This is a genomic window from Pedobacter sp. Leaf194 (assembly GCF_001423945.1).
Classification (GTDB): Bacteria; Bacteroidota; Bacteroidia; order Sphingobacteriales; family Sphingobacteriaceae; genus Pedobacter.
In genome coordinates this window covers 576,716-634,386 of the sequence record NZ_LMPU01000009.1, presented here as the reverse complement: position 1 = coordinate 634,386, position 57,671 = coordinate 576,716, and the positions used below count along the sequence as shown (strand labels likewise).

At 37.0% G+C, this 57,671-nt stretch carries 51 protein-coding genes (1 of these 51 cut by a window edge); 16 read left to right on the top strand and 35 right to left on the bottom strand.

The genetic code is table 11. From position 1 onward, the window contains the following. Positions 1–183: 183 nt before the first annotated feature. The 32 genes from ASG14_RS13135 to ASG14_RS12980 all read right to left on the bottom strand — a co-directional run bounded on the left by ASG14_RS13135 (position 184) and on the right by ASG14_RS12980 (position 35,990). On the bottom strand, positions 184–1,908 hold the full coding sequence (locus tag ASG14_RS13135; RefSeq protein WP_056871497.1) for a carbamoyltransferase: 1,725 nt from the start codon (positions 1,906–1,908) through the stop codon (positions 184–186). Between the two features lie 21 nt (positions 1,909–1,929). After that, the gene (gene xrtY / locus ASG14_RS13130) at positions 1,930–2,559 is read right to left on the bottom strand and encodes an exosortase Y (protein WP_056871496.1); all 630 of its coding nucleotides are present in this window, start codon (positions 2,557–2,559) and stop codon (positions 1,930–1,932) included. A gap of 174 nt (positions 2,560–2,733) precedes the next feature. Next, positions 2,734–3,591 (bottom strand): glycosyltransferase family 2 protein, encoded by an 858-nt coding sequence (locus tag ASG14_RS13125; RefSeq protein ID WP_056871495.1) that lies wholly within the window; start codon positions 3,589–3,591, stop codon positions 2,734–2,736. A gap of 109 nt (positions 3,592–3,700) precedes the next feature. Then, a complete protein-coding gene (locus ASG14_RS13120; RefSeq protein ID WP_056871494.1) occupies positions 3,701–4,897 on the bottom strand; it encodes an XrtY-associated glycosyltransferase XYAG1 in 1,197 nt (398 codons plus the stop codon). Further along, positions 4,894–6,114, bottom strand: a complete 1,221-nt coding sequence (locus ASG14_RS13115; protein WP_157274923.1) for a hypothetical protein — start codon at positions 6,112–6,114, stop codon at positions 4,894–4,896. Before ASG14_RS13115 ends, ASG14_RS13120 begins: the two co-directional genes overlap by 4 nt. 188 nt (positions 6,115–6,302) lie before the next feature. Then, on the bottom strand, positions 6,303–7,274 hold the full coding sequence (locus ASG14_RS13110; protein WP_056871492.1) for a glycosyltransferase: 972 nt from the start codon (positions 7,272–7,274) through the stop codon (positions 6,303–6,305). Further along, positions 7,252–8,442, bottom strand: a complete 1,191-nt coding sequence (locus ASG14_RS13105) for a glycosyltransferase family 4 protein (protein WP_056871491.1) — start codon at positions 8,440–8,442, stop codon at positions 7,252–7,254. Before ASG14_RS13105 ends, ASG14_RS13110 begins: the two co-directional genes overlap by 23 nt. Continuing rightward, a complete protein-coding gene (locus ASG14_RS13100; protein WP_056871490.1) occupies positions 8,439–9,707 on the bottom strand; it encodes a hypothetical protein in 1,269 nt (422 codons plus the stop codon). The genes ASG14_RS13105 and ASG14_RS13100 overlap by 4 nt, the downstream gene beginning before the upstream one ends. Next, on the bottom strand, positions 9,704–10,498 hold the full coding sequence (locus ASG14_RS13095; RefSeq protein WP_056871489.1) for a hypothetical protein: 795 nt from the start codon (positions 10,496–10,498) through the stop codon (positions 9,704–9,706). The genes ASG14_RS13100 and ASG14_RS13095 overlap by 4 nt, the downstream gene beginning before the upstream one ends. Further along, positions 10,491–11,477, bottom strand: a complete 987-nt coding sequence (locus ASG14_RS13090; RefSeq protein ID WP_162238738.1) for a glycosyltransferase family 4 protein — start codon at positions 11,475–11,477, stop codon at positions 10,491–10,493. Before ASG14_RS13090 ends, ASG14_RS13095 begins: the two co-directional genes overlap by 8 nt. Positions 11,478–11,766: 289 nt before the next feature. After that, the gene (locus ASG14_RS13085; protein ID WP_056871487.1) at positions 11,767–12,969 is read right to left on the bottom strand and encodes a hypothetical protein; all 1,203 of its coding nucleotides are present in this window, start codon (positions 12,967–12,969) and stop codon (positions 11,767–11,769) included. Next, on the bottom strand, positions 12,970–14,550 hold the full coding sequence (locus ASG14_RS13080) for a hypothetical protein (protein ID WP_157274922.1): 1,581 nt from the start codon (positions 14,548–14,550) through the stop codon (positions 12,970–12,972). It abuts the gene before it with no gap. Positions 14,551–14,560: 10 nt separating this feature from the next. Beyond that, entirely contained in the window at positions 14,561–15,706 is a 1,146-nt protein-coding gene (locus ASG14_RS13075; protein ID WP_056871485.1) for a glycosyltransferase family 4 protein, read from the bottom strand. Next, entirely contained in the window at positions 15,703–16,629 is a 927-nt protein-coding gene (locus tag ASG14_RS13070) for a glycosyltransferase family 2 protein (RefSeq protein WP_082491543.1), read from the bottom strand. Before ASG14_RS13070 ends, ASG14_RS13075 begins: the two co-directional genes overlap by 4 nt. Continuing rightward, a complete protein-coding gene (locus ASG14_RS13065) occupies positions 16,626–17,273 on the bottom strand; it encodes a glycosyltransferase family 25 protein (RefSeq protein ID WP_162238737.1) in 648 nt (215 codons plus the stop codon). The genes ASG14_RS13070 and ASG14_RS13065 overlap by 4 nt, the downstream gene beginning before the upstream one ends. After that, the gene (locus tag ASG14_RS13060; protein WP_056871483.1) at positions 17,263–18,180 is read right to left on the bottom strand and encodes a glycosyltransferase; all 918 of its coding nucleotides are present in this window, start codon (positions 18,178–18,180) and stop codon (positions 17,263–17,265) included. The genes ASG14_RS13065 and ASG14_RS13060 overlap by 11 nt, the downstream gene beginning before the upstream one ends. Then, the gene (locus tag ASG14_RS13055) at positions 18,180–19,064 is read right to left on the bottom strand and encodes a glycosyltransferase family 2 protein (RefSeq protein WP_056871482.1); all 885 of its coding nucleotides are present in this window, start codon (positions 19,062–19,064) and stop codon (positions 18,180–18,182) included. Before ASG14_RS13055 ends, ASG14_RS13060 begins: the two co-directional genes overlap by 1 nt. Next, complete coding sequence (locus tag ASG14_RS13050) at positions 19,061–19,915, bottom strand: glycosyltransferase family 2 protein (RefSeq protein ID WP_056871481.1); 855 nt, start codon at positions 19,913–19,915, stop codon at positions 19,061–19,063. The genes ASG14_RS13055 and ASG14_RS13050 overlap by 4 nt, the downstream gene beginning before the upstream one ends. After that, positions 19,912–20,796, bottom strand: a complete 885-nt coding sequence (locus ASG14_RS13045) for a glycosyltransferase family 2 protein (protein WP_056871480.1) — start codon at positions 20,794–20,796, stop codon at positions 19,912–19,914. The genes ASG14_RS13050 and ASG14_RS13045 overlap by 4 nt, the downstream gene beginning before the upstream one ends. Beyond that, positions 20,789–22,006 (bottom strand): glycosyltransferase family 4 protein, encoded by a 1,218-nt coding sequence (locus tag ASG14_RS13040; protein WP_056871479.1) that lies wholly within the window; start codon positions 22,004–22,006, stop codon positions 20,789–20,791. The genes ASG14_RS13045 and ASG14_RS13040 overlap by 8 nt, the downstream gene beginning before the upstream one ends. Continuing rightward, positions 22,003–22,938, bottom strand: a complete 936-nt coding sequence (locus tag ASG14_RS13035; protein WP_056871478.1) for a glycosyltransferase family 2 protein — start codon at positions 22,936–22,938, stop codon at positions 22,003–22,005. The genes ASG14_RS13040 and ASG14_RS13035 overlap by 4 nt, the downstream gene beginning before the upstream one ends. Positions 22,939–22,949: 11 nt before the next feature. Then, positions 22,950–23,756 carry a glycosyltransferase family 2 protein gene (locus ASG14_RS13030; RefSeq protein ID WP_056871477.1) on the bottom strand — a complete coding sequence of 269 codons (807 nt, stop codon included), beginning with the start codon at positions 23,754–23,756 and terminating at the stop codon, positions 22,950–22,952. Then, positions 23,753–24,469: a class I SAM-dependent methyltransferase gene (locus tag ASG14_RS13025; RefSeq protein WP_056871476.1), complete on the bottom strand. Its 717-nt coding sequence runs from the start codon at positions 24,467–24,469 to the stop codon at positions 23,753–23,755. The genes ASG14_RS13030 and ASG14_RS13025 overlap by 4 nt, the downstream gene beginning before the upstream one ends. Positions 24,470–24,473: 4 nt before the next feature. After that, a complete protein-coding gene (locus ASG14_RS13020) occupies positions 24,474–25,736 on the bottom strand; it encodes a polysaccharide ABC transporter ATP-binding protein (RefSeq protein ID WP_056871475.1) in 1,263 nt (420 codons plus the stop codon). Positions 25,737–25,790: 54 nt separating this feature from the next. Next, a complete protein-coding gene (locus ASG14_RS13015; RefSeq protein ID WP_056871474.1) occupies positions 25,791–26,591 on the bottom strand; it encodes an FkbM family methyltransferase in 801 nt (266 codons plus the stop codon). Between the two features lie 54 nt (positions 26,592–26,645). Further along, entirely contained in the window at positions 26,646–27,707 is a 1,062-nt protein-coding gene (locus ASG14_RS13010; RefSeq protein WP_056871473.1) for an acyltransferase, read from the bottom strand. 129 nt (positions 27,708–27,836) lie between these two features. Next, complete coding sequence (locus tag ASG14_RS13005) at positions 27,837–28,694, bottom strand: ABC transporter permease (protein ID WP_056871472.1); 858 nt, start codon at positions 28,692–28,694, stop codon at positions 27,837–27,839. A 6-nt stretch (positions 28,695–28,700) separates the two neighbouring features. Continuing rightward, the gene (locus ASG14_RS13000; protein WP_056871471.1) at positions 28,701–29,822 is read right to left on the bottom strand and encodes a glycosyltransferase family 4 protein; all 1,122 of its coding nucleotides are present in this window, start codon (positions 29,820–29,822) and stop codon (positions 28,701–28,703) included. Further along, positions 29,822–31,609 (bottom strand): asparagine synthase (glutamine-hydrolyzing), encoded by a 1,788-nt coding sequence (asnB, locus tag ASG14_RS12995; RefSeq protein WP_056871470.1) that lies wholly within the window; start codon positions 31,607–31,609, stop codon positions 29,822–29,824. The genes ASG14_RS13000 and asnB overlap by 1 nt, the downstream gene beginning before the upstream one ends. Positions 31,610–31,834: 225 nt before the next feature. Beyond that, positions 31,835–32,338, bottom strand: a complete 504-nt coding sequence (locus ASG14_RS12990; protein WP_056871469.1) for a UpxY family transcription antiterminator — start codon at positions 32,336–32,338, stop codon at positions 31,835–31,837. A 157-nt stretch (positions 32,339–32,495) separates the two neighbouring features. Next, positions 32,496–34,895: a polysaccharide biosynthesis tyrosine autokinase gene (locus ASG14_RS12985; RefSeq protein WP_056871468.1), complete on the bottom strand. Its 2,400-nt coding sequence runs from the start codon at positions 34,893–34,895 to the stop codon at positions 32,496–32,498. Between the two features lie 267 nt (positions 34,896–35,162). Next, entirely contained in the window at positions 35,163–35,990 is an 828-nt protein-coding gene (locus tag ASG14_RS12980) for a polysaccharide biosynthesis/export family protein (RefSeq protein ID WP_056871467.1), read from the bottom strand. A gap of 2,638 nt (positions 35,991–38,628) precedes the next feature. Here ASG14_RS12980 and ASG14_RS12965 point away from each other — a divergent pair. From ASG14_RS12965 to ASG14_RS12930, 8 genes are all read left to right on the top strand, one after another. Further along, positions 38,629–39,066, top strand: coding sequence for a hypothetical protein (locus tag ASG14_RS12965; RefSeq protein ID WP_157274921.1), 438 nt, complete (start codon positions 38,629–38,631; stop codon positions 39,064–39,066). A gap of 325 nt (positions 39,067–39,391) precedes the next feature. After that, positions 39,392–39,769: a hypothetical protein gene (locus tag ASG14_RS12960; protein ID WP_056871463.1), complete on the top strand. Its 378-nt coding sequence runs from the start codon at positions 39,392–39,394 to the stop codon at positions 39,767–39,769. Then, positions 39,738–40,481 carry a glycosyltransferase family 2 protein gene (locus tag ASG14_RS12955; protein WP_056871462.1) on the top strand — a complete coding sequence of 248 codons (744 nt, stop codon included), beginning with the start codon at positions 39,738–39,740 and terminating at the stop codon, positions 40,479–40,481. The genes ASG14_RS12960 and ASG14_RS12955 overlap by 32 nt, the downstream gene beginning before the upstream one ends. Before the next feature lie 293 nt (positions 40,482–40,774). Then, positions 40,775–41,884, top strand: coding sequence for an MraY family glycosyltransferase (locus tag ASG14_RS12950; RefSeq protein ID WP_157274920.1), 1,110 nt, complete (start codon positions 40,775–40,777; stop codon positions 41,882–41,884). A 74-nt stretch (positions 41,885–41,958) separates the two neighbouring features. Beyond that, on the top strand, positions 41,959–42,972 hold the full coding sequence (gene gap, locus ASG14_RS12945) for a type I glyceraldehyde-3-phosphate dehydrogenase (RefSeq protein ID WP_056871461.1): 1,014 nt from the start codon (positions 41,959–41,961) through the stop codon (positions 42,970–42,972). A gap of 104 nt (positions 42,973–43,076) precedes the next feature. Continuing rightward, a complete protein-coding gene (locus ASG14_RS12940) occupies positions 43,077–43,517 on the top strand; it encodes a GNAT family N-acetyltransferase (protein WP_056871460.1) in 441 nt (146 codons plus the stop codon). A 1-nt stretch (position 43,518) separates the two neighbouring features. After that, positions 43,519–44,712, top strand: coding sequence for a phosphoglycerate kinase (gene pgk / locus ASG14_RS12935; protein ID WP_056871459.1), 1,194 nt, complete (start codon positions 43,519–43,521; stop codon positions 44,710–44,712). A gap of 379 nt (positions 44,713–45,091) precedes the next feature. Then, the gene (locus ASG14_RS12930; RefSeq protein WP_200940339.1) at positions 45,092–45,370 is read left to right on the top strand and encodes a DUF427 domain-containing protein; all 279 of its coding nucleotides are present in this window, start codon (positions 45,092–45,094) and stop codon (positions 45,368–45,370) included. A gap of 104 nt (positions 45,371–45,474) precedes the next feature. Here the strand turns inward: ASG14_RS12930 and ASG14_RS12925 are convergent, their stop codons facing one another. After that, positions 45,475–47,310 (bottom strand): ABC transporter ATP-binding protein, encoded by a 1,836-nt coding sequence (locus ASG14_RS12925; RefSeq protein ID WP_056871457.1) that lies wholly within the window; start codon positions 47,308–47,310, stop codon positions 45,475–45,477. A gap of 210 nt (positions 47,311–47,520) precedes the next feature. Between ASG14_RS12925 and ASG14_RS12920 the strand changes: the two genes are divergently transcribed. Next, a complete protein-coding gene (locus ASG14_RS12920; RefSeq protein ID WP_056871456.1) occupies positions 47,521–49,080 on the top strand; it encodes a hypothetical protein in 1,560 nt (519 codons plus the stop codon). Between the two features lie 6 nt (positions 49,081–49,086). Here the strand turns inward: ASG14_RS12920 and ASG14_RS12915 are convergent, their stop codons facing one another. Then, positions 49,087–49,479, bottom strand: a complete 393-nt coding sequence (locus tag ASG14_RS12915) for a hypothetical protein (RefSeq protein WP_056871455.1) — start codon at positions 49,477–49,479, stop codon at positions 49,087–49,089. Positions 49,480–49,628: 149 nt separating this feature from the next. Beyond that, positions 49,629–50,207, bottom strand: a complete 579-nt coding sequence (locus tag ASG14_RS12910; protein ID WP_056871454.1) for a cupin domain-containing protein — start codon at positions 50,205–50,207, stop codon at positions 49,629–49,631. A gap of 434 nt (positions 50,208–50,641) precedes the next feature. Here ASG14_RS12910 and mraZ point away from each other — a divergent pair, with 434 nt between their 5' ends. The 7 genes from mraZ to murD form a co-directional block, all read left to right on the top strand. Further along, positions 50,642–51,109: a division/cell wall cluster transcriptional repressor MraZ gene (gene mraZ, locus ASG14_RS12905; RefSeq protein ID WP_056871453.1), complete on the top strand. Its 468-nt coding sequence runs from the start codon at positions 50,642–50,644 to the stop codon at positions 51,107–51,109. After that, entirely contained in the window at positions 51,099–52,004 is a 906-nt protein-coding gene (rsmH, locus tag ASG14_RS12900) for a 16S rRNA (cytosine(1402)-N(4))-methyltransferase RsmH (RefSeq protein WP_056871452.1), read from the top strand. Before mraZ ends, rsmH begins: the two co-directional genes overlap by 11 nt. After that, the gene (locus ASG14_RS12895) at positions 52,001–52,417 is read left to right on the top strand and encodes an FtsL-like putative cell division protein (protein WP_056871451.1); all 417 of its coding nucleotides are present in this window, start codon (positions 52,001–52,003) and stop codon (positions 52,415–52,417) included. The genes rsmH and ASG14_RS12895 overlap by 4 nt, the downstream gene beginning before the upstream one ends. Then, on the top strand, positions 52,407–54,503 hold the full coding sequence (locus ASG14_RS12890; RefSeq protein ID WP_056871450.1) for a penicillin-binding protein: 2,097 nt from the start codon (positions 52,407–52,409) through the stop codon (positions 54,501–54,503). The genes ASG14_RS12895 and ASG14_RS12890 overlap by 11 nt, the downstream gene beginning before the upstream one ends. Before the next feature lie 15 nt (positions 54,504–54,518). Continuing rightward, positions 54,519–55,976 carry a UDP-N-acetylmuramoyl-L-alanyl-D-glutamate--2,6-diaminopimelate ligase gene (locus ASG14_RS12885; protein ID WP_056871449.1) on the top strand — a complete coding sequence of 486 codons (1,458 nt, stop codon included), beginning with the start codon at positions 54,519–54,521 and terminating at the stop codon, positions 55,974–55,976. Then, complete coding sequence (gene mraY / locus ASG14_RS12880) at positions 55,976–57,223, top strand: phospho-N-acetylmuramoyl-pentapeptide-transferase (protein WP_056871448.1); 1,248 nt, start codon at positions 55,976–55,978, stop codon at positions 57,221–57,223. The genes ASG14_RS12885 and mraY overlap by 1 nt, the downstream gene beginning before the upstream one ends. A 77-nt stretch (positions 57,224–57,300) precedes the next feature. Then, a protein-coding gene (gene murD / locus ASG14_RS12875) for a UDP-N-acetylmuramoyl-L-alanine--D-glutamate ligase (RefSeq protein WP_056871447.1) crosses the window boundary here: on the top strand, positions 57,301–57,671 show its beginning. The gene runs 1,018 nt beyond the window's last position; the window shows 371 of its 1,389 coding nt (coding positions 1–371); its start codon is at positions 57,301–57,303; the stop codon falls past the right edge of the window.

Sequence of the window (57,671 nt, the reverse complement as noted above, 5' to 3'; positions counted from 1 at the left end):
ATGTTCATGAGCATCAAATAAAAAGTTAAACAAATTATTTAGGTAGCAACACAAAGATGATGTTTTTTTGCATGATTCAAACTGCTTTGCGGAGAATTGTTTATTGAGGAACTGAGTTAATGAGCAATGCACAAAAAAAGGCCAGTGACTATCACTGGCCTGGACATTGTATTTAAAAACGTTTTATTTTCTAATGATGATGTCTTCCATTACCAGCATATCCATTTTGGTTCTGAGGAAGCAATCTAGAGCTTCTTCCGGCGTGTTTACAATGGGCTCATTTTCATTAAAGGAGGTGTTAAGTAAAATCGGAACACCTGTAGACTGATTAAAAGCACTTATCAAGTTGTAGAAACGTTCATTTGTTTCCTGATGAACACTTTGCAGCCTTCCCGTGCCATCCATGTGGGTAACGGCCGGGATTTCCTTCCTCTTATGCGCCTTTATCTGCAGTACTTTCTCCATAAAGGGAACGCTTTCATCCTGTTCAAAATAATCTTTAACGAACTCTGCTATAATAGAAGGCGCAAACGGCCTGAAAGATTCCCTGCGTTTGATTTTTGAGTTGATGATGTCTTTTGCGTTGGGGTTTCTCGGGTCAGCCAAAATGGAACGGTGGCCAAGTGCACGCGGGCCAAACTCAGCCCTTCCCTGGAACCAGCCGATAACCCCTTCTCCAGTTAAAGCGCTTACGATTTCATCATAAAATTCTTCGCTAGCGGGTTTTGTATAAGCAATTTTGCGGCTACTCAGCATTTTCTCGATATAGCTATTGTCAAATCTGCTTCCAAAATAGCCATGAACCATTGGTGATGTTCGTGGCTTCTGCTCAATTTGATTGTAAACCCAAAGCGCAGCGCCAAGAGCCGTACCAGCATCATGCCCGGCCGGAGGTATGTAAACATTTTTAAATTGCGTTTTTAATTTCAGTTTGCCGTTTGCAACTGAATTTTGAGCAACACCGCCTGCAATGCAAATGCTATTTAATCCTGTTTTCTGATGCAGATAATTGAGTATATGAAAAATAACCTCCTCACAAACAAGTTGTACGGATGCAGCTATGTCTTTGTGGTATTCGGTTAACGCTTCGTCGCTTTGCCTCGGCAAGCCGAGTAAATCGGTCAGGCTTTTGGTGAATAAGCTTTCTATACTGGGAACGCCATCTTCCCAGGCCATTTTTACGCCATTTTTAGGATGGTTGAAATATTTTAAATTGAGTTCGAACAGCCCATTTGGCTTTAGCTGAATCAGTGTCCTGATTTTTTGAGCATATTTGGGAACGCCGTAAGGTGCAAGTCCCATAACTTTATACTCATCACCATAATGAGGAAATCCCAGAAACTGCGTTAGGGTGGTATAAAATAAACCAAGCGAATGTGGGTAGGAAACGGTATCTAAAACTTCAATTTGATTTCCCTTTCCGATGGCGAGCATCGTACTGCTAAAATCGCCAAAACCATCAATGGATAGTATCGCCGATTCATCAAAAGCAGAGGCGAAGAAGGCACTTGCCAAATGGCTTCTGTGATGCTCTACATTAACTACTTTGGCTTTAAGGGATTGATTAGCTAAGTTGAAATGCTGCCAGATTTCCTGTTCTATGCTACTGGCTTTCTTTAAGTTCTGCGCCCTGTTGAGCATATTTTTTAGGCTTAGCCTGTTTTTAAATGCGGTGAAAACTTTTCTGAAAAAATTAGCTTTCGGATCCCTCGAAACGGCGATAAAGTCAACTTCCTGGATACTGATTCCCGCTTCTTGCAAACAAAAATCAATAGCCATTGTAGGAAAGCCCGCCCAATGCTTTATACGCCTGAACCGTTCCTCTTCAGAAGCCGCAATTATTTCTCCATCCTTATAAATACAGGCAGCGGAATCGCCGTGATATGCATTTAACCCTAATATGTACATAGATAAATGCTTATTGTAGATTTATGGATTGGCAAGATTTGCTCCTTTGTGAAATTTTTTCTGGTCGTCGGTTGCATTACTTCTGGTGTTTTTCTTGATCCAGAAAAATAAAATTATAAAGATGACGATATAGACTAATATATTAAAAATCTCATGGTGGTACTCGAAATAATTGCGCTGACTCTGGAAAAATCCAAATAATAAACCCAAGCCCGCAATGCGGCAAATATTTAATAAATAAATGGTAATGATTCCAATTATCAACATTTTTATGGTTTCCTTCCAGCTGGCCGGGAAAGCCAGTACAAATGCCGCGAGAAAACTCATCACGCCAAGCCCTAAACAGGAGTAATTAATTCTCAAATATGGACCGTTAACCACCATTACATCCTGTTTGTTATGGATGGCATAAAATCCAAAAAGTTTAATTATCCATACGGCAGGTGCAATTAATACGTTTTTTAAGCCTTGGATGTAATCGAAGTGTTCAGCAATGTAGGCGTTGTGATAGCGCCCGGTTGGGGTCATTACGCTATTCATAAAAATATTGCCCTGACTAAATAAAATATAGAGCACAAACAGCATCACCACGAATTTGATTGCCTTTTTATCAGCTTGCTTCTTTGCCTGTTGAGTCGTGATTTCGTCCATATCAGTTTTGAATGTTTAAAGTTAATATTTTATGTTCAAATCAAATTATCCTTCCTTACCAGGAAATTTAATTCGGATGATGGTAAAAAACATTTGCTATGAAGCCCGATCTATTGTTCGGAATGCTTTGTTTTTGAATAAATACCTTGTTAAACTTCGATAGTCTTGTGCTTGTTATAATATAACGCCTCTTTTTAACGCCTTGATTTTCGCATCAACTAATTTCCGAAACCACAGCGCCTGCAGGTAATGAAACTGCCTGCCGCTTTTATTTTCGAGAAAGCCAAATTGAAAAGTCATGCGAAAACCGTAGTATAAGTATGGCCTGAATCCCAAGGGTAATTTCCACCAAAGCCGCTTGAGCCATGCTTTCCGCTCATTGGGGTCACCAAATAGTTTTGGTTTCAAAGCTTGAATGCGGAGTTTTTTAATCCTTTCGATTTCTTCCTGTGCAACTAAATCACTGTAGCGCTCATGTTTTGCTTTCCAGAAGCTTAGATCGTTTTCTTTAAGGTTTTCTTCCAGCAGATACCCATTTTTCCAGGTGATAGTCTTTCCTGAAACAATAAACTTATGGTCCATATTTTCATTTAAATCCGACTGGGCAAACCCGGTACGAAACATCTTTAAAAGGTACATTGGGTAGTAGCCGCCAAAGCGAATCCAACTTCCCTGAAAGAAATTTTTGCGATTAAAGTAAATGCCGTTAATGTTTTGATATTTCTGATTGTCAAAACTTTCGAGCATTTGGTAAAGTTCTGGCGTTACTATCTGATCAGCATCAAGTCCGACAGTCCATGGAGTTTCAATAGCAAAATTTTTTAATGCGAAATCCCATTGTCGAGGGTGATTTTCGAAAGGGTTTGTTTTTATACCCGCTCCAAATGCTTTGGCAATTTCTACCGTCGAGTCTGTGCTTCCGCTATCTAATAAAAAAACCGGTGCATTTAAATCAGCAATCGACTTCAGCAATCTCGGCAAGTGAATTTCTTCGTTGTAAGTGAGTATAATGAAACTGAAGTTTTTATTCATCGAACAGGTGATATTCACTTAATTAATACTTAAACTTGATATTCCGGGCGCCGTTGTTGTGCGACTTAAAGCAGTCTTTTTAAAGTCCAAGCTCATTTGAATCAAGTCATTAGCTTTTTCGGTGAGCTTCACCAATAACCGTCTTATACAACGCCAGGTAACGCCTGGCCAGAACCTCATCATTGAAATCTTCTCGAATTTGCCCGGGTGCAAGCGCCCTGATTGCATTTCGTTTCAATTTATCTTCAGCGGCCGCTGTTAGTTTGTTGCCAATCTCTTTAATATCCAGGCTGGTAACCCATCCCAGGTTTTTTTCTAAGATATAGTCTGCCAGGCCAACTTTGTCTGATACCAGAACCGGTGTGCCAACGCTTAAGCTCTCGATAACTACATTCGCAAAGTTTTCGCTATAAGAGGGGAGTACCATCAAATCGTGAGCAGCAATTAAGTGATATTTGTCCTCATTGTTAACATGACCGAGCCAATCGATGTGACCTCTAAGCTTTAAGGCTTCTACTTTCTGCTTTAAGCTTTGTACGTAGTTCTCATCCCCGGTACCGGCAATAGTTAGTTTCCAGGCAATTTCAACTTTAGACATTGCTTCCAACAACAGTTCCAATCCTTTTTTCTCTTCAATGCGAGATAAAAAGATCAACTTGGAAAAATCCGTCGATATGCGCTCCGCTTTTCGCCTTACGCTGTCTGCCAGCTGTACCAAATTCGGTATCACTGTAATATTTTTAGGTTGAACAATTTTCAAAATATCGATTTGTTCGTGTGGACTAGTTGCATGGATATGGCTGTATTGCAACAGTCTTTCCCCAATTAACTTATGAAAAAGTGTTTTGACAATGGAATTTCGATTGGTTTGAGTGTATGCAGTTAGCATACCTCTGGGAGACAAAATAACTGGAATTTGATACCATTTCGCGACCAAACAACTCAAAACTGAAACCAAATTCCACCAGGCATGGATATGTATAATAATTTCATCATTTTTGTTATAACGAGCCTTTCGAATTACTTTTCGTAACTCCAGCATCAATCTCGGCGAAAAATGACTATGATCCTTTGTCCAACGTTTAAAATAGGTAACAGGCACCCCGTCAACAGTGTGCTGCTTTCCGGTATCAACACTGAGTTCATATTTTCCGCTTGCGGTGGTTGTAAGCACCTCAACATCAGTTGTGTACTCCTGAGCGAAGTCGAAGGACATTAAAGCCTCACATAATTTTCCAACACTTTGAATGGTGCCGCCGTAAATGTAGGCAGGTTTGTAAGATGGAGTGATGTGAATGATTTTCAATTTTTTAAATAATTGTCAAGCCTCTTTATTACAAATTTATTCAGGAAAAGATAGATTAGGAAAAAGGCAAAAAAACTGCCGACCAGCTTATCTAGGGCTGTCTCGAAGAGATTTATTTGAAATATGAAAGGCACTAAAAAGGCGAATCCCCAGATTCTGTTATGAGATTTTAACAAAATAAATTTATAAGATAGCCCAATCACGACACCCCATAACAATAATGGAATAAGCATGCCTGGAAAGCCAAAATCAATATAACTTTCTGTTACATAACCCAAACTTATAGAAGTGCCCGAGTTTGCGCCTGCAAAACCCACACCAGTATAGGTAATTGTTTTCTCCGTATCATCGATTACAGTTTTTTCAGGAAAGAAAATCCTTGGCATTAGTATGCGCTTAATCGCGTCTAACCATAGTCGCCCATGTTCATGTGGTCGATTTAAGGGAACGTAAGAGGTAGATGCGGAGAAAATATCGATGTAAGTCAGCCGGTCTAGCAGGTTCGTAATTCCGTCCTCATACTTCAAATTTTTGGCATTGCTGGTTAATTCATATAGTTTTTCCAATGCATCAGTTTTAGAAACTGTAACCACTTGCGCACTTTCACCTCCAGAAAGATAGCTTCTGTATTCTGGCTTTACATACTGCCAAACGATCATTAAGTTAAATAAAAGAACAACTAATAAACCAAATAATGCATAATTGACATAAGTATATGTTCTTTTTACAAAAACATATAATACGATGGCGACGATAAAAAAATCTTTAAATGAGCTGAAATAGCCTGTTAAACTGAATATAATTTCTGCTATTAAAATGGTGTAAAGTAGCTTCTTATTCTTGTCGAAAACAAAGTGGGAAGCAAAGAAGAAAAAGAAGATGGCCCACTTCAAATCTTGGACCTTAATAAAAAATTGTTGTAAGCCTGGCAGAATATGTGAAAATACGAGAAGAAAAGGAGTGAAGAAAATCGCAGCAATGTAAAGCGTCACTATTTTTTTTAAATTATAACGGTCTAGTAGCATTTTAAAATCATCGTGCTCCAGCTGAGGTAACTTATGAATAATGATATAAATGCCAATGCAAATGACGTAGAGTGAGGTTAAACTGTAATAGTAAGCATTATCTATGTTCTGATAATAGGTGAATAGATTGCGAAAGTCTTTATATAAATAATCTGCATAAAATATCTTTAGGCAAACCTGCGACCATTGCATAATTAATCCAAAAAATAAAATTGGAGGTTCATTTTTTCTCCAAAGTAATTTGGCAGCAAATGGAACAAAGAGAATAGCAAAAAACGTAGCTATCGGATTTATTGTTAAAAGCGATAAGGCTAGGATCACCCCAATACCAATTTTTAAACTCCCTAACTTTATAGAATTTTTAAACAATTTTTTAATTACTAATCAAATAAAATGGAAGTAATTTTTCTACGATGTTTGAGGAACTGATCCTTAGTTCTTAGACGGAATCTGATCCATGTCAAAAAGAGTAAAAATATATTGTCCTCTCTACTTAATAGCTTGATTCCCGATATGAAGAGCTTAAATTCCTTACGAACGAATAAAACCATTACACGTTGAAAGTAGTGAATTAATATCACCTCTCGCTTAATTTTTGGTTTTTCTCTTAAATCAACATTAACGTACTTCATCAATCTATTGGTGATGGGAATTCCTTCTACTACAGAAGCATAGTTACTTGAAGCATTGTTCGAAACCTGTGAAGAATGATTTCTAATACTTGTAAGTTTTTTTGATATAAATCCAATCGTAAATTTTTCTGCAATTCTTGTCCAAAGTTCAAAGTCACCTGCGAGCAGATAAGATTCAATGAAATAATAATTATTTCCGATGTTTTTTCTGTTAAGGGATACTTGAGATATACTGCCAGCTAAGCAGCCATATGTAAGGGAATACTTCGAGTATAGATTTTTATTCAATAGTCTTGGTGTCCCATCGAATTTCCATTCTCGAGTCACTAATCCACTTTTATCAATATAGTTTCCGCTACAATACGACATTCCCAAGTTTGAATTTTCGAAATGAAAGTTCACTATAGTAGATAAGCAATTAGGGTACATGATGTCATCATGACTCCAAAAGTGAACTATCTCACCTTCAGCCTTTGAAAGTAAAAAGTTAAAATTACCGAATTGTCCTAACGATTTTTTTTGTTGATGAAGCTGTATACGTTCATCTTGAAATTCTTTGATAACATCTATCGTTTTATCAATTGAATTATCATCGCTAATAAGTAGTTCGAAATCCTTAAAATCCTGAGAAAGTACAGACCTAATAGAGGATGCTATAAACTCTTGACCATTCCTAACTGCTAGTAAAACTGAGACTTTAATTTCCTTTATACAATTCATGAATAAATGTATTGGCTTGAACTTGGAAATTCCATTTCTGAATCTTATGGTAAGAACTCTTTCCCATTTTCCCAAGGTCAGATTGAACTATTTTCTTTAAAGAATCATGTATCGTTGCAGATTCTGTTTTGAAAATTAATCCATTATCGTGGTTAACCAAGTCTAAGTTGCAGCCAACTTTATCAGAAACCAATATGGCTTTGCCAGCGGCCATCGCTTCATTTACCGCTAATCCCCACGTTTCATTTGGTCCCTGTGAAGGAAGGCAAAATAAATCACAAGCTTGATAAATTACAGGCATATAACCTTGATTCTGAAAATCCATAAAGTGAATTCTGTTTTTTATCGAAGAGTCCGCTTCATTGTTCGTGCCATCCGGAGCGTAGTCGCAGGATTCTACTGCTTCCTTCAAACTTTCTTCCATTTCTCCGTTACCTACAAACAACAAATGTGTATTCTTCAATTTCAGGTCCAAGAATGCTTGTAATAATAGTTCTGGACTTTTTTTTCTTTCTAATTTGCCAGCAAATAGAATCAACATTTCTCCCATATCTATCCTTAAATTTTGCCTCAAAAGATTAAGCTCACCAGTTCTATCTTCTGAAAATCGCTCATTATCTACTGCATGAGGTGCAAATATGAGTTGATGCGCTTTTAATCCAGAAGATTTATAGTATGCTTTATTTGCCGTACCTACATAAAACGCCTTATCAATGTAGCTGTAAACCCATTTTAATAAAATTTTTCGCGCCAGTTTTTTCCATAACGGTTTAGAGTCTAATAAATGACTATCACCCCTAAACCAAATAGGTATTTTACCCTTAAAATAGCGTAACACTATTAAATGGCTGTGGTAAGCCCAGCCGTAAACGATTATAATATCTGGATTGAAACCGTCAATACTTTGGATAATACCTGGGTTTTTGATGCCCATAAAATGATGCGATCCTTTTTCTTTTGCTGTGTTTTCCAAAAAAGCATGTTCATAACCTTCTAACAAAGGAATATCCCAGATAATTTTTTGATTAAAGCCTTTATCAAATGTCGCCGCAGTGCCTTCAAATCCCAAGGTATAGAAAACCTTTAGATTGCAGTGAGCTGCCAGAAGTTTAAAAACTGGAGCATAGTATTGGATGGGGTGGGTAATAATAATTGCTAACTTTTTCAAATGCTCAAAACCTTGTCAAATAAAGCACATTGATCTTTTGTCATCATCAAGGCATCATATATAGGAAGATTATTAATTTGATCATCACTAGTTAAACCACTGATAAATTTACTAAAGCTACTATTTATTGTTTCTTGAGTAGAATTTAAGTCGTTTATTACCGCTAAATCATAATTCTTTAATACTTGAATAGCCGGGCTTTTATGATGCAATAGCGAATAAATCTGTTTGTTTGCCATCAAGTAGTTATAAACTTTCGAGCCAATGTAGTTAGAATCATCAGAACCGACTATAAATAATGCGTCGGAATTCAGTATATGATGAATGGCATTATAATATGTTAATCTTTCAGTTACTTCAATAACATACTCACCAATACCTAACTCATTTGCTATTGGTTTAACGCTTGGAATACCTGCTCCATTTGGAGCGTAACTTGTGCCAAGAAAATACAATTCTATTTTTTCCTTAAATAAATCGCTAGTATTAATGAATATTTTGAATGCGTAAAGTAATTTAATAATACTTTCTTTCATTATCGTACCCACAGCTCCAATGTAAGCTATTTTAATCTTATCATTTTTATTGTAGTAAGAATTGAAACTAGAGCTATTAATTTTCGCAATTTCGAAATCTATCAAAGATGAACTGAAGGGGATTGTTGCTGCAGGAATATCTTTGATTTGAAAATATCTATTTTTTAATTCATTAATGTATGCTTGGTTTACAGAAATTAAGCCATCAACTGATTTTAAAGCAATCCGTTCTAATAACTTATTCAATCTATACGAAAACCAATATTTAGGAGGTCGTTCAGATTTTGGCTTATTATTGTAATAATCAGTATGCCAAGGGTCTTGTAGGTCAATTACATACGGGACTTTAAATCTTTTCTTCCAATATGGGCCTAATACGCACACTGGATATTGGGTAGTCGAAAAATAGATTAAATCATAATGCTGGCTAGATAAGAGCTTGCTTACATATGTAAAATAAAACCACAATGAACGTAAGGCAATGCTTCCTAATCCGAATCTCGAAGTCCATTTTTTTGATAGTGCTTTTACATTGTGGACTCTTATATCCTCAGGAATACTTTTTATTAACAAAGAGTCTTTAACTAAATCAGAATAAACTGATTTAACTGTCACAATTTCAGCTTCCCAATCGAATTGCTTAAAATAGAGTAAACTCATTCTGATCCGATGGCTATCAGCGGAATTTGTTGGAATAAAATAAGGTGAGATTATTAGTACTTTCTTCAAAGTCTAAATTCTTTTTTTATAGCCTTTGTAATAAAATGTCGTTGGAAAAGGTACTTATAAATAATCTTTAATGAAAACCCGTTCATATGTGTATGGATATTAAACCAATTACTTATATGCGCTCTATATATAATTGCGTAAAAGGGAAGTGGTTTAATTACGATACCTTGATCCAAAAGTCGAAACTTTGTATAATAGTGGGCAGAAAAGAAACTAAAGGAATCCACATCATTACTAAATAGATCAACATTTGATATATTTTGATGGTAAATAATATTGGTTGAACCATTTATGCCGTTCATCCTTTTCTTTCTACGTAATAAAAGTTTTTTTTCTGTGTAATAGATATAACCTTTTTCAACATAGTAACCTGAACGATTGTCATCTTCAGTAATATATTTTAATATTTTATTGCTAATTAAATCATCAAAATCAACAGACATGATGTATTTACAGTTATGAAATTTAGCAATTTCAGCCCCATACATTATTTTCTTTCCCTGATCAAAAAAGTATGTTGTGCCTTCAGGAGTTTCGCGATGTTCTGCCTTTATCTTATCTAAGGATTCAAAAGTACAGAATGAAAAAGGAAACTTTAAAAAATGAATTTTTCTATGATTAAATAGTATGTCAGGTAAATCATGATAAACAAGAAAGGCCATAAAATCTTCACTTTCCTGATTGCATATACTTTCAAGAGTTTGATAAAGTAGCTTCGAATCATTTTCCCAGTTATTTGAATTGAATTTTGGTTTTAGAGCAATTACGAAACCAATAGTTATATTATTCATTTAAATAACTTAAATATCTTTCATTTATATTATTTATCAATCTAATCCTGTAATCAGACCACTGATATTTCTTCGCTTTCTCCATAATTAGTTTGCTCATATTTGGTAAAATAGATTTATTTTCCACTATCCAAAGCATTTTTTTTGCAAGTGCATTAATACTTCCTGCATCTATGATAAATCCATCTATGCCGTCTTCTATTAAATCGTATCCGGCGGAATTGCTTGTAGTTAGCACGGGCAGGCCTTTAGCCATTGCTTCTGTAATCACCATTCCAAATCCATCCGCTAGCGTTGGGAAAACCAAAAGATCTGCTTGCTTATATAGGTTGTCTAATTCGTGTTTATCTAAAAAACCTCTAAATTCTACATTTTGCGGTAGGTTTTCTGTTAAACCTCTTGGTAAAGAACTACTTCCAGCTAAAATTAACTGGACATTTTGTTCATCAAAAAAACACTTCTGCCAGGCTTCTAGAAGAATATGTGTTCCTTTTCGTAAACTTAATGAGCCAACATAAATAAATGTAAACTGGTCCACTTGTTTTTGGATGTTTTCTACTTCGTCAACTTTGGGATACGCAAGTGGGATATTAACAATTTTCCTTCTGTCTATTCCTGCTTCAATTAGCGTACTCATGGTAAAAGTAGAATTGCAAATGATTAAGTCTGCTAAATCATACTCTCCATCTTTTCTTCTGTTTCTTTTTTTGATGCTTTCCAGCAAAATCTTCTCGTTATAATCAGAACGGAGGTTTGGATATTGGTCAAACTGTTGATCTATTACTTTTTTGTAAAAAGTATGATGTTGGCTTATCTGCTCTAAAATTTTAAAACAGCCAAGCTTTTGTGCTTGTTTAAAACTAGATAGTGCTGCATGTTCATAGCAGTGTACAATTCTTACATTTTTATCAAGTTTTTTGGATACCCACTTATCAAAGCTCAACTCTGCCCATTCCCAAACAGTATCAGCAGCCGTCAAGCTCAAAAATTTTACAGCCAGCAACCTGCACAATTCTTTAAAAGGGTAGAGCTTTATTTTCTCCGGGGGGATTTGCGAAAAATACCTGCTTCTTAATTTTGAGATTAATTTAGGAAATCGTTTCAAAATGTATTTTACAACAAAATTTTCTTGGTGAAAAACCAGTGTTGTGCACATGAAATTTAAGAAACCGGCTTCTTGGTAAGCTTTTATCGTTTCTGTGCTGAATTTCCCAATGCCAGGATTAGAGTGGTTGACTGCATTTTTTAGACAATTCGTAGTTAATGTTTTAGCCAACTTGAATTTGTTTTATAACCTCAATTAATTTTTTCTTTTCCTCATTCCAGTCAAATTTACTTTTTGCAGCACTTAAAGCAGCCTTCTGTGCATCTTCTAAATTCGATCTATCTTCAGCCCAACTTTTCAGGATATCTAAATTTGACTCAGGTGAAAGAATAACGCCTGCATCTGGTGCCTGCTGAATTACCCACTTTTGTCCTGTAGTAGGAGTTGCAATTACAGCTAAGCCTGAATTAAAGTATTGGAAAATCTTATTAGATATTGCAATTTCATTATTGAAGTTAAAGCCTGGTTCTAGTGCTAAACCTATATCAAAACCTTGTAGCCAAAAACTTAATTCTCTAGGTTTACATTGAGGATAAAAGAAAATTTTATTTATCCAGCCAGTTGAAACATTTTCTAGTAAGTGAGTTCGGATAGATTCATCGCTTGTACCTCTTAAATGCAATTCAAAAAAGTTTGGATTGAGTAAAACCAAATTTGAAATAAATTCTTTTAATCCTCTATTTAAACCAATGGTCTGGGAAAACCACACAATTTTAATGGGCTTACTATTGTTCATTTGCTCTCGAGGCACTAAAGCATTATGAGTAAAAAAATTATTAATCGTGACAATCTTTTGCAGTTCAAAGTGTTTCCGATATGCCTCACTGATAAACTTACTTGCCGTACTGATGTATTCAGCAACATTTAAATATTTGTTTTCAATAATTTCAGCAAAATTATTTTGTATTTCATAAGTTGTTTCTCCTCGATGATAATCCTCTGCATCAAAAGCAAACTTAGTCCCATTATTCTTCGCGGCCCATGCTACAATAGGCAAAGCCCGCAAAGTATGGCCAATATATAAATCCGCAGTATTCTTATTAATTAAGTTTTTGAATTCGGTAAAGAACACGTTTTCGCTTAGTTTACTTTTTGGATTAATCCTGATCCAGAACTTACGCAATAACCTTTTATAATTTAAATACCTGGACGCTCTATTTTTACTTCCAAAATTTATTTTATAGAACTTAACTTTTGGAAGCTTTTTAATAATATCCTCATCAAAAGCTTCAAGTTCGGCAATGTGTTGTAAGAAAATGACGCTAACAACAAAACCAACTTCACTAAGCGCTTCGGCTTCTTTGACTAATCTGGGATTGGAAGTTAAGTGACTATTACTGATTAATGTTATTTTTTTAATCGACATTTACTTTAAGCCTTCAAATACAGTAAACTCATCATTTCTAAATATTGTCTTGAAGTGTGAATAATTTTTGAAAGAGCCAAGAATTGCATCTTTCTTTCCATTATTATCAAACCGGGATTGTAAAACAACATAAAGTGTTGGAACTGTTCCTAAATAATGTTTTTCTTGTAACTGTTGCAAGGGCTCGAAATCTGCATGTGAGATTATTATTCTTGATTTGTTAAACTCTAAAGCCGCAGCTGCGTCAGGCAGGTACATAAGGGTTGCTCCAATGGTTTTTTTTTCTAATTGTTTTAGAAATACAAGTGTCGGTTTATCGATTATGGCAAGCCTGAATCCATTATACCCAACATAGGAGTTTTTGAGAAGACCGCTCTCTCGCTGCAGAAAGGAAGTTACACCATATAAACAACTGACAAATATCATGGAAAGTAATAGATAACTAAATACTGTTTTTATATCATCTTTCAAATAACTAATTACGCCTGGTAAAATTAAAAAGCCGACACTTCTAAAATGCCTCATTTCCATAGAGCTAGTAATGTCTTTTTTATTATAAAATAATAAAAATACACAAGTAAATACGATCAAAAATGAAACTAACAGTGCCTTATAATCCTCACTTATTTTAAGATTTAAAATCTTTACGACACTTAAAATGGAAATCAGTGCTACTATAAAGTAGTAAATAAGCTTTAGGACAAATAATATATCTTCCGAAATATTGTACCCAGGAAATTCGAATAATCTTTGATAAATATCGTCAATAGAAAGAATTGAGCCCAAAGGCTCCGCTAATACAAAAAAAGTGTTGGTCAAGCTAAAACTGAATTTAAACGTTTGCGCATTGTATAAGCCCTTGTTAATAAAAGTTAAATAACAAATCGTGAAAAATAGCATGAACAGCAAACAATGTTTTACTGCTGCCAGTAATAAATCATTTGCTAGCACATTTTGAAATGATTTTAAGTTTCGAATTATTAAAAATATAGTTATTGCTAAGGCTACAATTATAAACGAGAATTTGCTAAGAAACCCAATGGAGCACAAGAGCATAAAATAAAAGAAGTCAAAAACATTATCGTATTTAAGAGATCTAAGGCATAATAATATCCATGGTAATGTGCCGAAAAGAATAGTTTCGCCACCATTATACAGACTATAAGAAATTGAATAAAATCGTTGACAAACAATTATCATCAATGCGGTTAAAATTACAGTTCGGTCAAATTTGAGCGCAAGAAATAGATAGTAAAGTCCAAATAACCCTGATACATTCATCAAAAAATTTGTGATTACAATGCTCTCTCCAATATTTAATCCAACGTACTTAATGAAAAGCATGGGAACCAGGTACTGTCCCGGTGCCCAGGTACCATTAAATTCCAATTGGTTTTTAGCTATCGAACCTAAACTGACAGTCTTAGTATAATTAAATGGGGCTCCAGATAACATAGATTTCATTGTCGTAAAACCGATAGCACTATCATAATACATAGATGGTTTAATGATCAAAGAAATTATTAAGTACGAAAGAGTTAACAAGCTGATCGCAAGAACGTACACTTTATTAATTGACATGGTGAAAGGGTTAATCTAAGAGTTTGAGATAGTTTTTTAGCTCTGTAGTTGAATTATATATTTTGATATTAAATCCTTTTTCTCTCCAGACATCCATATCTCCTAGGTTGTTGGCAATAACAGGAATATTTTTTTCGAATGCTTCATATAGAACATAAGGTCCTGTTTCGTAAGTCAAGGAAGGAATGACTAACAAATCTATGCTTTTATAAAACTCATTAGTTTGCGTTTCTGACAAATTAACTTTCCAAAGGATATTTGAGTCTTTAGCTGTTATGTTCTTAAGTCTATCAAAATACTTTTCATCATTGATAATACCTGCAATATGGAGTTGTAAATCTTTTCTATTTACTGATTTAAATGCCTCAATTAAAATATGCAACCCTTTCTCTTGGATTATCCGTCCAACAAATCCAATAACTTTAATCGTCTTTTCAACTGGAATTTCTGGGCTCAATTGTATATCCAACAATTGACTGGTAATGGTAATTTTCGTCGGCTCAAATCCATTTTTAATAAATATTTCTTTCTGCCAATTAGTAAAAAGAAAAACTTTGTCGCATAGTTTGTTTAGTTCCAACAGGTTTTCGACTTTTTTTTCTACTGCGGTCGCTGTACCAACTGGATAATTTAAGACATCTACTGTTTTTGCTATTATTTTACTAATTGGCGTGCTTGCAACTTTCTTACTAATGTAACAGGCAGTACATCTATGTTTTTGAATAAGACCATCACAAGCGTGCGTTCCAAATTGCACTAAGTCGCCATGAATACAGGTAATACCAGGCACATGGGCTGTAAAATGAATTTTTGCATTTAGCCTTCTAGCTGCTGATATATGAAATATATTAAAAGCGGGCGTTAAGGTATGAAAATGAACCAAATTATACTTGTTTTCGCTTAATATTCTTCTAAAATCATTTAGATTTCCAGCTGCCTGTCTGCTTGATAAAATATCTGAATCATTAGATAATTCATCATTAAAGCAATGAACAATTATATCTTCATATTTTACAATTGTATTCGGGGCACCAGTAGTGATAATATGAACCTCATGATGTTGCTTGATTAAACTTTTAGCAAGACTCAGCACATATTTTTCTGTGCCTCCTCTGCTAGTCGGGTAAAAATAAGCAGTCACCATAGCAATTTTCATAACTCAAGAGCTCTTTTAAAACCAGCTAATTTTTCTGCGTTTTTGTAACCAATAATTTTTGACATCGTCCTCAATAAACCTTTTTCTGGAGGTAGATAATGTGGTTCAATTTGAAGTAAAAATTCAATAGCCTCTTTCATTAAACTTTTTTCTAAAACGCTTAAACGATTAATGCAATGCCTTAAAGATTGTATAATTGCTGTTTTTTTATTAGGATTAAGATCTGTTTTCCATGCTGTGTAAATACCCTTGGTGTTTTTATATAAATCCTTCACAAAATTCAAGTCGCTTTCTTGCGAAAGTGAATCCGATTGAGCAATTCTATACCTTGCCATTATACCATTGGTATATATAAATTTACCTTTAGCAATTGCCGCATCCAAAAAGTACCGAGCGTCTTGTATTATCGGTAAATGCTCATTCCATTTTAAGATATCGCATATCCTCCTCGAATACAATATTGCAGCTGGAGGACACCAGAAATAGGTAAAAAGTGCAACTTCTAAATCTCCTTGTATTTCGCGTTCAACGGTTTCTGAAATCTTTATCTGATTATTTTCGATTTTAAACTTTTGCCAGTCTCCATAAGCAACATCGGCATTTTCTGCTTTTAAAGCTTGCAATTGCATCTCAATTTTTTCAGGCATTAATAAGTCGTCCGCATCTAAATATTGTATATAATCCCCCTTGGAGTACTTTAAGCCTAAATTGCGGGCATGGCTAACCCCTTTATTTTCTGTTGATAATATGGTAATGGAGTTAGTAAAATTTTCTAAAACGGCTGAAGTGTGGTCTGTAGAGCCATCGTTAACAACAATAACTTCGAAATTTTTATAGGTTTGAGCATAAACAGAGTCTAATGTTCCCTTGATGGTTTTTTCTGCATTATATGTTGGAATAATAATAGAAACCAAAAAATTCAACCTTTAATTTTTGATAAAAATTTTTGAAACAAGTTTGATTTTATAGCCAGTTTTCGATGAATAACATCTGAATCAAAAAGGTCCTCATGATCACATAAATTATTTTTAGATGCATAGGCATCGATTATATAATGTAATTGGGCAAAAATGACATCCACTTGTTTGCTTTTTAATTCAAGTAGTTCAATAAAAAAATTATAGCTTGTTTTGTTAAGCATGTAGGCCACTGTTGATAAAGTGCTATTACATTTAACTAATAAGTTATTATAGTCGTTTGCAGGAAGGTAATGCTGAGAAAACAAATAAAATATATTCCACTTATTTGGTAGGACTTCAATATGTTCAAAAAATAAAGTGCCGAAATTTTCTTTTAAAATGGAATCATCTTCGAATATTAAAATATTACCATAGTCATGATCCCTTGCATGCTTAAGTACTCCTAAATGACTTTCCAAGCATCCTAATGCTCCTGGCTCGAATGGCCATTGTTTTAAGTCGTATTTTTTTGGCTCAATAGCTTCAAAAATATAAAGTTGTTCGTTAGAGAAAAACTTTGAATTGTTTGAGATCCATTTTTTCAATCGATCAGGACGTCGCTTTAAGTTAATAACATAAACTTTGTCGACAGGTACACTATTTTCCAAAATATTTGTCAATCTTATTAAAAATGAACATTGTGTTGATGCTTTTTAGATGATAAATGAAATAATACAATCCAAAAGGTTTATAGAATTGAGAAGTTTTTAATGATTGAATTCTAACTTCTTTAAAGTATATCTTAAGTTCTTTTAACCTAATTTCCATTCTTATTGCTGTATATATGTTATTTATAATGTCTTCATCTATTAAAGTTTCAATATCTTCAGATAACATTTGTTGACATTTTATCTCTCTTTTCCACTTTTTTAAGAATGGCAACGTTGTTAGCGGATGAAAATGATCCTGTTTGATTGAAGCCCTATTTGGGTCATTATGCTGCCGCATTTTAGTTACTGTATCGTTTATAAAAGTAACTCTAGCTCCATTTAAAATTATGTGAAGGAAGAAATCTGTTACTTCCCAAACCTTTAAATTTTCATTCCATTTTTCGAGGCAATTTTTTTTAATTAAAGCAGCAGAAGGAACTGGTTTATATCTTAAATAAGTTAATAGTTTATCATCAAAGATATGTAAGTATAAATTTTTGCGGTGTACAATATTGCCAAAATCTTCCCAAGCGCCAAAAATCATATCATAACTTTCAATATTATTTGAGAGAGATTTTAAGGCCCAAGTAGTCAGTAAATCATCAGCATCTAGAAACAGAATTTCACTACCATTAGATTTTTCTATTCCCAAATTTCTAGCAGCAGATACACCCCTGTTTTCTTGATAGTAGTAACATATTTTTTTAGATTGAATAAAATTTTGCAGTATTTCTTTAGTGTTATCTGTAGAGCCGTCATCTATAACAATACATTCAAAATCAGTATAACTTTGACTTAAAACGGAATTTATTGCTTCTGTTATGTACTTAGAATTATTATATGTGGGTATAATTACTGAAACCATTATTTTCTCAGTATTTGTTTGGCATTATGATAACCATTATAAACCGCCTTTAGCGCATAAAAGAGTCTTAGCGGTCTCAATAACATACCTTTTTTAATAAAAACAGGTTTCAAATAGAAAAGTAGAAAGGTTTTTCCCTCAATAATTGTTGAATTTTTAATAACATAATAGAAATACTGTTGCCAATATTCCTTTGATGGGTATTGCCTGTTTTGATTAGTGGCAATGTCTCGAGCAGCGCCATATAAAGAAAATTTGTGAAGTAAACTTATTGAGGGGTCGTAATATGATTTGTAGTTATTCTTAAGAAATCTAAACGAAAAATCTGAATCCTCCAATCGTTTTAAATTTTCATCGAATCCACCTAGTTCTTTAAAAACTGATTTTTTAATCATCATATTACAGGTTCCAAGATCCGAATGTTCTAACGGATAACCGTAATGCATGGGTCTAAACATGAAACCGAAAAGCTGGTCATTGAACTCTTTTGGAAGTGAATAACTCGTTTTTTTATCTAATCCAAGCACTTTTCCTGCGATAGCATCAAAATCTAAATCAGAATTTATTACAGATAAATATTTCTCAAAAAAATCTAGAGTTAAGATAACATCGTCATCAATGAAAATAATGTACTCGGACAAAGCAATTCTTACACCAAAATTTCTGGCAGCTGCGGCACCTTTAATCTCTATTTTTTGATAATTTATAGAACTATTCAGTAAAATTTCATTCAATTGCTGTTTAATCTTTAAAGGGTAGCTTTCAGATTGATCCACTACAATAATCTCATGAGGTTTAGTTTCCAAGCTTTCAATTTGCCGTAACAAAGAAACTAGATTTTCACCTCTGTTTAAGGTTGCTATAACTACAGAAATAGGGTTCATTTAGTCGAACTGAATAGTTTTGAGACCGCACGATAGCCAATTATGTCTAAAAACTTTAACCTACCCCAAAGCTCACTTACAAGACTATACCTAAATAAGCGATACCTAAAAAATAATGTTAATCTATCTACAAATCGAATATTATATTTTTTTGAGTAGTACAAAACAACTTTGGCCGCTTCTTTCATGGCTTCGTAATTCATACTTGTTGTTTTTTGATTGCTTTGTATTCGCATTAAGCTTATTGGTTCATCCAAAAAATATATCCTTTCGTTGATTCCTTCAAATATTCCAAACCTAAACCATAAATCTAAATCCATAGTATAATGCAGTTTTTCGTTTAAATAACCACCGCATGATAACAAAAGGTTTCTGGTATAAAAAACTGATGGTTGCGCTAAGCATATCTTTTTATTGTACTTCAATAGATCCAAGTAGGTTTCCGGGTTAGTTGTATGAGGTATAAAGACTTTTGATTTTGGCTCCCAATGTTGTGAACCTCCAACTAAAATCTGAATCTTATTTGTTAAGAAACAATCTGCAACATTACTTAGTGCATTATCTACAAGAATATCATCAGAATTTAACCAACCAATTATTTCGCCTGTGCATTTGGCAAATCCTTTGTTAATAGCTTGACTTTGCCCACTATCTTTTTCACTAATCCAATAAGTTAGTTTATGTTCGTATTTTTTGATGATTTCTACAGAATTATCAGTGCTGCCACCGTCAATAATAATATATTCTAAGTTCTGATATTCTTGATCCAATACCGATTGTATGGTTTGCTCTAAATATTCTGCCTGGTTAAAAGAGGGAGTAACGATGGATATTTTTGGATAATTGATCATGATCTTAGTGAATTTTTTATTTTTCTTTTCACTAAAAGTATTGGTCTTAAATGGTTTTTATAATCAACAACATTAAAATGCTTAAGGTTAAAAAAAAGCATTTTAAATAATAAGCCTGATTTATAATAGCCTTCGGATATGTTATTAGAAATTTTTTTTTTATTAATATATCTAGATATAAAGTTAAAATGCTCATCTAACATTAGCCAATAATGTTTCCTGTCAAATGTTTCATTCATCCCTGAACTGGATCGATTCCAGCAGTAAATGCTTTCAGCTAAGTAAAGGCCTACGGCATTTTTCTGAAATGCTCTAACCCAAAAGTCGACATCTTGGACTGAGTTGGTGTACTTCAGAGCGTAACCATCTACTAAATCCCAAACACGTTTTCGACAAGGACTTTGTCCCATCATAATCCAATTGTCGAAGATAGCAGATAAATCAATTGTACAATCTTTTGTAATAAGATTACATCGTATCAATTTTGTATGATTTTTATCAAGATTTGTGAGTTCATAATCTCCATAAACAAAATCTATTTTTGGATTGTCTATAAAAGTGTTGTATATCTTATCTAAAGCATTTTTTGGAAATGTATCATCGGCATCTAAAGGAGCAATGATTTCTGCCAAAGCCTTTTCAAAGCCTAAATTTCTAGAGTTAGATAGACCCAAATTTTTAGGAGAACGAAAAATCCTGTATTTAGTGTAAGTTTCTAGAAGCTTTAAAATTCTTACAGTAGTGCAATTGAATGAGCAGTCGTCGACTATAACAACATCTACATCAGGGTATATCTGATTTGTTTTTATTGATCTTAAGGCATTTAAAATGCTCACCTCTTCATTAAAAACAGTCAATAAAATTGTTATTTTCTTATTCACCTTTTAAATTGTTAATTAGAAGGGAGAAATAATGTTTTGATATGACATCTTCATTATATGCCTTTAGAATTTTATCACGAGCCCTAATTCCTCGTTGAGTTATGATTTCAGGTTCTTTTAAAATTTTTATAATTGTTTCTGCTATTTCATTAGGTTTTTTAGGATCTACTAAAACGCCGCAATCATTTGCTAACATTTCGCTCATACCTCCATTTTTTCCCCCAATCACGCACCTCGCTGCAGACATCGATTCAAGACAAACATTTGGGAAGTTTTCCCATAAACTAGGGAAAACACAAATACTAGTATTCACTAGAAATTTTGGTAGATCACTTTGAGATATTTCTCCAGCAAATTCAATGTTTTCAATGAAATCAGAAAGCGAGCTCGATAAATAGTTTTTCATGCTAACATCCTTACTAGGCGATGGAAAGTCACGTCCAATAAATCTGAAAATAACGTTTGGATAAACTGATGCAACTTTCGGAATAATTGCAATAAAATTATGTACTCCCTTTCGAATTTCTAAACGTCCTATATAAGTTATAATTGGTTTGTCAGGTAGATTACTAGCACTTATTTCTAATAATTCTGATCTTGGAGAATATGAAGAGGGTAAATAATAAACAGGCTTATCTATCTTCCATCTTTTTTTAACTTGCTTGATAAGATCTTTTGATGGAGATGTTATATAAGTTGCGTCTAATAAATTTAAATATTCTAAATCATTTTTGCATTTGTATCGCCAATATGCTACTGGCTTTTCAAGTTTTTTAAGCGCACCTAACGCAAATCTAACTTTTTGGAAAATAGTTAATTTTTTTACAGTGATATCTCTAATTAGAAAACTAGGTGTGTGCAGCTTTATATGCAAAGGTATCTCAGGAAAATTTTTTTTAATATAATATGTGTCTGCACCATATTCCGGTCCTTCTATACAACTAAAATGTATTTTAGAGTTTCTTTCCTTAAAAAGGCTAACAATTTCTTTTCTAAAGTAATTATGATCAGTTGTAGATAGTCTATGAATTAAAACGCCGTCTTCAATCGATGATTTATTTGTTTCGCCGACAGTTGATGTAAATACTTCGACGTAAATATTGCGCTTTATTAACATTTGCGAAGTTTGATACATATAACTACCAATGCCACCTATTACTGTTTTTGGTGGGTACTCAAACGAAATTAAGGCAATTTTTATTTGTGTCAATTTTTCCTTTTTAGATAATAGAGGATGATATTTGAAAAATAATATTTAGTAACTACAGTAGATTTAATCAACAGCCATGTATTCGTAAAAAAAAATCTTCTCGGAGGCTTGATGATATGGTTGTCGAAAAAATACTTAAATAGTAGAGCTTTGTTTTGATTATCATAAACATTTTTGATAACCCATTTATAAATTTTTAGTATCTCAAAATTTCTGTTATAATTTACATTTTGGCGAGTAGTATTGTTGTGAGTGCGGAAATAGTTCGTTGTATTAGTACTATAAAAGAGTTTATCTGTACTTTTTAAATAGATGAGCCAAAACATCCAATCCCCGCAAAATTTATAATTCACAACTTCATTTAGTATCCATACTATAGTTGAAGTATTTTTAAAAACGACGGCACTTGCATTTACTATGGTATTTTTTTTACTCAAATAAGTAAGAATTTCCATTTTGCTATCATTACTGTGACTTTCATTCCATTTGTTTGCATTTAGATCACTATACCACCAATCTAGATTATTAGCAAATTTCCCATCTTCGTCTACCATCTCGCTTTTCGAGTAAAAAAGGCTTATCAATGGGTCTGCATTAAATGTATCTGTAGCTATTTTTAAAAAATTGCTGCTACAATAATCATCACTTTCCGCAATCCAAATATATTCTCCTTTTGCTTTTTCAATTCCCTTTTTCCATTGCTTAAAAGGGCTCCCACCGTTTTGCCGATTTGTGATAATATGACTAATCTTAGATGGTGAATATGAATTTATAATGCTTAAACTTTTGTCAGTTGAACAATCATCCAATATTATAAGCTCAAAATCTTGATAACTTTGATTGAGTATCGATTCAATCCTAAGGGTTAAGAACTGATCATGATTATAAACAGGTACAATAACAGAAACTTTCGGGGTTTTATTGAATTCCATTAAATAGGTACTTATTTGATCTTAAATATTCTCTTCAAAGCAAGACTTAAATATTTAATTGAAGTTCTAAAAGGTCTATTTCTGTCATTATAATAGATTTGGTTTATACTATTGGAATCTACAAGTGCATTGTAAATAAAATATGAATATTTATTGATGAGATACCTGTGAGATTCTTCATGCCTATTACCCTGGAAAGTGTTTATTATCATCGAGTTTTCCAATATTCTATATTGATAGAGTTCTTCGTTTATAAATATAAATCTGAAGCTATTAAAATAACTATTTAACCAAAAGTCCCAATCTTCTAATCCTTGATATGGCATATTTGCATCATAGCCATTGTTTTTTGCCCAAACTTCTTTCCTATAAACGGCACAAGCATCAATATAGCTGGTAAAAATTAAATCCTTTCCATTAAATTCACGTGTGGAAAATATTCTTTCTTCGGTTACTTTACCAAAAAAAACAGGTTTGGCATATACAATATCGACATTATTTGTATCTAAAAGCTCTATAGCCTTTCGAATATAATCGGCTTTGATTTTGTTGTCTGCATCTAGAGGCAAAATGTATTTACCTTTAGCTTCTGCAATACCAACATTCCTCGCGGTTGCTAAGCCAGCATTGTTTTGCTGGATAACATGATAACTAAGAGCTTTAAGCTCTTCCATCTTCTCAATGGTATACATATCTGTGGAGCCATCATCTACAATGATAATTTCGACTGGTTGGTCTTGATAAGTTAAAACACTATCAATAGCTTCTTGTATGTATTGACCATGGTTATAACACGGAATGACCACCGTTAGAATCATGGCGTTTTTTTTGCTACAATAACATAATTCATTGTATTTGAGTTGTCCGTGATCTCATCATCAATTTTTTCAAAAAAAATATTAACTCCTTTAGTCCCTCCAAATAATTGAAAAGATTTACGTAAAAATATTCCTTTTAACCCTTTAATATTATAAACGCTCGGCAATAATGCATGCAAAAATGCTTGTCCGGCTACAGACCATTTACCGCCGTTCGATTTTATTTCTACAATCTCAAAGCCAGCTTTTTCTAAGATGTATTTAAAGCCATGTTTGGTAAACCTAAAAAAGTCATAGGGTTCTTCATGTAACGGCCAGTACATTGGACCGCTAACAATAAAAATCCCATTTGGCTTCAACAATCTATAAGCTTCATTTACTAAGCCCTGATGATCTTCCACATGCTCTATTGTTTGGGTTGAAATTACTGTTTCAAATAAGCTATTTTCTAAAGGTATTTTATTCGCAGGGCATAAATAATCAACTTTGTTATCACTAGATTGAATAATATCAATGCCTGTATATTTACTAATTTTATGCCGTAATTTATTCTCGTAGGGCTTATTGCCGCATCCAATATCTAATAAATTACCTAGAGCATACTTTTCAAATGCATCAAATAAATCTCGATGGTAATACTTATAATGCAAATAATACAAATCATCAATTTTTATATCTGTTGTGTTTAAACGGCCAAGGCTTTCTTCTCTCATATAGTTATATTTTCTCCCAAGTAAAGTCTTCAGTGTATACGCAAGAGTCTTTTTGCCAGCCCCATTCAATGACCTTATTGGGCATAACCACTTCGAATTCACAAATTTTATGGACTTCTTCAAACTTGAATTTACCCTTAGTTTCAGCTAAGTGCATTATTAAATAATAGGTATTAGCGTAAAGCTTGCATTTGGGGAGTATACAACGCATTTTGTTAACACCACTTTTTCTCAATAGGGGCGATTCTGTATCAAATAAGTAGGTATAGATTATAGGAATTTCCTTTGAATTGCAGATTTGTAATGATACTGACATGCCTTCTATAATCTCAGGCATGTTGATGTCAATATCTACAATTAGATCTTCGCCATTCATGTGAGTACCATCTTTTTCTGATGTTATAACTTCTACTTTCGTAAAAGATGGGCTGTTAGCATTTGGATCTTTGATATAAATACCAACTTCATTTGTATCTGTTTCTAAATATTTCTGAATAGTAGTGTCAGTCTTGTCGTATAAGTTTAATTCACCATTTTTAAGATAAAGTGATTTGGTTGTGAGTGTTGCTACAGCGTCCATATTATGGCTCACAAATAATACGGTTCTACCTTCGCCTTTACTGACATCACTCATTTTGCCCAGGCATTTTTTCTGAAATTCTGCATCACCAACCGCCAATACTTCATCAACAATTAAAATTTCAGATTCGAGGTGTGCTGCCACGGCAAATGCTAAACGAACATACATGCCAGATGAATATCTTTTAACTGGCGTATCCAAGTATCGCTCAATGCCCGCAAAATCTACAATCTCTTCCAATTTCCGTTGTATTTCTTTTTTCCTCATCCCCAAAATCGCACCGTTGAGAAAAATATTTTCTCGTCCCGATAATTCTGGATGAAATCCTGTCCCAACTTCTAATAAACTGGCGACTCTACCTTTTCCAAAAATCTTACCTGTAGTTGGAGCGGTAACCTTACTTAATATCTTCAATAATGTACTTTTACCAGCACCATTTCTGCCAATAATACCCACTGCATCACCTTGTTCAATCTCAAAATTAATATCCTTTAAACTCCAAACTACGTTGCTTGCACTTTTGGTACTCTGGTTGTTATTTTCTCCAATATGTAAAAATGGATCTTCTTTGCCACGTACTTTTGCATACCACCGTTCCAAATCACGACTGATTGTGCCCGTACCAATTTGCCCCAACTGATAAGCCTTACTTAGATGTTCTACTTTTATTACTAGACCGTTATTCATTAAATCAAATACAAACCTTGAAATATCTGGTTAAACCTTGTATCTCTAGATTGTTTAAATAAATTGATTTTTAATACCAAACATTAATTCACCGCACTTTATTAATTTAAAATTGTTTTCTTTTAGCGTTTGGTAGATCTTACTACTCATATCAAATTCATCATGAATTTCTATAGAGATAAATTTTGTTTGATTAAGAAAATTGCTTGTGTTTTTATCTTTAAATAATTCTTTTTCTGCCCCTTCAATATCAATTTTTAGAAAATCAATTACTTTGTGTCCTGATAATTCTAATATTTGATTTATTGTTATTGATTCTACTGAAACTCCACTTAGTGTTTTTTCATCAGTTGTTCTAACTGACCAATCTTGACCATCTCTAAAATCATAGTCAAAATTTAACATTCTTTTTTCAGACCAAATTGCCTTATTTAGACCTAATAAATTAGTTCTTCCATTCAAATTTTTCAGTAATTGCGTGTAGTTACCGAAATCAGGCTCAACTGAAATAATTCTGCAATTTGGAAAGGCATAGGATAGTTGGTACGAGGTTAACCCTATGTTAGCGCCACAATCTATTATGAGACTCGGATTTGAGATAATTGCCTTTATCTTTTCAATTATATAATTGTATTCTCCTCCTATTGTAATTTGTTTAAATACAGACCAATCACTTCCTTTTTTTCTTAAAAAGATATCTGATTTGTTTACACTCGAAACGATATACTCATCAGTTGTAGAATTTATTTTATAACCTTTTTTTAATAATTTTCTCTTATTATATAGGTATTTAATTCTTTCATAGGAAGCTATCCAGTTTTTAAAATTAAAAAAGTATTTACGAAGTGTGTACATTGAAAAATTATATCTAACTCGAAGTTATAATGATGATTAGCTATTTTTGAGAATTTAATTTACTGGAATGAATTTTTCTCTAATTTTTTGAGAACATTTCTCGATAAGTTGATAGGATATTTCCCCTGCGCATAAAGCCAACACAATATTGAATGGAAAAACCAGAAACGAACTAAATTTACCATTGTAAAGATAAGTTGGGATAATAAAAAGTTGTTGCCATAAATATAGGCTATAGGATATAATACCTAAATGGACTATATATTTTGAATTTAGAAATCGATAAATAATCGATTTGTTATTTATTAATGTGCTAATTATCATAAAGATAGTTAAAATGTTGTTAAGGAGATTTCCAAAGGGCAGAAGTACTGGGGCATAAAGACCACGCGATGAAAAAAAGTATATCATTTCAATTATGGCTATTGAAATGAAGAATAAAATACCATTATGCCATAATAGCTGTCGACTTGTGAAAAAACCCTTGAATGACAGTATTGAAAAGAAGGAACCCATAAAAATTGCATCTGCGCTTGATAGGAACGGTTCTAAGGTAACATTCTTCAATTCAGGATTATAGTACCAAAGTACTTTTAATGTAGGCATGGATAATATTATGATTATGCAGATTGACCATGTGTTTTTCAATAATTTGAAGAAAATAATTGGCCATATGAGATAGTATTGCTCTTCAACTGCCAAAGACCATGTATGGCCAGTGAGCCAGGTTCCTTGAAAAAGGTTGAAGTTATTTAGGTATAACATTGGCCCTAAAAAATTATCCAAATTCAAGTCTACTTTAAGAATTTTACTGACAATTAGAACGCACAGAAGATAGATATATAAAGCTGGGAAAATTCTTAACGTCCTTTTTATAAAGAAGTTTTTGATATTTATAGAAGTTGTTTTTATATATTCCTTTATCAATAAGGAAGTAATTAAGAAGCCACTTAAAACGAAGAAAATTCTAACGCCTAAATTTTGATAAATAAAATTTTCAGCAAAATTGTAATAAAATGAATATTGAGGAGCGGTTGCTTTAGCATGTCCTAGAACAACCAAAATAATAGCCATTGCTCTCCATCCATTTAAAGACGGATAATAAGATTTATTCAAAAAATCAGGTGTGCAAAACGGTACATTTAGTTGTACTCGAATGTTATTAAGTTTTGTCGCGACTTTCAAAATCTCCTTAAGATTGTGATGTTAATTTTTGCCTATGTTGAAAAGCTGATTCATTTTACACTACACCGTATCCACAAAATTCCGTTCTACTTTATTAAAGATCAAAATGCCGAATAAAAGCAGGGCAATAGTTACTCCGGTTGCATAACCTAAGCTTCCCCAGCTGAAACTCCCTTCGCCTAAAAACCCGTAACGAAAGGTTTCAATAATGGGCGTCATCGGGTTGTATTCAATTATCCAGGCATACTCCGGATATTTATCAAGCGCTGTAGAAAGTGGGTATATTACAGTTGTAGCATACATTAATAATTGTACGCCAAAGCCAACCAAAAAAGCAAGGTCGCGGTATTTGGTCGTCATGGCTGAGATAAACATGCCTGCACCTAATCCTAATAGTGCCATCAAAATCACAATTATTGGGAAGAGACCAACAGCCCAAGTGATTTGAAAGCGAGCGTCTGACAGGTAGTAGTAACCCATCATCAACAAAAACAATAACATTTGTACCCCAAAACGGACCAAATTGCTTACAACAATACTCAGAGGCATAATTAACCTCGGGAAGTAAACCTTACCAAAAATGCCGGCGTTGTCTCTGAAAACGGTCGAGGTTTTGGTTAAACAATCTGCGAAATAATTCCACGCTGTAATGCCTGCCATATAAAAAAGCGGCTTTGGAAGCCCGTCTGTTGAGATTCCGGCTAAATTGCCAAATATAAAAGTGAATATTATGGTAGTGAACAGTGGTTGTATGAAAAACCAAAGCGGACCTAAAATGGTCTGTTTATAAAAAGACACGAAATCCCGGCGAACCAACAATAAAAGCAGGTCGCGATAGGCCCAAACTTCATTTAATTTCAAATCAAACAAAGAGGCTTTTGCTTCAATAGTCCAGTTATACGCTTCTTTGTTTTCCACTAATTCTTAAAGATTTAGAACCGCTCGTGCAGTTAGGTTTTCGGCTATTTTAGCTGAATAACTAGCATGGCTGAAGGCTTTCAGGCATTCCCTTTGCAGAAATTCAGCTTTAGGTTGTGCAATTGATAATTCGTCGATAATCGCTGATAGCAGTTCCGGTTTGTTATCGGGATTAACCGGACGGCCCAATGTACCATTTAATATTGCATCGCGACTGCCATCAAGGTTTCCACAAATAGAACGGCGGCCACAGGCTGCAGCCTCGATAAAACTGATTCCGAAACCTTCAGCCTTACTAGGCATAATGAATAGATCAGCGAGCAGGTAGTGAGCCACAATTTCATCGTCAGCAATAAATCCAGTTAAAATTACCCGTTGCTCTAACTCGAGACTGCTTATTAATTCTTTGATTCTCAGTTCTTCCCCGGCATCAGCCTTGCCACCCAAAATGTAAATCACGTTTTTAGGGAGTTCCGGCAACGCTTCAATAACTTTGTCGTAGCCTTTATATTGCTCTGAGTAAGACAGCCGGTTGAGTGTAAATAAAACCTGCATATCTGTTGATAGACCGTAACGTTCCATCAGTTCCAACGGCTTAGCAAACGATTCTGGCAGTGCAAAAAAAGGATCTAGGCAGTTATTCAAAACGGTAATTTTTGAAGAATTTAGCTGATGAACCTTTTGAACGGTATCGGCAGTAAACCTGCTTACCGCGAATATTTCGACGTTCTTTCTAATGAAATCAGTTTTCCACTTGCTTAGTTCAGTCCAGATTTCTATGCCATGGGCGAAGAGAATAATCCGCTTGCCGGGCTTAATCTTTTGGATAATCCATCCAAAAATTAAAAGGTTAACATGACTTAAAATAATTACATCAGACGAACTTCCGAATTTAATAGCATGACACGCAAATCGGAATCTGTTCGAACCAAAACCCTTGAAGGATTTCTGGTTTACATATTTCAAATCTGCTACCGAATCGTACATACTCAATACCTGATAGGATTTGATTTTTTGTTGCTCAAAAAGGTCTTTTAGCACTTTGCTAAGGCTTCGGCAAACTTTCTCAATTCCGCCTGTCAAACTGAAAGAATGTAGCGTAAGTAAAAGTATTTTCTGATCTTGCATCAGTTGTTTAATACCTGATAAACGGCCATCATTTTAGACCAATGCACTTTTCCAGATTTGAAGTCTGTTGTAAGCTTGTCTACAAAATCGTTTGAAGAGTGATTGAATCTTTCGATGAAAAAATCGTTTTTAACTAACCATTTCTGGAATGGAAATGTGAAACCCATCTTTTTTCTGTTCCAAATCGTTTCCGGTAAAGTGCCGTAAAAGGCATCTATCAATAACTTTTTTGTCTTTTCACCCTTATATTTTAAATCGTTATGAACTGCATTTACTGCCGCAACAACATCGTCATCAAGAAATGGTACGCGTACCTCCACACCGTGTTGCATACTCATAGAATCAGTGTCTTTTAAAAGCTGATTTTGCATATACAAATTGATTTCCAGCCAGGAAGCTTGTTCTTCTACGCCTAAATGTTTCGGGATTTGAGCTTCCAGCTTATTCAACGTCGTATTGATTTCTGTTAAGGATAGGTTCAGGATTTTCGAAATCTCTGGCGGCGTAAAAAAGCCCCGTAAGAAAAGATACTTTCCTGCAGCATTTTTATAACTCAGATAATAAATACGCTTTAATGCAGGTTTGTTAAAATATTTACCGGCTTTAAGTAAAAAACCAGGGAGTGCAGCTAACAAATTCACCCTTCGCATCCGCTTAAAAGATGGGTAGCCGCCAAAAAGCTCATCGGCACCTACACCTGATAAAACTGCTTTTAAGTTCTTTTGCTTCGCATAATAGTTAACAAACCACGAATTTATGCCATCCGTTGTGGGCTGATCCATCGCTTCCAGCGCCCTTGGCAGCAGCGAATTAAATGCACCTTCACTAACAGTATATTCAGCATGCTCGCCCTTAATTTTCGAACTGATTAGGTCCTGAAATTTTTTCTCCGAAAATTGCTCGTCGTCGAAATTTATTGAGAGGGTATTGACCGACGCATTCACATTTTTATCTGCGATTAGCGTAAGCAGGCTACTGTCTACACCACCACTTAAAAATATCCCGATGCGAGCATCTGCAATTAAATGTCTTTTTACGGCTTCACTTAAGGATTTTGAAATCAAACTTTCAGCTTCTTTTTTAGAGGTGATTGTTTTTAATTGTATTTTCTGCTTGAAGGCACTTATTTTACAAGCTGATGTACGGATATTATATTCCAAAAGGCTTGCTTTCGGCAGCATTTTTACATTCGCCAGTGTGGTAAATGGCTCCGGAATGTGACCGAATGCTAATAGAAAAACCTTCCAATCAGTATTTTCAGTGTATTTTTCTGATGTGCAACTGAAAGCTTTAACCTCCGAAGCGAAGGTGAGATTACCTGATGATGTAGCGTAATACAAAGGTTTTATGCCTGCTTTATCCCGAACAAGATAAACAAGTGCCTTATTTCTATCGTGTAAGGCTAGGGCAAACATTCCTTTTAGTTTATTAAAACTTTCTTTTCCCCAGGCGCTGTAAGCTGCCAGGATCACTTCGGTATCAGTTTTTGTGCTGAAGTTGAAGTTTAATTGTTTCAACTCGTCTTTCAGTTCTAGGTAATTATAAATCTCACCGTTAAAGGTAATCACAAGGTTATCATCATTGTAATGCATTGGCTGATGACCTTTCGTACTCAAATCGATAAGGGCGAGGCGCCTGTGACCAAAACAGATGCCATTTTCCTCGTCGCAGTAAAAGCCTTCATCATCAGGGCCGCCATGTTTCATGCTGTCGCACATCGCTTGAACATCTTTTGCGAGTTGTTCAGTGTTAGCAGCTTTATTTAAAATTCCAGCGATGCGGCACATTAAATTACGATCTACTAATCACGATTTTGGATTTGGAATGGGTAATTCTTAAAAGCAAAAGGGGTGATGGCCGGACACAGCTTCGCCCTTTCAGTCACATTTTTTTAAAAAAAACGAACTGTTTTTTTTGATAATCAATTAGCAATAATTAAGAATTATCAGTGGTCTGGTAAAACAACTTACCGATTAATTACTTAACCAATCTAGAAAACATCTTTCCAGCCTTTAAACCGGCTCTACAAATCCCATTGAGGTATTAATGTTTATTGCAAAGCCCATATTTTCTAAACGTAGGATAATACGCTGTTTATTGTGTACTGAAACCAATTCTCCCATCATATCTTTAAAAGGCCCGGCTTTAATAATCACCTTTTGCCCAGGTTTAATATCATAGTCAAACACCTCCAATTCATCATCGGTAGCGAGTAATAGCTTTAAACTTTCAATTTGTTGCTCAGGCATTGATGTTATTTTGCCCGAAAAATAGAGGAACCTTGCTATGCCGTTCGTCATTAATACTTCAGCATGCTCTTTGGCCGAAATATACACAAACAGATAGGATTTAATCAAGGGTTCTTCAACAATTTTTTTCCTGTCGCTCCATTGCTTTAACTCTTTTTTTAAAGGTAAATAGGCGATAATATTTTTTCTGATCAACTCCTGATATGCTTTCTTTTCTGCTCTTGAACGCGTATAAACCGGATACCATCTGTATTTATTATCAATCATTAACTTGAAAACCTACCTTAAAATTTTTGTCCTTTCTAACCTCTTCCATCTATCGTCAGGATTGCCAATATTTTCCCCTGTTTTCTTTTTCTTCAATATTAAAACATAGAATGAGCTTCCTGAGCCTATTACTCCATTACTTACCTTTAACCCGTTTTCATTTTCTTTTCCAAAACATCCACCATTTTCTGTTCTCATCATCATAATAACCTGAGCCAGAATAGCCTGAATAATCAGAATAGTAATAGGTGCTGTTGCCTCCACCGCGTGAATAGTCTGTCGTATAATAATTCGAGTACAGCGCATCATCGCCAAAAGCATTTAAAATAATGGCGAGGTTGCTCAAACCGTACTCACGTGATAAACGCTCTGGAATATTTGCGGCTCGCTGTTGCGAAACGCCGGAACGGATAACAAAAAGATTAACGTCAGACGAACGGATTAGTGGTATTGCATCCGAAACCAAACCTACCGGTGCGGTATCAACAAGCACGTAGTCGTAGGTTTTCTCCAGGCTTTTTAACAATTCTTTCATCGCTGCGGTATGCAAAAGCTCCGATGGGTTCGGCGGAACTGGGCCTGACGGAATAAAATCGATGTGGTGCACATCATCATGTATCATAACTTCGGCCAGCGTTGCCTGGTCCGACAATAAGGAACTCAGGCCTTTTTTATTGTCGCTTCCAAAAGCTTTGTGCAATTTGGATTTTCTTAAATCGGCCGCGATTAATATCACCTTTTTTTCAATTAAGGCTAACGTACTTGCGAGGTTAATGGTAACAAACGATTTTCCTTCGCCGGAAATTTCGGATGTTATACAAATAATTTTGCTGGCTTTATGACTGGCCAGAAAGCTGAGATTCGTTCGCACGGAACGCACGGACTCAGCGAATACAGATTTCGGTTTTGATAGCGACAGCGCCTGCCGGCTATCCTGGTCTATATAATCGGGGAATTTTCTAATTACTCCAATAATTGGCGTGTGAGTTAAACCTTCAACCGTTTCCTTATCATATATGTATGGATTTAGAAAACGGACAAGCAAAATTAAACCGAAGCCGGCCGCCAAGCCGAGCATCATTGCTGTACTATAGGCTTTATTGCTGTTCGGGGAAATGGCATAATACGATGGATAAGCCGGGTTCACGATAGATGCACCTGGTACAATCGCCGCTGCATTCATTTCGGCTTCCAGCTTTTTTTCTGATAAATAGGAGCGTACCTTATTGTTTACTTCGAAATTGGTTTGCAATTTCACAAAATTTTGCTCTTTCACCGGAATCGTGCTCATACTTTGATTAACACCTGCAATCTGGTTGTCGATATAACGAATGGTTTGTTCATTCTGTCTCAGCATGCCGCTTACAGCACTTCTGATGCTTGCCTTTACATTCGCGATCTGTTGTTCAATTTGTTTCACCGGTTGCGAATCGCTGTTGAACTGACCCAATTTAATTTCCCTGTTGGCGAGCAGCGTATTCAGCTGGCCAACTAATGTGCCCAGACCACTATTTAATTCGCCTTCTAAATCTAAGCCAATTTCTACTTTCGCCCTGTTGCTGTTTACCTGTTCTTGCAACTGCTTAATGCCGAGTTGTTTTAAGTTGAGTTCTGTTTTTTGTTTTTCGAAATCGGAGAGTTTTCCTACCGTTGCCGCTGTCGATGAACCCATGTCGATCATCCTGTTCTGCGTTTTAAAATTGGCCAGGTTGCTACCCGATTTTCCGGCTTCGGTATTGATAAAACCTAACTGGTTGTCGATGAAATCGACAGTTTGCCTCGCCGAACGCCTTCGTTGGATTACATCAAATTTCACATATTCCTTCATGATGGCGTTCAGGATGTCTGCCGCAAAAACAGCATTGCCATCCGTCTGGCTCAAACTCATCACATTGGTAAAACGAGCCGCTTCGCCAATGTTTAAGCCACCCATCGCTCGGCCCACAAAATCTTCCTTACTATTAAATTTAAACTGGTAAACGCTTTTTTCAGGTATCCTGTCTTTAATGCGGAAAGTCATGTTCCCGATATTTATAGTCTGTCCGTAGCGATAAATCGTTTTCTGCTTATCGTTTTCTGCAGGATACAGTCTAAAATGCTGTGCGTCAGCAGCGGTAACCTCAAATAATGAACGGTCGAAATTTACGCTGTCTTGTTTTAAAATTTCGATTACAAATGGTACGTTCGGATAAAGTTCTGTAGTTCTAATCCTGCCTTTTAAATAGTAGCTTATTTTGTAATCTAATGTTTTTACGGCATTCAAAATTACCTCGTTACTGCGAATGGTGAAACTTTCGGCCTGAATTTTATCTGTGTAATTGTAGTTTTGAGGCCCCATCTGGCTTCCCGTGCTAATGGCAGGGTTGCTATCCTCTAATTTTAGCGAAGCGCCGGTTTGATAAATAGGAGGGGTGTACCACAAATACAGCCAGGCAATACATAAAGAAATACCAACAGTTGCGGCTATCCAATACCAGCGACTTAAAAAAACGCGAAAGATTTTGTAGAAATCAATACTTTGGCTCACCGCCTTTTTCTCTTGCACCAACTCAGTCAATGTCTATTTTTTTAGTGTTTGATGTAAACTAATTAAGATTATAAAGATAAAATCAATTTTTTAAAAGCAACTATTTTCGAAGATGTTTCTACGAATTTAATGAGGAAAATCAATAGTTTTTTTACAAAAGACAACTTTAAAGGGCGCTACTTTAATCCTTAATTGATGTCTGGAGCGCTCAATTTAAGTTGATTAATTGGAACACAATGTTTTTGGCTTTGTCCTTCGTTTAGCGGATTGTAACGGCTTGTTCAGGCGAATGCCGATTTATCTGGTTACAGTGAATATTAACACGGCAAGGTTTACCACTACAAGCAGGGGCTGAACGATGTTGTTAAAACTCTGCAGCTTCTCGCTCGTTGCCGAATTCTTGGTTTGCTGCAAAATGATGATATCATTATTCTGAAGAACCAGTTTTTTACTGGCTAAACTATTAATGTCGTTTAAGTTTACATATATAATCTCCGGGTGACTTCTATCGCCACGGATTATTTTTAAAGTTTTCGGGTCTGCGGTTTTTGTTATGCCACCCGCTTCGCCGATAATGTCTATCAGCGTTGTGTTGTCGCGTTCGAGCAAAAAATTCCCCTGTTTGCCAAATTCGCCAAGCAAGGTTACCTTTAAACTTACGACCGATAACTCGATGATGGGATCTTTAAGCAGTTTCGTTTTGTATAGTTCTTCGATTTTTACCGCGGCTTCCCTGCGACTTAAACCAACAACTTCAACCTTTCCGATGGCAGGTAAATTCACTTTTCCATCTAACTCAACCGGGTAGGAAAGTACGCTGCTGGTTGCTCCCGATGCCCCGCTTTGTGTGCCTGAAGATGCGTTGGAAACCGTTGAATTCGTTGCCCCGAATTCCGGATTTTGAACGTTGCGGATAGCCAGTTGATCGTTAATTTTTATTTTATAGAAAGCATCGCTTATGCCCTGGTCGTTTACCACATAAACATGCTTGATGGTGTCGGTAACGATATCACTCGGCGCATTAAAAAGACTATGTTCCTTACGTACGGAACATGCACTGCATGCAAGTATGAACACAAACGATAGAAAATAAAATGCATTCCTCATGTTGAAAATCACCGCCATAACCTGATCCGAAATAATTTTGTTTGAAAAACAAAAATAGTTTTTAATATGATTAAATGAAGAGAAAAATTAATGGCGCCAGTTGGCTATATTTTTGATTCTGGTATTAAGGCATTTTATCAGCGTAATTCATTCATGACATTTGTCAATTACATTTTTCTCTCGACTCACTTTAAATAGCTCTGGAAATTATTTTTGTAAAACCTCTATTTTAAGCATATCCTTCCGAAAGTATCCAGATATTTTATGGGAAAACTGATTCAAATATTCTTTTTTGTAACGTTTATAAATGTTTTAAACGTGAGCGCTGACACGGGCTGTGCTATGAACTATAATTTCTCAAACGAAACAATTTATGGTATCGATATTGGGCCTGCACCAGCGAATACAGCTCGCACTAATTACACAGGTCCAATCATTTACAATAATTTGTCTAACCCGACTGCATGTCCAAGATATGATTACAATTCAGTTTCTAATACCTCGACAATTCGTTGCTGTATTAACAATGTTTGCAATACTGCTTACAGACAAGTAATCTATACAAGAATAAACTGTCCGTTAGACAACTATCTTTTTATATTAGTGCCGTTAATCGGCCTTTTAGGTATATTAGGAATTCGACAATCGCCAACTAAATCAAACTTAAACCGTATTTAACAATGAATTAAATAGTCAATATTCTAAAAAGGGAGATTTTACTTTTTTTTGAGTACATTCGTTAATCCTCTATCTGTTGTAGCTACATGTCCCTGAATAAAATCTATTCATGCTGCTAATTACACAACTGGTACTAATGGTAATTATGTCAAAATAACATCGTGCCCTTTGGACAGTGCTATTCCAATTTTATTACTCCCTCTTGCTTGGGTTGCCTTTCGAAGGATGAAACTAGGGCTTTCCCAATAGTCTGGAAAAGCTGCAGCAAAACTTTTTTTCCGCAACTGCGTTTATATAATACAATTCGTAGCCAAATTTAGTCCTCGTTAGTCATTGCATTTCACTTCAGTAAAGCTCCTAAAGCTTGTAGAACTGATGCAGAGGTTTTTTTTTTATATTCTTAGTTATATTCGTTTTTTACTGTCGAAGTGGAAAAGCCCAAACTTACATAGGTTGCTATTATCCTGGCGATAACCGCATTTACATTTCAGTTGATTTATTTGGCTTCTGGTACAATCCGTTAAGTTTAAACTGTAATGCCGGCAATGCTACTTATGCAAGAAACCTGACAAAAAGAACAGGAACTTACAAATGTTCTGCCTCAGGCAGATCTTTAGCGGGTGGCGATGAATATCTGTTCAACATTGTGAATTGTCCGCTGGACAATAATTTATTCCTGTTCGTTGTGTTTTCAGCATTTTTTGGGTGGTTTTTCATCAAAAAATACAAAAATTGTATGATGATCTAGCAATTGAAGTCCGAATAAATGGTTCTTTCGTATTTTTGAATATGGAAACTTTTCCGTTCCTGATCCCTAAGTGAAAATTATATACTGTATCGTGCTGTCATTCCTTTTAGCCTCGGTTACGAGAGCCCAATCTGTCGGTTGCATCTCCCCAGGAGGTAATATTTATACAGTTACTAGTGGAACCTACATGTCGGCAACACTTTATTTATGGAATGGCGCGACAAATGACCCAACAAGGATTAGTAATGCTCGTGCAGTTAGGTGCGTTCGAGATATCGTGCCGACTTCTACATGCTATATTCGGTTTCCAAGAATTCCAAGTAATTATCTTTGTCCAAACATTCAAACAACGTCATATTGCTATGATCCAGGTAATGAGGTTTTCTATAGCGCATTGCCTTGTCCATTAGATGACTATCCGTTTTTTTTAACTTTTGGATTTGCTGGCATCGGCTTTATTTTTATTAGGAGGTTTAAAATAACTTTTTAGTTCACTTGCTACATAGACCTTTCCAAATACTTCTCATCTCGATAATTTTCCAGTCCAATATTAAAACTTTCGTCATTATTAGACCATTGTGTGGTTGTCTCGCAATGTTGTTCGTTTTTGCTCATCAAACTCTTCACATTTAATCGCCTGTTTAGTATCACTTAAGTGTCAGTAATTGAACAAAATGCACAACTAATTTTCTCTCCGGCTACCATATTTTTGTGGAAAGAATATGTATGTCTAGTAGGAAAATTTTGTTCGTGATTTGTATGCTTTCTTTACATTCTCCTGCTTTCGCTGTGGATGGGTGTCTGTTGCCAAATAATATCGTATACCGAAGCGCAACCTTATTTAACCATTTGGGACTAGAAACATTTCAACGCGGCGGTTTGCAAACTGCACTGTCTGCAAATAATTGCAGTTGGACACCTAAAACCGGAAGTGCATGTTATGTTTGTGCAACGATAACAGGTCTCGCCTGCTCGGATATGGCAAGTGTAGGAATAAGGAGTACTAATTTTCAAATGGTTCAATGCAACCTAGACAATTACACCTTTGCCTTAAGTGCCGCAGCTGGCCTCTGTGGAATGCTTATAATCCGGAAGCAGCATCGAAAAAAGTAAAAACGAATGAAGCTATCGTTTTAATGCATGATGGTAAGTAATTCTCCAAATTGAATGAAACGAACGTAGGTTGTGCTCCCTTGCCTAAGTAATTTTGCGCCATCATATATGGTAATTATGGGTTTCTGTCGGTGGATTCTTATTGCGGGATTTCTTTTTGCTTTCAGCGTTGCAAATGCTGCTGAAGGATGCGCAATTGGATCACAACTTTATACATTAGAAACTACTCCGGCAATTGGTGTTTCGATAGCAGCTGATTTAAAGGTTTACCAGCAACCTGGAAATTCCTGCTACAACGGAGTGGCGAGCACCGCTAAAGCCTGTTTTGTTTGCACAGGCGGAGGGGTGGTTACCGTTGTTGTGGGTGCAACGCCGTTGCTGTATGTGGTAACTTGTGGCAATCGTTATTTTTTGGATTTGGGTTATCTTGCAACCCGCGGTACATATTACTCCAGCTATGCTTTAAATTGTGATTTAGATGATTACACCCTTCCGCTTGCCGCGGTTGCCTGTACAATGGGCTTATTAGCAATTCGAAAAAGGAAGTTTGCTTAAGGGTAATGCGTTCGCTATTTGCCCGTAGCAACTGTTTTTTTTTAAACGAATATCCCAATCGTCATCAACGCTCCTCTGAAATTTCCACCCACCGTTCGCTAATCAAAATACAGGGAAACAATGTATTAACTGCTTGCACATTCGAAAACAAATGCTATCTTCAAGGTATGATTAATACTATAGCTTATGAAAAAGTTGTGTTTAATCATCCCGCTCTTACATCACATCTCAAAACGTCTTTCTAGGTTTTATTATATTTTTCTTGGGATTATTACGTGCTAAAAATTCATTTGGTGAAATCTACGGCTGCCATATAGTTAGAGGGATGTCAGATTATCTGTACTACACACCTTATGGGGCTGGAAGTCCAACTGAATGGCAAACCATAATCTCTGGTCCGGTTACCAGAGCAGGAGAAATAGCTGGCTCAAGAACCGACGGGTCGCAGACTTATGGTTGTATTCGGGATATTGGCGGAACTTGTGCTGTCTACCAGCAATACGAAGTAAGCAGTGGTCCGCCGCAAGTAATTGGCATACGTTTCTATCGAACAGGAATATATGCGAGCATTGATCCAACCAATTGTCCGCTCGACGATTATACCTCCATATTTTTTATCTTTACAACCGGAATTGCAGTTTTGCAACTTAGAAAAATCTGGCGCATAGCGGATGAAAATAACGATTATCACAGTAGTTTATAATGGTGAAGCTTACATAAAAGATTGTGTAGAATCGGTTATTAGGCAATCATACGGTGATATTGAGTATATTGTTATTGATGGAAATTCTTCTGATTCGACCTTATCAATTTTGCAACAGTACAGGCCGCATATTGGCCATTTAATTTCAGAACCTGATAGCGGACTATACGAAGCAATAAACAAAGGCATCAATCTGGCAAGGGGTGAGGTGGTTGGGCTTTTAAATGCCGATGATATGCTGGCTAATTCCGGCGTAATCGACGCGGTGGCAAAAACATTTGCGCTTTCTGCCGGTATCGATGCCGTTTACGGTGATTTAAATTACATAATGCCGCAATCGAATAGGGTATTGAGGCAGTGGAAATCTAGAGAAGCAACCGCAAGCGATATTTTAAGTGGCTGGATGCCTGCGCACCCAACTTTATATTTAAAACGGAGCCTCTTCGAGCGGCATGGAATGTATGCTAACGATTTAGGAACCGCCGCAGATTACGACCTGATATTAAGGTATTTCTACACGCACCGGCTTAAAGCTGCTTATTTGCCAATGCTTATGGTAAACATGCGTGCGGGTGGGGTTAGTAATAACTCTTTAACCAGTCTCTGCAAGGCTTTTTTAAACGATTATAAAGCCTTAAAACGCAATAAAATTCCACTTCCGGTGATGGTAATTTTGAAGAAAAAGTTGTCTAAACTCGTGCAGTTTTGGTAGCTAAAAATTTTTACTTGCTTACCTGAACTTTTGCCAAGTAAAATCTCCACATCTCCTCAGAAGGAAGACTTATGGAATAGCAATTTTATTGCAATACAAAATGCGTCGTACAATTACGGATGCCTCGTTGCAGCTAATGACCGCAACTCATCTTAATCATAAATCGTTCGTTACTGAACAAACTGAACGGTAATTTTCACCGCATTTTATCCATGCGTAAATCAATATTCCTAATTTTGTAAACTGACACTGTTGTCTTAATTGTTATATTTGTTAGCAAAACTTCTACAATATTGCTTACACACTTATTAAATACAAGTCCGGAGTTTTTTTATTTCGCTATCGCATCGTTGGCTTGCCTTATTGTGATTTTAAGCATTCCTTCCATTATTTTCACATCCGATAAATATCAGCTATTTGATCAGAATGATATGCACCGCAAAAGCCATAAGCGCAATATCTCGCGTTTGGGCGGTACGGCAATCGTAGCCAGTTTTACGATCACGACTTTACTTTTCTCAACGCTTGTTAAATTCGAAGAAGCAAATTTCCTCATTACTTCCTGCATCATTTTAGCTACCTTAGGCTTAAAAGACGATGTTTATGGCAGCAACACCAGTACAAAATTTATTTTGCAACTGCTTGTGGCCATCATCCTTGTTTTCTTTGGAGGATTTCGGTTAACCAGTTTGTATGGGGTTTTAGGAATAGGCGATATGCCCACGCTCTGGGGTGGTGTTTTTTCCGTTATTCTGATCATTTTTTTAAATAATGCCTTCAACCTGATTGATGGAATTGATGGTTTAGCGGGTGCCGTGGGCATTCTTGCCAATGCAATTTTTGGGGTATTTTTCGCCTTGATGCACCAGATGCACTATGCATTTATCGCCTTCGCATTGGCTGGTGCAATTGCCGGTTTCCTGAAATACAACTGGTACCCCGCCAAAATATTTATGGGCGATACCGGCGCTTTAATTATTGGTTTGGTTACGGCTGCATTGGCCATAAAGTTTATAGAATTAAACAAGTTTGGTGGCAAATCCGAACCCTTTATTTATTCAGCACCTGCCGTTGCAGTGTCTATTTTAATTGTGCCGATTTTTGATTCGCTACGGATATTTGCAGTGCGCCTGCTCAAGGGTAAATCGCCATTTGAGGGCGATAGAAACCACATTCACCACAGGTTGGAGCGACTCGGTTTGAAGCCATCGCTTATCACGATAGCAACTTGTATTTTGAACCTCAGCATCGTTATAATGGCTACACTGATGCAAAATCTAGGTAACTTTTTCCTCATTTTCTTCATCATCGGGCTATGTGTGGTTTTTGATCTCATGCTTTTCTATCGGCTTCGGAAAAAGGACAACCTGGCTAAAAGGCAGCAGCTGCGAACAGATATTTAATGCGGCTTCGCAATTAAAATCTTTTACAATCCAATCTAAAAATAAACAGTAATTTTGCGCTCTAATTTTTATCAATGAGAATAGCAATAAATGGTTTTGGCAGGATAGGTAGAACCTTTTTACGTTTGGCCCTGGCCGAAGGTTTTGAAGTGGTGGCGATTAACGATTTGTCTAAACCCAATACGATGGCACACCTTTTCAAGTACGATACCGTTCATGGGGTTTACAAAGGAAGCGTTAAATCGAAGCCGGATGCATTGGTAATTGATAAAATGACGATACCTGTTTTTTCAATAAAACATGCCGTTCAATTACCGTGGTCGGCCTTAAAGGTAGATATCGTTGTAGATTGCACGGGTAAAAACCTATCACTTGAGGCTGCCGAAGGTCATTTAATTTCCGGTGCCAAGCAGGTTCTGATTTCTGCCCCTGCGGCTGATGATATTCCTATGGTTGTTTTGGGTGTAAATGATGATGAAATAGATTTGAGCAGCAAAATCTTATCTAATGCCAGTTGTACCACAAACAACATCGCACCAATGATTAAGATCCTGAACGATAAATGGGGCGTTGTGGAAGGTTATATTACTACAATTCACTCAATGACAGGCGACCAAAACCTGCACGATAGCAACCATAAAGATTTACGCAGGGCGAGGGCTGCCTCGGCATCAATTATCCCCACAACTACGGGCGCTGCAAAAGCGATTACCCATATTTTTCCAGAGCTCGATGGTAAGCTGGGCGGAGCGGGGATACGCGTTCCTGTTCTAAATGGGTCCTTAACGGATTTTACCTGCATCTTGAAAGAAAAGACAACCATTCAGGAAATAAACGCTGCTTTTAAAGCCGCCTCAGAAGGTGGTTTTTCTGCAATATTGGAATACACAGAAGACCCGATTGTTTCTGTTGATATTATCGACAATCCGCATTCCTGCATATTTGATGCGCAGCTCACATCCATCGTTGGCGATCTGGTAAAAGTTGTTGGCTGGTATGATAACGAATATGGATACAGCAGCCGACTGGTCGATTTGGTTAAAAAAATTGAGCAGCACAAAATTGCCCTTGCTCATCAGCAGGCGTAAAATTCAAACAATTTGAAGATTCATGCGGTTAATCAATTAAAAAAACGAAGAAAATTTACGGGAACGTTTGCATAACTTTGAAACATCCTTTAAAAGTTATATTAATGGTAAAATTTATCTCGGCAGCAGAGGTTCTTTCCTTAAGAAGTCTGGTTTTAAGAAACGGAAAATCCTTTGAACACTGCGTTTTTCAGGGTGATGATGCTTATGATACCTTTCATCTCGGTTATGCGCTTGGTGGCGATATTAAATCTGTTGCCAGCTTTATGCGTAACGATTTTTTCGAAAATGCAGGCGAAGGCTACCAGCTTCGGGGCATGGCAACTCATCCCGATTATAATGGAAAAGGGTATGGGAAGGCGCTAATAGATTTTGCGATTGAATACTTAAAAGAATACAACACCGCCTATTTGTGGTGCAATGCCCGTTCTTCAGCTGCGGGATTTTATAAAAAAATAGGCTTCGAAACGGAGTCGCCCGAGTTTGATATACCTGGAATCGGGTTCCATTATGAAATGAAATTAAACTTAAATCAAAATAATTAACATGAAAACAGTAGACCAGTTTAACTTTAAAGATAAAAAAGCGCTAATCAGAGTAGATTTCAATGTTCCTTTGGATGATAATTTTAAAATTACGGATGATAAAAGAATGCGGGCCGCACTTCCAACCATCAAAAAGATTTTAGCTGATGGAGGTGCCGTAATTTTGATGTCGCACCTGGGTCGCCCAAAAGATGGCCCGACTGACAAATACTCTTTAAAGCATATACTTGGCGATTTATCTTCAATGTTGGGTCTGGATGCAAAATTTGCCGACGATTGCATCGGTGAATCTGCAGTAAACGAGGCTAAAAATTTAGCACCTGGTGAAGTGTTGCTATTGGAAAACCTTCGTTTTTACAAAGAGGAAGAAAAAGGTGATGTTGCTTTTGCTGAAAAATTAGCAGCATTAGGCGATGTTTATGTAAACGACGCTTTCGGTACAGCACACCGGGCACATGCATCAACAGCAGTTATAGCTCAGTTTTTTCCAGATGCAAAGTATTTTGGTTATTTAATGGCATCTGAACTGGAGAATGCGGAAAAGGTACTAAATCATCCTGAGCGGCCATTTACAGCCATTATGGGCGGTGCGAAGGTTTCTGACAAAATTCTTTTAATTGAAAAGTTATTGGATAAAGTTGATAACCTTATTATTGGTGGTGGAATGGCGTACACCTTTGCGAAGGCACAGGGCGGCGAAATTGGCACTTCGCTTTTAGAAGCCGACAAACAGGAGCTTTCACTCGAACTCATCGAAAAAGCCAAAGCAAAAGGCGTTAATTTAATTCTACCTGTTGATACCGTAATCGCTGATAAATTTGCTAATGATGCGGATAAAAAAGATGTCACTTCTGGTCAGATTCCTGCAGATTGGATGGGATTGGATATCGGTCCGAAATCAGTTGCTTTATTTCAGGATGTTATAAAAAACTCCAAAACCTTACTGTGGAATGGCCCGATGGGTGTTTTCGAAATGGAAAATTTTGAGCTTGGCACCAAAGCAGTTGCTGAGGCAGTTGTTGCGGCAACTAAAGATAACGGTGCATTTTCATTAATCGGCGGCGGAGATTCTGCTGCAGCCATTGCAAAATTTGGTTTGGAAGACGAAGTTAGTTACGTTTCTACGGGCGGTGGCGCTTTACTTGAGTACATGGAAGGTAAAGAATTACCGGGCGTAAAGGCCATAAATGAATAAATGAAATCATAATTTCAGCAAGAAAGACCAGTTGCATTCGTTTCTGGTCTTTTTTGTTACCGATTTATATTATTCTGCTTTCCCGGTTATAATTGCGGTAGTCGGTCAGGTAAATAACATTGTTATCCATAAAATCGTACACCGGCGTAGGTTTGTTTGCCAATACGTCCTCCTGACGAACAGTTTGCCCTTCGGCATCGTACGCTGTTGTTAAACCTTTAGTTGGTTCATATATATCGCTTAAGCTTTTAAAACCTAAACCGTTCGCACGAAAATTTTGTTCATTTTTTCAGTCTGACTATTTCAAACCTTTAAATATGCGCACAGCATTGAAACAAAATCGAGCGTTTACGGTTATTCCCAGCAAGAACATAAAATTATGAAAGCGACATGGAATAATCAGGTATTGGCAGAAAGTGATGAGACCATTGTAATTGAAAACAATCATTACTTTCCACCTGCATCTATAAACAAATCTTTTTTTCAGGCTTCAGATAAACATACGGTTTGTCCCTGGAAAGGAGAGGCATCATACTACACGCTGACAGTAGATGGTCAGAAAAATGAAGATGCAGCCTGGTATTACCCAAATCCTAAAGATGCCGCAAAGGAAATAAAAGGTTATGTGGCTTTTTGGAAAGGCGTGAAAATTGACTAAGCAAATTGCGTCGCTATGCGAAATTTGAAATTGTTGTGTTAAACGTAGTTTAGCGCTCTGCTAAGTGAAAATGATTGCGTATGAAATTTTTAATGGAATCTTTTTTACTGGTAACCCATTGCCTGCAGATTGAACAATTCCGCGTATCTTCCTCGTTTTTCGAGTAATTCGGCATGCGTTCCTGATTCGAGAATCATCCCTTTTTCCAATACTAAAATCCTATCCGCCAGCCTAGCTGTAGAGAAACGGTGCGAAATAAGCACAGCTGATTTTCCTATCGTGAGTTCAGCAAATCGTTGAAAAACTTCATATTCTGCCCGGGCATCCAGCGCCGATGTCGGTTCGTCTAAAATCAGTACCTGGGCATTTTTCATGTATGCCCTCGCGAGTGCTACTTTTTGCCATTCTCCGCCCGATAATTCCACGCCGTCATTAAATTTTCTTCCTAAAGATTGCTCGTACCCGAGTGGGAATTTAGCCACGAGTAAATCGGCCAAACTCTGTTGTGCCGCTGTAGAAATGAGGTCCATGTTGCCAATTTCACCGATGTTTCCAACGGCTATGTTTTGAGCAAATGTCATTTGATATCGAATGTAATCCTGAAAAATGATGCCCATGTTGTGGCGCAGCTCATTCAAATCATAATTTCTTAAATCCTGCCCATCCAATAGAATCCGGCCTTCGGTTGGGTCGTAAAGCCGAGATAATAATTTTACAAGTGTGGTTTTGCCAGCTCCATTTTCGCCGACAAGCGCAAGCTTTTCTCCGGGTCGAAGGGTAAACGTCAGATTCCTGCAGGCATATTTTGGTGCTCCACGATATTGAAAACCCACGTTTTCAAACACAAACCCCTCCCTTATTGGATTGGGGAAAGGAAGCGGCTTTTCTGGCTGCGTAATTTTTGGTTTTATCTGAAAAAACTCAATGAAATCATTCAGGTAAATAGCGCCCTGAGAAACCATTGTGAAACGGGACAGCATGGTTTCCATTAAGCTGCTCAACTGGCGAAAAGAACCTGCTAAAAAGGTAAGACTTCCAATTGAAGCTTTTCCATTAATGGTTTGGTAAATGATGAACCCATAAGCGCCGTAATAACCGATGGTGCCCATTATCGAAAAAAGCGTTCCCCATCCCGAACGACTTAAGGCTAATTTGCTATTGTCAGAATAGAATTTATCAGATAAGGTTTTGAAACGGTTGATGATGAAGTCAGACAAACCGAATACCTTGACCTCTTTTGCAGTTTCATCACTTGCACCCAGGTAACGTATATAATCGAGCTCCCTGCGCTCGGGTGTCTGACTTCTGGAAAGTGCGTAATTTCTGCTGTTGAAATATGATTCGCCCAGAAAGGAGGGAATTATAGCCAGCAACAACATCAAAATCAGCCACGGATTAAAAGCAATTAAACCAGTTAACAGGAATGCCATTGAAATAAAATCCTGAACCTGGCTCATTACCTGCGAAAGTAAAATTGTTCTGCCTACGGTTTGTTGTCTTGCCCGTTCGAGTTTATCATAGAAAACAGAATCTTCAAACTGGTCTAAATCGAGCTCAGTGGCATGGCGCATTATGCGCATTGACGTATGATTGGAGAAAAGATCGCCAAGCAAACTATCCGTTAAGTTAATCATTCTGTTCAGGCCATCAGTTAGTACTGCCAGCCCAAATTCAAGTCCAACCAGTTCCCATAAACGCGTCGAGTCGCCATTAGCAGCGCCTGAATTTAAAGCCACCACCTGATCGATAATAAGTTTGCCCGTATACAAAAGGGCGACAGGCATTGCAGATCTGAAAATGCGCAGAATTAAACTTATTAAAGTTTTTTGTGGACTGCTTTGCCATACCATCTTAAAAAAAACAGGTAGATTTTTGAAGGATAATAACCGCTGCCTGAAAGATATTTCCTCCATTTTTATCGTATTCCTGTTTTTTGCCATAGACTTGCCTGTAATTTTTCAAATATAATTTATTACTGCCTTCCTCAGTTTTAAAAATCTAAATCTTTACTTAAAAGGGCAATTGACTTCACAAATTATTTTAGCGATAATGTAGACGTAAATGCCTAATTTGTAGTATCTTGTGTCTGTTCTGTTCCGCTATTTAGTTTTTGAAGCCCATCGCTCATTTTCACTAATTAATTCATCCCCATGAAATTTTTCTCTACAAAGTGGTACTCTATTATCAGCGGAACAGTACTGCTCATTGCGGTTTTGCTGATATTTATTTTCATTCCTTGTCCTACCAATCCACAGCAAAACGCCTTTCGAATTGTAATAGCGATTGCTGCGGGTGCCTTTGCCGCCAGCATCCCAGGAAAAATTAATATAAAAAACGATTTTGTAACCGCAGGCGGCTCAATAGCGGTGGTTGTGTTTGTTTATCTGGTTAATCCTGCCGGCTGGAAAGAAGAAAGCGATTGCAGTTCAAAAAATTTCAGGGCCATCGTTTATGTCGATAATCAGTTAACTAAAGATGTGGAAGTCGTCTTTCCTGCCTTGGGTAAATCTGCTTTTACAGATACATACGGCGCTATTAATGTAGAATATCTGGCTCAGCAGTTGCAAGCTCCAGTTAAGTTAATATTCAAATACAAATCTGCCATCGATACAACGATTACAATCAATGCATTAACCAATAATAAGGTAGAGTTTTACCTCAAAACCCAAACGATAATTAAGAGCAACAGCAATTTGAGCAGCAATGCTTTGTCGGTAAATTTCGGAGATTTAAACGTAAACGTTTCCCTAATAAATCCGAACAAAACAAATCCTGATTTCCCATATTCTGATACCGTAAGTTATACCTTTTCAGGCAAGGGCGATACCATCTTTGTAAAACCCGCTTCGAAAACACTTTCGCTGCTGAGTTCGCATAGCGTGATAACTGCATCAAATGATTTCTGGTGCATAAACTACCCGCAATTTGATTTTAAGCTGGCAAACAATTCTGATGAAGCTATTTTCATGAATGAAATCCAGTTAGCCGTGTCTAAAAGCCTGCCAGACAATAGCGCTTTAATTGTTCCAAGTGGCCTCGGTGCCATTACTTTTTTGAATGTTGGGTGGGGCACGGCTACTAATGTCAGAATTGATTTCGATATTCTTGCTAAAAAGGATTATAGGCAGTGGCTTGAAGGGCCATACAAAAACCATTACCAATATCAGGCACTAAAACGGGTAATAAACTGGAGGGAACTTGACCAGCCTAGCCAGGAAAAGCGCTCCATCAATATCGACCTGCCAGCGCTGTTAAAGCCGTACGGTATTCCACCGGAAGCCTTTGAACTAGGTGGAAATGCCGATTTAAGCAATCCGAACGACCCTGAAACCAGGAAATTCAAGAAACTGGTTGGCAGATTTGATGCTGGTGGGATGGCCTATGGAACCGTTTCTTACCAGGACAGCGATGGGAAGGAAAAACAGCTAAAGTTTCAGACTCCGTTTGAGATTTCCTCTGGTTATGGCGCTGCGATGCCTGAAGGGGAAGCTTACACTTTGAAATTTAAACCCTCGGGCGAGGCTTATGCGTTGAGCTCGCCAATATCAAGGGGAATTAAACCAAAAGATTTCGACCGTTTTTCAATTGTTTACGGCGCAACACAATCGTCCAAACATATTTTTAAACTTTCTTTCCTTTATAATGCAAGAAAAATAACGCTGCCCTACGTTTTCGTACTGGACTATTTCAACACTCCAGACGGCGTTTAATTTGCCCTATTTCAAATTGTTGGTACTCTTTAATGCCCAGTAAACCAGTGCCGGCTGGAAAAGCAATCTCGTAAATCTTTTGCCATCAGTGTTCAAACCAAAGGCACTTCTTTTGTTTGCATATTGAGCTAGGTTTCCCGGAAAAACTGCAATAAACAGGCCCGCGGCAATCTTTCCTATTGTTTGCTCATGTCTTTTCGGGGACAATATTAGTGCAGTTCCCAACGCAATTTCCACCAAACCCGATTGTACAACAGTATCATCTTTGTCTAACGGAACCCAGTTTGGTACCTGAGCCTGAAATTCTTTTCTCGCGAAGCTCAGGTGGCCAATACCAGCAAAAATTAGTCCTGCGCCGAGCATAAATTTTGCTGCTTTTTTTACGTGTTGTTCTTTCATGATGTTTATTTACAAAGGCTAACAATCCGGGTGACATAAAGTTGGTTTATCCTGCAACGAGCGCCCAAAATGTTTAGAAAGAACTGATAATTTTGTTGTGAAAGAAGACCTTGCTGGCGGTTGGGAAGGTAATTTTTCGAAAGACGGCCTTAAAATTTTTTTAAATAGCCAATGCCGTCTCCTGTAGATTCAAACCCATGCGCACGCCTGATGGTTTCCTGTTGTTCGGGCGTGGTGTTTTTCATAATGCCGGCAGCAACGGCGATAAAAAATTCTTCCATTTTTCCCGCTGGCTGAAAGGTAATTATCATTTTTGCAGGGCCTTCGCTTGTTTTCGAAAATGAGTGCGGAACGCCTCTCCGGCCAAATACGGTATCTCCCGGCTTTGCCTGATAAACTTCATCGCCTACTTTTATTGTAAATTCTCCTTCGGTTATAAACCAAACTTCATCCTGCGAATAATGGAAGTGGGCAATGGGGCCGCCTTTTTTCAACCTGGTCGACTCAAACATATACAAGTCGCCATTTGTATCTTTTGATGAAACTTTTGTGTAAAAGGTGTCGCCTTCAAAAAGGGTAATCGGTTTGCCAAACCTATCAGTATTCGCTTTTACCTGAAAACCTTTCCCAAGTTTCCGTGGCGCGCTCACAAAAGCAAAATCTCTTATTGGTAGTACCGACAACGGTAACAGTGCCGCAATAGACCGGAGGAATAAATTTCTTTTCATATAATTTTAATTGTTTGGTTAATAGTTAATTAGCCCTAATTTAGTTAAATTTAATACAATAAATGTTATCGTTGAAAAGGTTGATGGCGACTGCAGTCGCGTAATTTAATAGGGTAAGCTTTGAGAATTGCCAGTTTGTGAGTAAAATTTCCTCCAAAAGGGCATATAATGTGCTTAGCTTTGAGCTGTTGATCCTGAAAATGATAAAATGATGAGGCGAAAAATAATTTTTGTTTATAATGCTAATATTTGTAGTTAACTCGCTTTTTACCAGTGATTAAGCAGTTTTTATAGCTATTTTAAACCTTTCTTTTCTGTCCGTTTTGGGGGCAAAGTGGGAGAAAGTATATGTGGAAAACTTTTTTGTGGTAAAAAGTGGTAAAAAGTGGTAGAACTATTTACTTTTACACTACATAAAAAGTGTAGATACCACTATGACCCACCTTTTAGGAGAATTTGATTGTAAACTTGACGCAAAAGGCCGCTTATCGGTTCCTTCTGCGCTTAAGAAGCAATTGCCTGATGTGGAGCGGGAAGGCTTGGTTGTTAACCGTGGTTTTGAGAAGAATTTAGTCATTTACCCAAAGAGTGTTTGGGATAAAATCGTAGAAAAGCTTAGTGATTTAAATGTGTATGATGAAGAAAATAGAAAGTTCATCAGGGCATTTACGCGTGGCGCAACTGAGTTAAGTCTGGATGCTGCTGGCCGCGTGCTTCTACCGAAATCATTAACTGAATATGCCGGCATAGGTGCAGATATTATGTTAGCCTGCCAGCTAGATCGCATAGAAGTTTGGGATAAGCAATCGTATGAAGATACACTAGACAGCACACCGGCGAATTTTGCAGCACTTGCTCAAAAAGTAATGGTTGATAAGAAGGGAGGCGTGGATGGAATATAATTACCACGTTCCGGTAATGCTGCAACCATGTATTGATGGCTTAAACATTAAGCCCGACGGTGTTTATGTTGATGTAACCTTTGGTGGGGGCGGGCATTCGAAGGAGATTTTAAAGCACCTTGGTCCAAAAGGCAGGTTAATTGCTTTCGATCAGGATCCTGATGCACAAAGGAATATCCCTGCTGATGACCGCTTTATTTTTATCGACCAAAACTTTGGTTTCCTAAAAAATAATCTTCGCCTCAATGGTTTCAAAGAAGTTGACGGCATTCTTGCCGATTTAGGTGTTTCTTCCCATCAGTTTGATGTGCCTGAGCGTGGTTTTTCGATTCGTTTCAATGCAGATTTAGATATGCGCATGGATCCGAATGGAAATTTGACGGCTGCAGAAGTACTCAACAGCTATTCGGAAGACAAGCTTCATAAAATATTCGGTATTTACGGCGAAGTAAAAAATGCGAAGTCGCTAGCCCGTGCTGTGGTTACAGCCCGTTTGGAAAAGTCGTTTACAGACATTGATAGTTTCAAAGCTGCGGTGTCAGAATATATCCCCAAAGGAAAAGAAAATAAATATTTGGCGCAGGTTTTTCAGGCTTTGCGTATTGAGGTGAATGCCGAAATAAAAGTGCTTGAAAATTTTCTGGAGCAAGCCGCTGATGTTCTGAAACCTGGAGGGCATTTGGTTGTGATGTCTTACCATTCGCTGGAAGACAGGCCGGTTAAAAACTTTATGGCAAAAGGCAAATTTCATGGCGAAGTTGAAAAAGACTTCTTCGGAAACCAGCAAAAACCGTTCAATGTGCTTACCCGGAAGGCAATTATGGCCAGCGAAGAGGAGATAGCGAGCAATAACAGGGCTCGAAGTGCAAAACTTAGAATAGCTGAAAAGATATGAACAGGTTCAGACCAGAAGAAGAAGAGATAGGTCCGGAGCCCGAGTTGAAGGTGAAAACGGAGAAGGTAAAATCAGACGACGATAAAAAGTTCAGCGAATCATTTATCGGTAAGTTTTTTACCGAAGGGGTCATATCCAAAGAAGCGGCTACAGATGCATTGCCGTTTTTATGCTTTTTGGCGCTTTTGGGTATGATTTATATCGCCAATAGCCATTTCGCGGTGAATAATGTGCGCCGCATTGATAAGTTAAATAAAGAAGTAAAAGAGTTGCGTTGGGAGTATAAATCGTTGAAGGCCGACCTGATGTTTAAAAGCAAATTGACAGAGGTTGCCAAAAAGGTTGATACCCTTGGAATAAAAGAATTAATTGAACCACCGAAAAAAATAATTGTTAAAAGCGATGAATATTAGAGCAAACATATTGCTTCGTGTATATCTGGCATTTGGCTTAATTGTGCTCTTTGCTTTCGCGGTGTTTTTACGCCTTGGCCAGGTGCAGTTTGTACAGGGACATAAATGGAAAGCTATGGCTGATAGTCTTTCTACACGTTACATGCCTGTTGAGGCAACCCGCGGCAACATCTACTCAAATGATGGTAGTTTGCTGGCAACATCTGTTCCCGAATATGAATTACATATGGATATGTTCGCCGGTGGCATTGCTGAGGATAAAATTTTTAATGAAAAAGTAGATTCCCTGGGAATGAAACTTGCTGAGGTTTTCAAAGATAAATCAGCGAAAGAATATTCACGCCTGCTGCGCAAAGGTCGTCAGGATAGTGCCAGGTATTTGCTTATCCACCGTAAAGTTGGCTATTCAGATTTAAAAACCATCAGAACGTTTCCACTTTATAATATCGGTAAATTTAGTGGTGGTTTAATTGCTGTTCAGCAAAACAAACGCATCTTGCCTTTTCAGGCGCTTGCTGCCCGTACCATTGGTTATAAAAATGCCAACGTTAAAAATGGTGTTGGTTTGGAGGGTGCGTATACCGAATACATTAACGGTGAAACCGGCAAGCGCTTAATGCAGCGTATTGCAGGTGGTGTTTATGTGCCGGTAAATGATGAAGAAGAAGTTGCACCGAAAGATGGCGCCGATATTATTTCGACCATTGATGTAAACATGCAGGATTTGGCTCAGAGTGCTTTAGAAAAGCAACTTATTGCCAGCAAGGCTGATCACGGTGCTGTTATTGTTATGGAAGTCGCCACAGGCGAAATCCGTGCGGTTGCCAATTTCTCAAAAGTTGAAGAGGGTGTTTATAAAGAAAAATTTAACTATGCCATTGCCGGTAATCAGGATCCGGGTTCAACATTTAAACTTGCCTCTTACATGGCTTTGCTTGAAGATAAACTGGTTGATACCAACACAATGGTTGCAACAGGTAACTATCAAATTCCAGGCCACCTGATTAAGGATTCGCACGGAAGTATTGGTGTAGTTACGGTAAAAAAGGCCTTCGAACAGTCCTCAAATGCTGCAATCGCTTATTTGGTTAATTCAAATTACAGGGATAATCCTGCTAAGTTTACCGATCACCTTTACGATTGGCACCTAAACCAAAAGCTTGAGCTTCAAATTCCCGGTGAGGCAAAACCTGTTGTTAAAAATCCAAACAACAAAAGCTGGGGGAAAATGACGCTTCCACAAATGGCCTATGGTTACGAAATGCAGTTAACACCACTTAAAATGTTATCATTTTATAATGCTGTAGCCAACAATGGTAAATATGTGGCGCCGATTTTTGTTAAAGAAATAAGAAGGTTGGGCAATCCTATCGAGCAATTTAAAGCCAGGGTAATTAATGAGCAGATTTGTTCTGAGGTTACCTTAAGTAAGATAAAAAAGATGCTTGAGGGTGTGGTTACAGAAGGCAGCGGTAAGCAAATTGTTTACAACCCGCTGTATAAAATCGCCGGCAAAACGGGTACTGCTCAGGTAGCGGATGCCAACAAAGGCTATAGGGCAAATAAGCAATACCAGGCATCTTTTGTGGGGTATTTTCCTGCTGATAAACCAAAATACTCCATGATTGTGGTTATTAACGATCCAAAAGGCGCTTACTATGGAGCCTTGGTTTCCGGTCCGGTGTTTAGGGAAATAGCCGACAGGATTTACGCCAGCGACATGCAGATGTATAATGATGTTCCTACCCGTTTGGTGGGTAATACAGGCAATCCGCCAACAAAAGCCGGACAAAGCAAAGCCACGCAGAAGGTATACAAAGCTTTCGGTTTTAAACCGCTCTTTGCATCAAAATCAGAATATTACAATACCATTGATACCAGTGCAGGCACAATTTTTCAGGAAAACAATGAGCGCAAAGGCGTTATGCCGAATGTGGCAGGCATGGGCTTAAAAGATGCCTTGTATCTCTTGGGGAATGCGGGCGTAAAAACCCGGGTTACGGGCTCAGGCAAAGTTATCAGACAATCTGTGCAAGCCGGAACAAAAGTGGGCAAAGGCCTGCAGATAGATATACAGTTGGATTAAAATTCAATAATTAAAATGCAATTACAGGATTTACTATACGGTGTAACGATAAAGGAATTGGTTGGCAGAACCGATAGAACGGTTAATGCCCTAAATTTTGATTCCCGTAAAGTAACCAATGATGATGTTTTCTTTGCTATCGTAGGTACAGCTGCAGATGGTCACCTTTTTATTAACCAGACGGTTGAGCAGGGTGCAAAAGTTATCGTTTGCGAGAACCTGCCGGAAATAGACAATTTTGATGTAACCTATGTAAAAGTTGATAATAGCGCTGTTGCCCTGGGCATCATGGCTGGCAATTTTTACGGCAACCCTTCTGCCGATTTAAAATTGATTGGGATAACCGGAACCAATGGGAAAACAACCATTGCAACGATTTTATTTAAGCTGTTTAAAGATTTGGGTTACAAAACAGGCCTAATTTCTACCGTAGAAAATTATATAAACGAGCTTGCTGTGGCTGCCACGCACACTACGCCAAATCCGATAGCATTAAACGGATTGCTTCGCGATATGGTTGATGCGGGTTGCGATTTCTGCTTTATGGAAGTGAGTTCGCACGCGGTTTCGCAGCATAGAATTGAAGGACTTACTTTTTCTGGTGGCGTCTTCTCGAATCTTACACACGATCACTTAGACTTTCATAAAACCTTCGACGCTTATTTGAAAGCAAAAAAAGCGTTTTTTGATGGCTTACCTAAAACGGCATTTGCACTTACCAATATCGATGATAAAAATGGTATGGTGATGCTTCAGAACACTAAAGCGCACAAAAAATCCTATGCTTTGAAACAGCTTGCCGATTTCAAGGCTAAGATAGTGGAAAATCAGTTTAGTGGTTTGCATTTAGATATCGATAACGAAGATGTTTTTTTCAAACTCGTTGGCTCTTTCAATGCTTACAATTTACTTGCAGTGTATGGCACGGCAATTTTACTGGAGCAGGACAAATTAAAGGTGTTAACACTTTTAAGTCGTTTAACGGGTGCAGAGGGTCGCTTTGATTACATTACTTCGCCCGACAAAATTATCGGTATTGTTGATTATGCGCATACTCCTGATGCGGTGCAGAACGTTTTGAGCACCATTGCAAACATCAGGAAGGGAACAGAACAGGTAATCACGGTAATTGGCTGTGGCGGCGACAGGGACAAAAGCAAACGTCCGGTAATGGCACAGGTTGCCTGCGACTGGAGTGATAAAGTAATACTGACTTCTGACAACCCACGTACAGAAAATCCTCAAACCATTATCGAGGAAATGGAAGCTGGTGTGTCGCCGACAAATAAACGTAAAACGATATCCATTTTGGATAGAAAGGAAGCAATAAAAACAGCTTGCCACCTGGCACAAAGCGGAGATATTATTCTCATCGCCGGTAAAGGGCACGAAAAATACCAGGAAATTAATGGTGTGCGTAATCATTTTGATGATAAAGAAATTTTACTTGAACAATTAAACCCTCTCAGCTAATGTTATATTTATTGTTTGAATACCTGCATAAGCATTACGATATTCCCGGATTAAGGCTGTTCCAGTACATTACCTTCCGTGCCTCGGTTTCCATTATTCTTTCTTTAATTATAACAACCGTTTACGGACGTAGGCTTATCGATTACCTGCATAAAAAACAGGTTGGCGAAACCGTTAGAAATTTAGGTCTTGAAGGCCAGATGCAGAAACAGGGAACACCAACAATGGGTGGGATCATCATTTTGCTGGGCATTTTAATCCCGACTTTACTGTTCGCAAACATTACAAACGTTTATGTTATCCTGATGATTGTCACCACCATCTGGATGGGCGCTATTGGTTTTCTGGACGATTACATTAAAGTTTTCAAGAAGAATAAAGAAGGGTTGGCAGGTCGTTTTAAAATTGTTGGGCAGGTTGGACTGGGCTTAATTGTAGGCTGGACCATGTATTACAATCCAAATATTGTAGTTAGGCAAACCGTTCAGGACAATGTTAAAACGACTAACGCCGCACCAATGGTTTTACGCCAGAAGGGTGAAACCTTTTACTATACTCAGGATGTCAAATCAACTAAAACAAACATTCCGTTTTATAAAAACAACGAATTTGATTACGCCAAGGTACTTAAGTTTTTAGGCACAGGCTACGAGAAATACGCTTTCCTTATGTTTCTGGTTTTTACGGTTTTTATCATTACCGCTGTTTCAAACGGAGCAAACATTACCGATGGAATTGATGGCCTAGCCACCGGCACCTCGGCTGTTATTGGCACAACGCTTGGAATTTTGGCCTATGTATCCGGTAACGTTGGCTTCGCCGATTACCTGAACATTATGTACATTCCAAACTCGGGTGAGCTGATGATTTTTGCAGGCGCCTTTGTTGGCGCTTGTGTGGGTTTTCTTTGGTACAATTCTTACCCTGCGCAGGTTTTTATGGGCGATACAGGAAGTCTGGCCATCGGCGGAATCATTGCTTCATTTGCGATAATGATTCGGAAAGAACTGTTGATTCCAATCCTTTGTGGCATATTTCTCATTGAATTGGTTTCGGTAATTATGCAGGTTTCTTATTTCAAATACAGCAAAAAGAGATTTGGAGAAGGACGAAGAATTTTACTGATGGCGCCTTTACATCACCATTATCAGAAGAAAGGTTATCACGAAGCAAAAATTGTAACCCGCTTCTGGATTATCGGCATTATGCTGGCCATCATGACCATTGTAACGCTGAAATTGAGGTAGAAAAAAGCGTTTTTGCCCATCGTTTCTCGAAACGATTAACGAAAAACAAACAACAAAAAACGAACAACAACCAAAAAATGAATACAAATCAGAACATAGCAAGCAAAACTCCGTCAGCAATGGCAGGGCAGCGCCGTGTTGTGATTCTGGGAGCAGGAGAAAGCGGTGTTGGTGCAGCTAAGTTGGCAAAGCAAAAAGGCTTTGACGTTTTCGTATCTGATTTCGGGGTAATAACGGATAAATATAAAGCAGCGCTCGAAAAACTGGTTGTTCCTTTCGAGTCGGAAACTCATACGGAAGCTTTGATTTTGAATGCATCAGAGGTTATAAAAAGTCCTGGCATTCCGGCAACTGCACCAATTGTAAAAAAACTGGCAGAGCAGGGCGTACCCGTTATTTCGGAAATTGAGTTTGCCAAAAGATACACCAATGCAAAAACGGTTTGCAT

What these genes read in the sequence shown, in the direction of transcription:
- ASG14_RS13135 (WP_056871497.1), bottom strand. Translation starts at nt 1,908, where the DNA reads ATGTACATATTAGGGTTAAATGCATATCACGGCGATTCCGCTGCCTGT.
- xrtY (WP_056871496.1), bottom strand. Translation starts at nt 2,559, where the DNA reads ATGGACGAAATCACGACTCAACAGGCAAAGAAGCAAGCTGATAAAAAG.
- ASG14_RS13125 (WP_056871495.1), bottom strand. Translation starts at nt 3,591, where the DNA reads ATGAATAAAAACTTCAGTTTCATTATACTCACTTACAACGAAGAAATT.
- ASG14_RS13115 (WP_157274923.1), bottom strand. Translation starts at nt 6,114, where the DNA reads ATGCAATGGTCGCAGGTTTGCCTAAAGATATTTTATGCAGATTATTTA.
- ASG14_RS13110 (WP_056871492.1), bottom strand. Translation starts at nt 7,274, where the DNA reads ATGAATTGTATAAAGGAAATTAAAGTCTCAGTTTTACTAGCAGTTAGG.
- ASG14_RS13095 (WP_056871489.1), bottom strand. Translation starts at nt 10,498, where the DNA reads ATGAATAATATAACTATTGGTTTCGTAATTGCTCTAAAACCAAAATTC.
- ASG14_RS13085 (WP_056871487.1), bottom strand. Translation starts at nt 12,969, where the DNA reads ATGTCGATTAAAAAAATAACATTAATCAGTAATAGTCACTTAACTTCC.
- ASG14_RS13080 (WP_157274922.1), bottom strand. Translation starts at nt 14,550, where the DNA reads ATGTCAATTAATAAAGTGTACGTTCTTGCGATCAGCTTGTTAACTCTT.
- ASG14_RS13075 (WP_056871485.1), bottom strand. Translation starts at nt 15,706, where the DNA reads ATGAAAATTGCTATGGTGACTGCTTATTTTTACCCGACTAGCAGAGGA.
- ASG14_RS13060 (WP_056871483.1), bottom strand. Translation starts at nt 18,180, where the DNA reads ATGGTTTCAGTAATTATACCCACATATAATAATTCTAAGTACATAACA.
- ASG14_RS13055 (WP_056871482.1), bottom strand. Translation starts at nt 19,064, where the DNA reads ATGAACCCTATTTCTGTAGTTATAGCAACCTTAAACAGAGGTGAAAAT.
- ASG14_RS13050 (WP_056871481.1), bottom strand. Translation starts at nt 19,915, where the DNA reads ATGATCAATTATCCAAAAATATCCATCGTTACTCCCTCTTTTAACCAG.
- ASG14_RS13035 (WP_056871478.1), bottom strand. Translation starts at nt 22,938, where the DNA reads ATGGAATTCAATAAAACCCCGAAAGTTTCTGTTATTGTACCTGTTTAT.
- ASG14_RS13030 (WP_056871477.1), bottom strand. Translation starts at nt 23,756, where the DNA reads ATGATTCTAACGGTGGTCATTCCGTGTTATAACCATGGTCAATACATA.
- ASG14_RS13025 (WP_056871476.1), bottom strand. Translation starts at nt 24,469, where the DNA reads ATGAGAGAAGAAAGCCTTGGCCGTTTAAACACAACAGATATAAAAATT.
- ASG14_RS13020 (WP_056871475.1), bottom strand. Translation starts at nt 25,736, where the DNA reads ATGAATAACGGTCTAGTAATAAAAGTAGAACATCTAAGTAAGGCTTAT.
- ASG14_RS13015 (WP_056871474.1), bottom strand. Translation starts at nt 26,591, where the DNA reads ATGTACACACTTCGTAAATACTTTTTTAATTTTAAAAACTGGATAGCT.
- ASG14_RS13000 (WP_056871471.1), bottom strand. Translation starts at nt 29,822, where the DNA reads ATGCAAGATCAGAAAATACTTTTACTTACGCTACATTCTTTCAGTTTG.
- asnB (WP_056871470.1), bottom strand. Translation starts at nt 31,609, where the DNA reads ATGTGCCGCATCGCTGGAATTTTAAATAAAGCTGCTAACACTGAACAA.
- ASG14_RS12990 (WP_056871469.1), bottom strand. Translation starts at nt 32,338, where the DNA reads ATGATTGATAATAAATACAGATGGTATCCGGTTTATACGCGTTCAAGA.
- ASG14_RS12980 (WP_056871467.1), bottom strand. Translation starts at nt 35,990, where the DNA reads ATGGCGGTGATTTTCAACATGAGGAATGCATTTTATTTTCTATCGTTT.
- ASG14_RS12965 (WP_157274921.1), top strand. Translation starts at nt 38,629, where the DNA reads ATGGGTTTCTGTCGGTGGATTCTTATTGCGGGATTTCTTTTTGCTTTC.
- ASG14_RS12960 (WP_056871463.1), top strand. Translation starts at nt 39,392, where the DNA reads ATGTCAGATTATCTGTACTACACACCTTATGGGGCTGGAAGTCCAACT.
- ASG14_RS12955 (WP_056871462.1), top strand. Translation starts at nt 39,738, where the DNA reads ATGAAAATAACGATTATCACAGTAGTTTATAATGGTGAAGCTTACATA.
- gap (WP_056871461.1), top strand. Translation starts at nt 41,959, where the DNA reads ATGAGAATAGCAATAAATGGTTTTGGCAGGATAGGTAGAACCTTTTTA.
- ASG14_RS12940 (WP_056871460.1), top strand. Translation starts at nt 43,077, where the DNA reads ATGGTAAAATTTATCTCGGCAGCAGAGGTTCTTTCCTTAAGAAGTCTG.
- pgk (WP_056871459.1), top strand. Translation starts at nt 43,519, where the DNA reads ATGAAAACAGTAGACCAGTTTAACTTTAAAGATAAAAAAGCGCTAATC.
- ASG14_RS12930 (WP_200940339.1), top strand. Translation starts at nt 45,092, where the DNA reads ATGAAAGCGACATGGAATAATCAGGTATTGGCAGAAAGTGATGAGACC.
- ASG14_RS12925 (WP_056871457.1), bottom strand. Translation starts at nt 47,310, where the DNA reads ATGGCAAAAAACAGGAATACGATAAAAATGGAGGAAATATCTTTCAGG.
- ASG14_RS12920 (WP_056871456.1), top strand. Translation starts at nt 47,521, where the DNA reads ATGAAATTTTTCTCTACAAAGTGGTACTCTATTATCAGCGGAACAGTA.
- ASG14_RS12915 (WP_056871455.1), bottom strand. Translation starts at nt 49,479, where the DNA reads ATGAAAGAACAACACGTAAAAAAAGCAGCAAAATTTATGCTCGGCGCA.
- ASG14_RS12910 (WP_056871454.1), bottom strand. Translation starts at nt 50,207, where the DNA reads ATGAAAAGAAATTTATTCCTCCGGTCTATTGCGGCACTGTTACCGTTG.
- mraZ (WP_056871453.1), top strand. Translation starts at nt 50,642, where the DNA reads ATGACCCACCTTTTAGGAGAATTTGATTGTAAACTTGACGCAAAAGGC.
- rsmH (WP_056871452.1), top strand. Translation starts at nt 51,099, where the DNA reads ATGGAATATAATTACCACGTTCCGGTAATGCTGCAACCATGTATTGAT.
- ASG14_RS12895 (WP_056871451.1), top strand. Translation starts at nt 52,001, where the DNA reads ATGAACAGGTTCAGACCAGAAGAAGAAGAGATAGGTCCGGAGCCCGAG.
- ASG14_RS12890 (WP_056871450.1), top strand. Translation starts at nt 52,407, where the DNA reads ATGAATATTAGAGCAAACATATTGCTTCGTGTATATCTGGCATTTGGC.
- ASG14_RS12885 (WP_056871449.1), top strand. Translation starts at nt 54,519, where the DNA reads ATGCAATTACAGGATTTACTATACGGTGTAACGATAAAGGAATTGGTT.
- mraY (WP_056871448.1), top strand. Translation starts at nt 55,976, where the DNA reads ATGTTATATTTATTGTTTGAATACCTGCATAAGCATTACGATATTCCC.